Below are 57671 nucleotides of genomic sequence, written 5' to 3' on the forward strand. Positions count from 1 at the left end.
TGGGGTTTTGAAGTTTAAACCTGGCTGATTTTGGACAATGTTGAGAACAGAAAACAGAAGATACGCGCTGCTATACCAGTTCGTTTTGCACCAGGTATTCGGCAATCTGAACGGCGTTGGTGGCGGCGCCCTTACGCAGGTTGTCGGCCACGATCCACATATTCAAGGTTCTCTCCTGGGTTTCGTCTCTCCTGATTCTGCCTACCAGCACTTCGTCTTTGCCGTGGGCATCTTTGGGCATGGGGTACTGCAGGTTGGCCACATCATCTACTACCACCACGCCTGGGGTTTCCTGCAGAAGACGGTACACGTCCTCCAGGGTGAAATCCTTCTCAAACTCTACGTTCACAGACTCAGAGTGACCGCCTACCACGGGAATGCGCACGGTGGTAGCGGTTACCTTGATAGAGTCATCGCCCATGATTTTCTTGGTCTCATTGACCATCTTCATTTCTTCTTTGGTGTAGCCGTTGGCCTCAAAGACGTCAATGTGCGGGATCACGTTCAGGTCAATCTGGTAGGCATAGGCTTTCTCGCCCTCTTTGCCGGCGCGCTCATTCATGAGCTGGTCCACGGCCTTTTTGCCCGTACCCGTTACAGACTGATAGGTGCTCACCACTATGCGCTTGATCTTGAGCGCCTGGTGCAGCAGGTTCAGGGCCACCACCATCTGTATGGTGGAGCAGTTGGGGTTGGCGATGATCTTGTCTTCCTTGGTCAGCTCTTTGGCGTTGATCTCCGGAACCACCAGCTTCTTGGTAGGGTCCATGCGCCAGGCAGAGGAATTGTCCACCACGGTGGTGCCGGCCTCGGCAAACTTAGGGGCCATCTCCTTGCTCACGCTTCCGCCAGCCGAGAAAATGGCAATCTGGGGCTTCTGGGCAATGGCGTCTGCCATGCTCACCACCGTGTATTCCTTGCCTTTAAAGCTCATCTTCTGGCCCACTGACTTCTCAGAGGCCACTAACAACAACTCGTCTACCGGGAAGTTACGCTCCGCCAGTACTTTCAGCATTTCGCCACCCACTAACCCGGTGGCGCCTACTACAGCTACTTTCATGTAAGGGTGTATCTAGATAATTAACAGTTCTATTGAGGTAAACAGGCGGTTGCTGCCAATGCTTGCCAATCTCTGTTTTGGCGCTATTTTCTGAAAATCAGGCCAAAAACGCGGGAGCCGCCTCCGCAAAGGAAACCAACTTTTTACAATAATTAAAGTAGATCTAGGAGATGAGGTCACTCTTTCTCATAATTCTTATAGGAATAGCAGGAATTTGTCAACTGCGGGCGCAGGTGCAGGAGTCTTTCTCTGACGGGGACTTCACCCAAAACCCTGCCTGGGTGGGGGATATCCCCCTTTTTCAGGTGAACGCGGCGCGGCAGCTCCAGAGCAAAGGTCCGGCCGTGACGGGCACCACTTTGCAGTTGGCCACGGCTAATCAACTGGCGGTGGGCGTGCAGTGGGAATATTACGTGCAGCTGGCACTGGCCACTTCCTCTGGAAACTACGCTGAAGTGCACCTGACAGCTGACGGCCCCGAGCTGAAAGGAAGCGTGCGTGGCTATTTTGTGCGCATGGGCGGCACAGAAGATGAGGTGAGCCTGTTTCGCAAAGACGGCAGCACCGTCACCAAAATCATAAATGGCCCTGACAAAACTATTGCCGCCTCAGACAACAGATTCTGGGTGCGGGTCACCAGAACCGCTACCCATGAATGGAGGCTGGAGCTGGATGTAACCGGTACCCGGCAAAACTATGTTCTGCAGGGCACGGTGCAGGATAGCAGGTATACCACTTCGGCGTACGCCGGAGTGGTGTTCAGGTACTCACAGGCCAACGCGCAGAAGTTCTTTTTTGATGATTTCATGGTGAGAGACGTTGCGGCCCCCTCTTTCATCTCAGTGGTGCCAGAAGGCAGCCAGGCGCTGCTGCTTACGTTTTCTGAGCCGCTCAGGGAGTCTGAGGCCAGAAATCTGGCCAACTACCGGTTGAACGGTAACCGAACGCCAGCTGCGGTTGTGTGGCAGCAGGCAACGCCGCAGCACGTGCGGTTGCGCTTTGATGAAGAGTTTGCAACAGGGAACAACGTGCTGGAGGTGCTGCGGGCGGTAGATACTGAAGGGAATATTGCCCAAAATCTTACCGGTTCTTTTGCGTTTGCCCCGCCCGCCGCCAAAGGCGATGTGGTCATTACAGAGATCTACGCCGATATAAATCCCTTACAGGATTTGCCTGCTGCCGAGTTCATTGAGATTTACAACCGCAGCAACAAGACCTTTAACCTGCAGGGGTGGAAATACTCAGATGCCACGGCCAACGCCGGCACGTTTCCGGCCTATCTGCTGAAACCGGAAACCTATATAATAATATGTGCTGCAGCTGACACTTCCCTGTACAAACCCTTCGGTTCGGTGGTGGGGTTGAACATATTTCCATCGCTCAATGACAGCGGTGATGATGTGGAGTTGTTTGATGCCGCCGGGCAGTTAATTGATCTGGTGCGCTACACCTCCTCCTGGTACCGGGAGGCGGCTAAGCGGGAGGGCGGCTGGTCTTTGGAACTGATGCAGGTGAACAGCCTCTGCACTGGTGCCTCCCAATGGAAAGCCTCTGAGAACCCGCGGGGCGGCACACCGGGGCAGCCTAACTCCCTCCGGCAGACAGATGCCGCCGCGCCCGTGTTACTGCAGGCCTTCGCCACCGGGCCTGAAAAGATTTGGTTGCAGTTTGATGAGCCGTTAGACAGCCTGGATGCGGCAGAGGTGAGCAAATATGCCGTCTCGCCGGGGGGTGCGGTAAGCAGGGTTCAGGTAACAGGGGCTTCTCTCTCTGAGGTTGAGCTAACCCTGGCCACCCCTTTGCAGCCCGGCAGCAGATATGTGGTGACGGTGCAGGGCCTGCGGGACTGTGCTGGGAACCGGGCAGTTGCCGGGCAGCAAAGGGTGGTGGTCTTGCCGGCGTCAGCGCAGGCAGGTGATGTGGTAGTGAATGAGATCCTGTTTAACCCCAGAACGGGTGGCGTTGATTTTGTGGAGCTGGTAAACAGAAGCGGCAAGGTGGTAAGCCTGCAGAACTGGCGGCTGGCCAACAGGGAGGCTGGGGGTGTGGCAAATGAGCGGGTGATCACGGCCCAGCCGCTGTTGCTGGAGCCGGGGCAGTACCTGGTGCTGACTTCTTCGCCCGAAGTCCTGCTGCGGGAATACCCGGCCGGGAACGCAGAGAGGTTCTGGGGAATGGGATCGCTCCCGTCTTATCCAGATGCCGCCGGTACGGTGGTGCTCCTGTTGCCAGACAGAGCCGTGGCAGATGAGGTGGGCTACCAAAGTTCCCAGCACTTCAGGCTGATCAGTGATGCCGAAGGGGTTTCGTTGGAGCGTATCTCGGTCACCGGCCCCTCGGTTGCGGCAAATTTCCATTCGGCGGCCACGCCAGTAGGCGCCACTCCCGGTTATGAGAACTCGCAAGCCCAACGTGTTGCCGCTACGGGCAAGTTGACCCTTACCCCCAAGACGTTCACCCCAGACGGTGACGGGCAGGATGATGCCCTTCTGCTGCAGTTTAACCTTCCGCAGCCCGGTTTTGCCGCTACCGTTACCATTTTTGATGCCCACGGCAGGCTGGTGCGGAAACTGGCGGGCAATACTTTGCTGGGCGCAGAAACGCTGCTGCAGTGGGACGGCCTCACTGACACCGGGGGCAAAGCTGCTGTTGGGTACTATGTGGTGCTGGTGGAGCTGTTCAACCTGCAGGGAGGCAGGGAGGTGCTGAAAGAAACCGCCGTGGTGGGTGGCCGTTTTTGACCTGTTTTCAGAAAAACAGGCCAAAAACAGAAAGCTGCGCTTGGGGCTGTTTGAAATCACCTTTCCTTTTCAGAATCTTTGTGGCCTAACCGCCCGCTCTGGGTTAATATTTGCGCCGTGGAGATTGTGTACCTGTGCCTGTTTGCCTTCTTGGCAGGTTTGATTGATTCTGTTGTAGGTGGGGGAGGCCTCATTCAACTGCCCGCCCTTTTTGTGTTTCTGCCCCACGTGCCTATTCCCACGGTCTTTGGTACCGGTAAGCTTTCCAGCATAGCCGGCACTACCGTTTCTATGTGGCGGTACGCGCGCAACGTGGAGATTAACTGGCGCGCCCTGCTGCCGGCCGCGGTAACCGCCTTTGTCTTCTCCTTTCTGGGGGCCCGCGCCCTCAGCCACTTTGACGCCGACCTGCTGCGGCCCCTGATTCTGGTTCTTCTGATCTCGGTGGCTGTTTACACCTTTTTTCGGAAAGACTTCGGGGCGATTCACTCCCCCAAGCTCCCGCCCGGCAAGGAGCTGTGGTACGGGGTGGCAGTAGGGCTGGTGATTGGGTTCTATGACGGTTTCTTTGGCCCCGGTACCGGTAGTTTTCTCATGTTCATTTTTGTAGGCGTTTTCGGGTTTAACTTTCTGGCGGCTTCGGCCTCTGCCAAAGTGGTGAATGTGGCCACCAATCTTTCGGCGTTGCTCTATTTTGGGTACAAAGGGTACATCCTGTACCATATTGGAATTCCCATGGCCGTGAGCAGTGTCTTGGGCTCCATGGTGGGGACCCGTATTGCGTTGGCGAAAGGCTCTGGGTTTGTGAGAAAGCTGTTTCTGGTGGTGGTGGCGGCCATTATTCTCAAGTTTGCCTATGATACGTTTTCATAATGCGCTGTTTTAGGCCTGTTTTTGGGAAAACAGGCCTAAAACAGCTACTCAATTGTGAGTATTCTTTTGCCGCCTGTTTGAAAGTTTCTGATTTATACAGAAGTTAGCATGTTGAGAAATTTAATTAAGACAGACAACAAAAAATCAGAATGAGAAAATCTCTACTTAAAAAAGTGTTATGGGCTCTACCCGTGGTGGGGCTTTTTCTAGCCTTGCCCTCTGCGCAGGCGCAGGATGAGGTGGGTGATTTTATCAGGGCTAACCAGAGCGATGCCAACAAGTTAATCAAAGCCTATGCAGATCCTGTGGGGAAGGCTTTGGGCCACAGCCTGAACGGAGGCTGGTTCAACTCAGGCAAAGCCATGGGGTTGGGCCGCTTTGACATCCGTATTTTTGGTACGGCCACCTTTGCCCCAGATGAAGCCAAGACCTTTGACCTGGCTACCCTTGGTCTGAGTGACCAGGTAGTGGTTTCTGGTAAGTCCACTACTGCGCCCACGTTCTTCGGGCGTGATGAAGACGGCCCTGAATTGACCATTTATGCCAAGACAAGAACACCTGCCGGGGTAGAAATAAAACAGGAGGTTGCCAGTTTCAACTCGCCTCCGGGTTCTGGGATAGATATATTGCCTTTCCCTATTGCGCAGCTAAGCGTAGGCCTTATCAAAGACACAGAGATTGCCGTCCGCTTTGTGCCGAATACCAAATTTGATGATTTTGAGGCCGGCCTCTGGGGGGTGGGTTTGAAGCACGGCATCAAACAGTGGATTCCGGTACTAAGCAAAGTGCCTGGTTTTGACATAACGGTGTTTGGCGGCTATACCAATCTTAAAAGTGCCTACCGCGGCATAGAGGTAACCCCTGAGGCTGCTGACAACCCTTCTGCTGCGCAGAGCGCCCCGGGCTACTATGATGGCCAGGGCATTGAACTGACCACTAAAGCCTGGACAGCCAGTCTGGTTGCCTCCAAAACATTAAGTGTGATCACCGGCTATGCCGGGATGAAGTATAGCAACGTGCAGACTGATTTGACAGCGGTGGGAAGGTATCCGGTTCCTTCTATCAGGTCTACGCCTCCTTACCAAAGGTACGTAGAAGATATCACTGAGCCCATTGATGTTTCCATGAAAGACAGTCAGTTTGGGCTGAATGCTGGCCTGCGTTTGAAACTGGCGTTCTTTTCAATCTACGGAGAGTACACTTTTGCAAAATACTCTACCGCTATGGCTGGGATAGGCTTCGGCTGGAATTAAAAAGTTAGGTTCCCAAACAGAAGAGCCCCCTGCTTTACATAAGCAGGGGGCTCTTCCTGTTTGGGAGTGGAGATATTTGGTGATTGTGTAAGTATAGAGTTGCTGTCTTGTGAATAGTGTAAAGTTATTTAATTATTGTTGTCATATTTTAAATATAAGCTAAACAAACTTTATTAAAAATAATAATAAGTCATAGAAGCGGGATGAAGGGTTACGTAGTCGGCTGAATAAAGTTGCTTGTTCTGTGAAAAATTAAATGTTAAGACTTTGTTAATATTGAGCCGGTGCTTATATTTGGTTATTAACAATAATTATCTACAAACAAACCTTAAAACCAAATGAAGAAAGCTTTACTATTCAGCTTCGTGTTTGTGTTAGCGCTTGTGGGGCAGGCGTGGGCGCAGAACCGAACTGTAACAGGACGAGTGACTGACGCGCAATCAGGAGAGGGAATGCCTGGTGTGACAGTTCAACTCAAAGGTACCAGTACCGCATCTCCAACAGATGTGAATGGTAGCTACTCTATCAACGTGCCATCTGCGGGTGGAACCCTGGTGTTCTCCTTTATAGGGTATACCAATCAAGAAGTGGCAGTTGGTTCTCAGTCAACTGTGAATGTGCGCCTGGCGGCAGATAACCGCCAAATCTCAGAGATTGTTGTAACCGGTTATGGTGTGCAGGAAAAGCGGGAAGTGGCTGGTTCAATTGCGCAAGTATCAGGTGCTTCTTTTGAAAATCAACCAATAGCTTCGCTTGACAAAGCCCTTCAAGGAAGAGCTGCCGGGGTGGTGGTTCAATCAGCCAACGGTTTGCCAGGGGGAGCTATTAATGTGCAGATTCGTGGAGTTGGATCTATCAACGCTAGTACTACTCCGCTTTATATTGTTGACGGTGTGCAGCTGAACGTGTCAGATCGTGCCTCATTTACCCAGTCAAATCCATTGGCTTCAATCAATACCAATGATATAGAGTCTATTGAAGTAATTAAAGATGCAGCAACGGCTGCTGTTTATGGTTCTCAGGCGGCTAATGGAGTTGTTATAATTACTACTAAGAGAGGTAAGGCTGGTAGGACTAAATTTACAGCAAATGTTTATGGAGGTGTGTCAGAGCCTCTTAAATACTTTGATGTGCTAAATACACAGCAACTTTATACCCAGAAAATAGAAGCTTATTCTAACTACGGATATAGCTTAGCAAATGCTAGAATTTTGGCTCGTAGAGATTTTGGGCTTGCGGACGCCGCCCCAGATACAGAAATTTCTGCTCTACCTACCTATGATTGGCAGCGTGAGGTTTTTCGTACTGGAAAAGTAAGGAATTATGAACTTTCAGCCAGTGGAGGGAATGAGAAAACCCTATTCTATATCTCTGGTGGTTATAATAAGCAGGAAGCGATAGCTACTAAAGCTGATTTTGAAAGGGCTACGTTACGAATGAATGTTAACCATAATGCTACGGATAAACTTTCTTTTGAGACAAACCTGAATCTGAGTACCATTTTACAAAATGCTCCTTTTACTGTTTCAGGAACATCTATTGGGGGAGGGCCTTTCGCTGCAAGCTTGATATTGCCATCTAACCCATTCAGAAAAGAAGATGGAACTTATTATGGTTTACCAGGTACAACACCTTCCTTTAGAGGTGTTTTAAATCAAAATGTTTTGGCTGTGAATGAGTTTAATGAGGCTACTCAGAGAACTAATGCGGTGATAGGTACGTTTGCTTTTGCATATAAAATTCTACCATCATTAAACTTCCGTTCTTCTTACAGCTTAGATTACAACTTGACACAAGGTTTCTCTTACCGTGACCCAAGAACTCAAGATGGCTTTGCTAGAAGAGGTTTAGCACAACAACAGTCTGATTGGAATACCAATTTTCAAACCGTGCAGTTATTGACGTATGGTGCCCGCTTTGCAGAAGTACATAAAGTAGATGCCCAATTGGGTTTTGAATACAGAAGTGACCAAAATGAAGGTTTCTCTGCCTCAGCAGATAACTTTCCTTCCTTTGAATTTCAAAACATCAACTCAGCAGCGAACCCGGTAAGTACAGGTGGTTTCCAAACGGGTTATAAGCGTACCGCTGTGTTTGGAACCTTAGGATACGTATTTAATGGCAAATATTCTGTTAAAGGTACCTTGCGGTATGACGGTTCTTCTAGATTTGGTGCTAACAACAGATTTGGTCTATTCCCGGGTATTGCAGCAGCATGGAATATTTCTGAGGAAAGCTTTATGGAATCCTTTGACTGGGTTAATAACTTAAAGCTAAGAGCAAGCTGGGGAAGGAATGGGCGTGATGGTATAGGTAACTTTGATGCCCGGTATTTGTATAGCGGCGCGGGTGTATATGGCGGTGCATCTGGTATAGGGCCAAGTGGCTTACCTAATCCAGATTTGAAATGGGAAGTGCGGGAAATGATTGATTTAGGTATAGATTTTGCTTTCTTGTCAAATAGGGTTTCCGGTACAATTGGTGGGTTCTTTGAAACCAATGACGATCTGTTATTCTCTCAACCACTGCCTACTACCTCTGGTTACTCATCAGTTAGAGTCAATGTTGGGGCATTGGAGCAAAGGGGGCTTGAGTTTGAATTGAATACAGTAAATCTAGATCTAAATGGTTTCCAGTGGAAAACCAATTTTAACTATACTTTTATTCACAATGAAGTAACTAAATTGTATGGTGGACAGCAAGTGCTGCCTTCTGACCCTTCTTTGCGTGTAGGTGAGGACATTGGTACCATCTGGTCTTATTCATATGCGGGTGTTAATCCAGCTACTGGCCGCCCAATGTGGCATGATGCAAATGGTAATATAACGTATCAACCAGCAGCTTCTACTGACAGAAGAATTATTGGTAGCACGCGCCCTAAACATACGGGTGGTTTGACAAATACAGTTTCCTACAAAGGATTTGACTTGGATTTCTTGTTCCAGTATCAGTATGGAAGAAGACAATCTGATGGGCAGGTGAACTTTTTGTTGGAGAATGGTACTAGAAACCTGAACGCTTTCACTGACATCTTCAATAGAAGATGGACAACACCTGGGCAAATTACAGATGTTCCAAGACCGTACTACACAGGTGCTGAAGATCAGGGGTCTAATCACATATTAGGTTCTACCAGAACATTCCGTAAGACAGATTACATCAGATTGAAAACAGTCCAGTTTGGGTATAATTTCACAGAAGGGCTGTTGTCTAAGGTACACTTAAAGTCTGGACGCGTGTATGTGCAAGGCACCAACTTGTTCACGTATGATGATCATTTGGGGTATGACCCTGAATATTTCGGTGAAGCAACTGGTATAGTTCCTCAGTCTAAAAATGTAACAGTGGGCTTGCAAATAGGCTTTTAATTATTATTAAAATGAAGAACAGATTTTTATATAAATTAGGAGTGATAGCACTTGCGTCAAGTATGTCATTCTCTTTTGTTTCCTGTGAAGATCTAATTGATCAGGATCCCGCTCAGTCCATAGATGCCGAAGGTGCCTTGACTGCCTCTAAAGATAATCTTAAAGCAGCGATTGTGGGGATTTACTCTCCGCTTAAGTCCACCACAAACTATGGTAATAGACTAATTACTCTGCCTGAAGCACTTTCAGATAATGGGAGAGCTACAAACCACTCAGGGCGTTTGGTGACTGAGGCTAGAAATGCAAGAGGTTCACATTTTACGCATTACGCCAATAGCTATAGTGCAATAAATAGGGCTAATCTGGTTCTAGAAGCAATCCCAAACATGGCTGACCCAACTGTTACTGAGGCTGAGAAAACAGCCTGGACTGGGGAGGTGAAATTTTTAAGGGCGTTGTATTATTTTGATCTAGTGCGCGCATATGCATATATTCCTGGTGCTATAGTTGAGGCTAAAAACAGAGGAGGGGTTCCTATCATAACAACGGCAATAAGAACTGCCGAAGGGGGGATCGCTTATAAGCCAACAAGAGCGTCAATAGATCAGGTTTATGATCTAATTTATGCTGATCTAACTGATGCAGTTGATAAACTAGGGAGCCTAGGTGCAACTAGTCGTCCTAATGTTGCCTCAAAACAAGCAGCGCAAGCACTATTCTCAAGGGTAGCACTTTACAGAAAAGACTGGAATAAAGTCATTGATATGTCTAGTGCAGTTATCACAGCAAGAGGAGGGACTTTATTAAATACAAGTAACTACCTAAATGGCTGGTCTACTGCAGTAAATCCAGAATCCTTATTTGAAGTAGAATTCAGGAATACTAATGAGAATATAGGTGTAAATGAATCCCTTCAAGCAACATTTACAACTATGACAATAAGAGGTACAAGGGTGTCAGCAGTAGGGTTTGGTGATCTGGTGCCAACTGATCCATTGTTAGCAGCACTAGGGGTAACCCCTGTGAGAAATGCAGCAGGTACAATCACTGGAGCTACCTATTCAAGCGACATTCGTGGCCGCCTTTTTGAAGCAGGAGGAACCGGTAGATCTACTGTGAATATTGAAACAACTAAGTTCATTGGTAAAAATGGAACTGTTAATTTGGATAACGTGCCAGTTTTAAGGATTGCAGAAATGTACCTGAATAGGGCAGAGGCTTATGCTGAGCTCAATAATAATAGCTTGGCGCTTCAAGATGTTAACACATTAAGAGTAAGTAGGGGCTTGCCTGCAATTGATATTGCTGTTGTCACTGGACAAGACATCAAAAATGAAATTATGCTACAGCGAAGAATTGAGTTCGCTTTTGAAGGTCACCGGTTCTTTGATCTTAAGAGAAAAGGGCTCAATATTGTAAAACCAGCCCAACCAGGTGTGCCTACTATTTTGTTTGAAGATGATGTGATTTTGCCAGCGATTCCAATATCTGAGACAGATGGCAATCCTGACTTTAAGCAGAACTTTGGTTATTAAAAACTTGACATTTAAGAGAATGAATAAATTAAATTTTCTTTTAGTTGCCATTGTGGCGTTATTCTCATTTTCATGCATTGAAAATGATGAGATAATATATGAAAAGAGTGTGGTAGAATTTGATGCGGCTACCTGGAATGCTAAATCAGTAGTTGATGGTGTCGCAAAGAATTATACGTTATTAACCAGGAGGCCTAATTATGGTCAATTAGTTTCTACTTCAAATCCTGCTATAACCAGAGCGTCAGGAACTATTACTTTGAGGGTTAATTTAGTTGGGCCTCACCGACCTGAACAGACAGAGGTTGCTTACAAAATAGTTGCTGAGGAGACTACTGCGGTTGCGGGTACTCATTATAGCCCTCTTGCGGGAAAAGTAACTATACCGGCAAATTCAAGTTTTGGTGAAGTTTCTATTCCAATTCTAAATCCCGGTGTTTCTTCTACTACAGCTGTAAGATTAGTCTTAGAGTTAGTAGGGAATGAAAACCTGCCAGCTAATGAAAATTATAAGCGTATAGGGATTTCTATTAATCAGCAGTAGTAATAAATTTTAAGCATAAAAAAAGGCTCTGAATATTCTCAGAGCCTTTTTTTTGTTAATAAGCATTCTTGACTATTGATTATATAATAAAATGCTGATTTTGAATCAGATAGCTTGTGAATTTGTTGTTGAAGGAAGTCGCAAAGGAATATTTATCTGTAAGCAGAAGAGAATACTTCTTCTACCTCAGTACTTTGGGGCAGCAGGTGTGTGTGGTTTGTTTAATTGACACATGATTTTCCGCAGAAGAGGTAGCAATGATGTAACATGTCTCTAGCCCGATAGTTAAGAAAAGTTATATATCACCTTATCTAACTATCTGGACTGAGGGAAAAGGCATTATGCCATTTATGTTGTGCTAAGCAGGGCGCAACTTCCTCTTTCCGGCCTGTTTTAGCCAAAATAGAGCAAAAACAGGAGTGGCCGCTTTTCAGTACCTTGCTGCCATGAAACCCAAAGCCATTTTCAACTGGAGCGGCGGCAAAGATTCTGCCTTGGCGCTTCACCGCGTGCAGCAACAAGACCAGTACCAACTGTGCGGCCTGTTGACGACGATGAGCCAGGCGCACCAGCGGGTCACCATGCACGGTGTGCGTCAGGAGCTCATGCAGGCGCAGGTCAGAGCGGTGGGGCTGCCCTGGAGGCCGATTTACCTGCCAGAGAACAACAGCATGCCCGTGTACAACCAGCAGATGCAGCAGGAGTGGCAGCAATTGAAAGGAGAGGGTATCACGCACGCCGTATTTGGAGATATTTATCTGGAGGACCTGCGGCAGTACCGCGAAGAGCAGTTGCAGGCGGTAGGAGTGACGGCGTTGTTTCCGCTGTGGCAGGAAAAGCCTGAGAGTATTCTGGAGGAGTTCTGGCGGGCGGGGTTCAAAGCCAAGGTAGTATGTGTGAACGCGAAGCTCCTGGACGCCTCTTTTGCGGGTCGGGAACTGGATGAACGGTTAGTGAAAGACCTTCCGGCGGGTGTAGATCCCTGCGGGGAAAACGGCGAATTCCATTCGTTTGTCTATGACGGGCCTAACTTCCGGCACCCGGTGCCAGTGCAGGTGGGGGAGGTGGTATTCAAAAGCTACGCCCCTGTTTCTAACCAAGATGATTGTTTTGTTTCGGTGCCGCCGCCCTCCTATGATACCGGTTTCTGGTTCTGTGATTTGCAAAGGAGGTAAGAGCCGGCATTGTGAAACAGAAAGCGGTTTTTTGTGGCTGTAAAGCCATGCCAGGCCCGTATGGCACCCCTGAAAGGGTAAAGATTCTCAGACTAATAGAGTTGAGTCAACTTGCAAAAGTGGATCTGAAGCTGCTGTCTGAGGTTTCTGGTGCACAACCAAGGCGTACCCCGTAGGCAACGCGGGCGGGTGCAGGGGCCATGGTGCCCCGCCTGTTTTTCTGTTTTTGGCCTGTTTTTCTGAAAACAGGCCAAAAATGCGTAGCTTTCTCTGCTAATTGGAGAGTCTATGCTGTATTTCCTGCTCAGGGTATTGTTAACGGCTGCGTCGCGCATCTATTTCAGGCGTATTGCCGTGCAGAATAAACAGTTGCTGCCAGGCAAAGGACCGGTGATTGTGGTGTCAAACCACCCCAACACATTCATGGACCCGGTAATCACCGCCAGCCTCATGAAGCAGAACATCTACTTTCTGGCTAAGAGCAGTTTCTTTAAACCCGGCTGGCAAGCCTGGCTGTTCCACCGGCTGTTCATGATCCCGGTGTACCGCCGGGAAGACGTGGGGGGCAATGTGAAAGCCCAGAATGACGCCACTTTTGCCAAGTGCTATGAGTTCCTGAGCGGCGGCGGAACCTTAATGGTTTTCCCGGAGGGCAACAGCTTTATGCAGCGCCGCCTGCGGCCCATTAAAACCGGTACTGCCCGCATTGGGCTGGGGGCCGAAGCCCAGCATGGCTTTAACCTGGGGGTGCGCATTGTGCCGGTGGGCATTAACTATGAAGAAGGTTCGCGGTTCAGGAGCGAGGTATTTGTGAAAGTAGGGGAGCCCATTGTTCTAAAAAGCTTTCAGGAAGCCTATGAGCAAGACGCCTTCAAAGCCGCCCAAACCCTCACTGACCTGCTTAAGGAGCGCATGGAGGAACTGGTGATCCATACTGAGACCGATGAGGAAGATGCCCTGGCTGCCCAGGTGGAGGCCGTGTACCAGAAGACACTGGTAGATGAGCTGGATCTGGCGCCCACAGAGCCGGAGGAGAAATTTCTGGTGACCAAAGGCATTGTGCAGAGCATTCAATACTTTGAGGCGCGACAGCCCGAGCGGGTGCACCAGCTGCGTACCGAACTGAACGATTACCTGCAGCACCTCAAAAGTATTGGGCTGCAGCCCGAAGCTTTGAAAGCGACCCCCAAAACCAGCCGGGTGGCATGGGGAACCGTGCAAACGCTGGTGTACCTGGTGCTGGGTTTGCCGGTTTACCTGTTTGGGCTGGTGCACAACTACCTGCCGTATATTCTGCCAGCCAAAATTGCACGTGCGCTCACCAAAGATATTGAGTTTCACGCGCCCATGATGATGAGCATTGGCATATTCACCTTTCCGCTGTTCTACGCCTTGGTAGGGTGGGGAGGGCACCACTGGTGGGGGCTCTCTGGCTGGGAGCTGGTAGCGTATCTGGTGGCGCTTCCCCTGACCGGCTTTTTTGTGCTGCACTACTGGCACCGTATTCAAGTGGCACGCAGGCATTGGATTTTTTTTACATTGTTCTATAAACGCTCTGTTGTTTTGCAGCACTTGCTAGCCCAAAGACAGAAGCTCATGGCAGATCTGGAAGGCGCGCGGGGGGAGTTTATGGCCTCTTTTTCTGAAAATAGCCCCAAAATAGGGCCCGTGTAAATCAGCTACGCTACTGTTGCCGGAGAAAGAAAAAAATAGTTAAATTGAACATTTCCGGAAAGGTAGCTGTTGGCGAGAAAAGAAGGGCATTTTACGAGGTTGCTTTTCTATAGGTTTCAAAGAATTTAACTTTTTTTTCTGATGCGCCAGCTTTCCAACTTCCTCCTCCTGTTCGTATCCCTCGCCTTTGCCTCGTGCCAAAGCACAGATGATCCATTAAATGAAGCGCTGAACTCGCCGCTGCCCGCCTCTGCCAAATTTCTGGCACTTGGTGACTCTTATACCAAAGCCGAAGGAATAACTCCTAATGGGCGCTGGACCACGCAACTCTCCCAACTCCTGAGCCAGGAAAACATTGAGGTGGGCGAACCCCTGGTGATTGCCGAATCTGGATGGACTACCGCTGATTTGTTAAAGCGGCTACGGTCAGTGAGCATCCCTAATGACTACGGCATGGTGACGCTTCAGATTGGGGTGAACAACCAGTTTCAGGGCCGCAGTTTAGATGAGTTCAAGAATGAATTCAAGACTCTGTTGTCTATTAGCACCACCCTGGCGCAGAAGAACCCTAAAAATGTGCTGGTGCTGACCATTCCAGATTGGGGGGCCACCCCGTTTGCCGCTGGCCGTAACCGTGCCCAAATCACTGCGCAGGTCAAAGCGTTCAATGACGTGATCAAGGCCGAAGCTGCCGCCAAGGGGGTGGCCGTGGCAGATGTGAATGACCTGTCGCTGCTGGTGCTTCAGTCTCCAGACATGCTGGCCCCAGACCAGCTGCACTACAGCAGTAAAATGTATCTCCAGTGGGCGCAGCGGGCACTGCCTTCGGCCAAAGCCATAGTAAACGAATAACTTCTTCTCCGCTTCTTCATTTTTGGAACGGAATATGTATAGGTGCTTTTGCCACCGTGGCAGACATGTTATACCCATACCGTTAGTACTATGAAGTTGAGAAAAAACTACGCAAGCGTTGTGTTGATGGCCGGATTTGCTGTACTAGCTTTTGTTCCCGCCCAGGCCCAAACCAAACAAGTTGCCGCCCCGCTCCAGGGTAGGATGGTGGCCATGGCCGCCCCCGGCAAAGAGACGCCGGTCATGCGGCGGGAGACCCTCTCTGGGCTGGATCTATACCCGGTTCAAAAGAACGATGACGCGTTCATGCTTTCGTTTCAGCAGGAAATGAAGGAAGCCGGCACCCTTTATTTTACCAACGCCTCTGGCAAAGTGCTGTTTACCAAACCCATTGCAGCCGGTGACCATACCCTGGCAGAGCCCATGAGCATTGGCAAACTTAGGGCCGGTATTTACCTGGTAGAAGTGAAAACCCCTACCACCGTGTATTGGAAGAAGGTACGGGTGAAGTTGAGATAGAAGGGAAGAAAGCATGAGCATGGGGCTGTGGCGGATATTTCGGCACAGACCCATGCTTTTTTGCAGGTGATAGGAGCTCACGAACAGAAACAGGCCTGTTTTTTTTACTTTCAACCGGTGGGGGAGGCAGCCTGTCTGCTGGGCGCTTCCGGTTCACACGTCAGCTCCTATCCAGTTGATGATGCAGAGCATGTGCTTGAATTTTGTAAAGTGGTTGGTTTACCAGTTGAATTCCAGCTCAATCAAATCAGAGAGGCCGTCATCACTGTCTGCCACCGCCACCGCCGTCAAACTTCTGTCTGAGGTGTTCTTCAGGACACTGATTGATTCAATTTTACCTTTGTAGGAAGTACCGTTCGCCTCAGTGATGGGGCTCACCAGGCTGGGCCTGGAGGGCTGTGAGGCAGAGGTATGGTACACGTTGAGCCAGCCTACCATGCTGCCGTACACTTCCCCGTCCAGCACGGCGTTGGGGGTTTCTTCGGCAGAGGCCGTGAACAGCAGTTTGCCGCCAAGGGCAGAGGCTACCCCAGAGAAGCCGGTTTTGATATTTTCCAGATCAGGCAGCGCCCACGTCTGCACCTTGTACGGTTTGGGGGCCGCGGCTCTGCCTTGCAGGAACGGGGAGACAGAGGCCATGATGTAAATGAGCACCGCGTTGTGCCCCTGGGGCGAAAACCGGTGCAGCAGGTACAGGTATTCCTCATCGGCGGCCACGCCTTCAATGTTCAGGGAGGCCCCTCCTACCACCGCGGTGTCAGTGCTCAGGCTTTTGTAAAGGCTAGCGAGCGAAATAGCCTGGGGCGCGCCTGCCCCCTGGCTGGAAATAGGCACCAGATAGGCGTGGTTGCGCTTGTCAGTGGAGCCGGAGCCAAGCACCAGCAGGTACGGCTGGCCTTCCAGGGTAAGGGAGGTAATTGCCTCCAGGTCAGGCTTGACCGGCTTGGGGATACGGCCGTTCTGCAGGGCGCTAGACGCGAGTAACGCCGTTTTCTGTATAATTTCATACTGCGCGTTCAGGCAGAAAAGGTACGGCGAGTCGTCGCCAATCACGTAGAACCGGTTGCCTACCCGCTCAATGCCAGACGCTGACGGTATGCCCTTGAGCTCCATCTTTCTGGTGATCACCGCAGACGGGGCAGGGGCAGATGACTCTGAGGGGGATTGGCAGGCGGTGATGGCAGTCATAGACAGGGACAGGGCTGAAAAGAGTACGTTAAGCTTCTTCATCTCTAGTGTTACGCAGCCGCCGGAAAGACAGCGGTAGTTAAAAGTTTGTGAATGGCCGAACAAGGCTACTGTTTATCTTACGTGCCGTCCGAAAAAACTGCGTAGCTGTTGCGGAGATTTCTTGCCATGCAACTGCTATGACGGTAGCAAAAAACACCTCTGGCAACAAAAAACACCTCTGGCAACCCTGTCCTGGCCCTGGGGCTTAGAAGCGATCCCACAAATGCCTTGGCTTTGCTTTACGAGTTCCGCTTCCCGGTCAATGTCTTCTGTTTTAGGTCTGTTTTCTGAAAAACGGCCCTAAAACAGAAAAGCAAGTTGGCCTCACTCCCTTTAGGCAGTTTACAGTTTGCTTTTGCAGGCGAAAACCGGGGGCAAAGGATTCTTCGGTTGCGTTTTTAGAGCGGCATACCAGCGCCATGGGGCGAGGCAACCGCGAGATCAGGTACTTTTGTTACCTGTTTGCAGCGCGAAAGACAAATGTAAACAAGCTCTTAAAAGACAGTTTCTATATGAAAAGACACCAACTATGCCCTTAAATGAGTTTCTCAGTGGCGGCGGAGAAAGTTTCTGTTTTGGGTCTGTTTTCTGAAAAACAGCCCGGAAACAGGATTATACCAGTGCCAGTTCTTCCAGCACCTGCCGCGCCCTGAGGCAGCTGGCTTCCTTGTCTTTAATTTCCAGCATAATGTCCACGTCCAGACCCTTGAGGTGGGTGAGAAACTCCCGGAACAAATCTGTATCTAGGCTGGTGGTGTGCTTGCCCTTGCGCTCACCCATAGATTGGGAACTGTAGTCCATCATGAGTACACCGTCTGTCTCAAGGTGCCAGGTGCCGGCGGCCAGTTGCAGGGCATCGGCCATGGGTTCGCCTTGGTTCAGGCACTCATGGTGAAAATTGTCAAACAGAATGGGGATACCGGTTTCGCCGTGCAGTTCCAGGCAATCACGCAGGCTGTAGAGGCGGTCATCGTTTTCCACCACCAGGCGGGCTTTCACTTCTTCGGGCAATAGGTTTTGGTAGGTGTGAATAAAGCGTTTTAGGGCCGCGGGTTTGTCGCCGTACACGCCACCGGCGTGAATCTGCAGCTTGGCCGTGGCGTCCAGCCCCATCAGATCCATGACGCTGCCCTGGTAGACCAGTTCGGCTATACTGCTGCGCACAATGCGCTCGTCTGGCGAGTTGAGCACCACAAACTGGTCTGGGTGCATAGAGATGCGCATGCCGTGCTTCTTTATGAAATCGCCCAGCCGCCTGAAGGTTAGCTTGAAATGTTCCTGCCAGTTGTAGGTGTTCACGGCATGGCTGGCAAACGGCACCAGCCCAGAGCTCATCCGGAAGAACAGGAACCCGTGCTCCAGGTTGTACTCCAGAATACGGCGCAGGCAGGCCAGGTTCTTCTCTACCGTTTCTACCAGCCGTTCTTCAGAATACGAGGCCAGCCGGAACGTGCCAGACGAGCTGCAGTCCAATGACTCATTCACGCAAGGGTATCCAATCTTCATGTTCCAGAGGTTTACGTACAGGTAACCATTGCCCACGGGCAGATGTTTCTGGTTAGTAAACGGCGGGGGAGAAGATGGGTTCTGCGCCGGGGGAATGGTGTTTTTGCTGTTTTTCTAAAAACAGGCCAAAAACAGAAATGGGTGAACCCGGGCTATATCTCAAATTCTCCGTTTGCAAGCGCGGCAAAAAAGCCTATTTTTGCGTACAGTTTAACAGAGAGCGTACATCTTTCACATAATCCACTACACATGAGTGTTTTAGTAAATAAAGATTCCAAAGTGATTGTGCAGGGCTTTACCGGCTCAGAGGGTTCTTTCCACGCACAGCAGATGATTGAGTATGGCACCAACGTGGTAGGTGGCGTAACCCCGGGCAAAGGGGGCTCTACCCACTTAGACCGTCCGGTATTCAACACCGTGGCCGAGGCCGTACAGAAAGCAGGCGCCAACGTGTCCATCATTTTCGTGCCACCCGCATTTGCCGCTGATGCCATCATGGAAGCCGCCGATGCCGGGATTGAAGTGATTGTGGCCATCACCGAGGGAATTCCGGTGAAAGACATGGTAGCCGCTAAGAACTACATCAAAAACAAGCCGGTGACCTTGATTGGCCCCAACTGCCCAGGTGTGATCACGCCAGGCGAAGCCAAAGTAGGCATTATGCCCGGTTTCGTGTTCAAGCCCGGTAGAATCGGGATTGTGTCTAAATCCGGTACGTTGACCTATGAGGCCGCCGACCAGATTGTGAAAGCCGGTTTGGGTATTTCTACCGCTATTGGGATTGGGGGTGACCCCATCATTGGCACGCCTACCAAAAATGCGGTGGAGCTGTTAATGGAAGACCCAGAGACCGATGCCATTGTGATGATTGGTGAGATTGGCGGGAACTATGAGGCCGTTGCCGCGGAGTACATCAGGTCAACCGGTAACAAAAAACCAGTGGTTGGTTTCATTGCGGGCCAGACTGCTCCGGCCGGACGCAGAATGGGCCACGCCGGTGCCATCATTGGCGGTGCCGATGACACTGCCGCCGCTAAAATGCGCATCATGCGCGAGAACGGCATTCACGTAGTGGATTCTCCCGCTGAAATTGGCGAGACCATGGTACGTGTGCTGAAAGGCGAAGCTGCCAACGCATAAGCACAATATCAATCAGATATAAAAAAAGGCTGTCCTGCAAAGGACAGCCTTTTCTGTTTTGGGGCTGTTTTTGAGAAAACAGCCCCAAAACAGAACCTAGACGTGACGGTATGCCAAACGTGTTGCTTTGGCCATTGGCACTTTACTTAGAATTGGCCTGGCTCACTGAGGCAGCGGCTGGTTGGTTTTGGTGATAGGTGGAGTAGTTGACCTGCAGAGCGTCTAGGTGCTTCAGGTTCTGCCCCAGCCTCTGGGTGAAGTCAGCGTAATCTTTGGCTGCTACCGGTGTCCAGGCTACCTCGGCCAGGGCGCAGGCGCGCGGGAACGCCATGTGCTCCACGTGCTCCTTGGTGGGGATGTATTCGGTCCAGAGGTTGGCTTGTACGCCCAGCACATGCTTGGCCTCGTCTGGGGTGAGCACCGCCGGCACCGGATTGTACGAGTACACTTTCTCCAGCGAAGAGAAGCCGCCAATGGCCAGCGGTTCGGCCTTGCGGCCTTCTTTGGTCTGGTAGTGGTCAAAGTACAGGTGCGAGTTGGGGGTCATAATCACATCATGGCGTTCTTTGGCCGCGGCAATGCCGCCTTTCTCACCGCGCCAGCTCATAACGGTGGCGTTGGGAGCCAGACCACCCTCCAGAATTTCGTCCCAACCAATAATGGCGCGGCCTTTGGAGTTCAGGAATTTCTCCATGCGCCTGATAAAGTAACTCTGCAGCCCGTGCTCGTCTTTGAGCCCGTGGTAGGAGATAAGCCCTTGCGCATACGCTGACTTTTTCCAGGCGTCTTTGGGCGCCTCATCGCCGCCAATGTGAATGTACTTGCTGGGGAAAATAGCCATCACCTCGGTCAGGACGTCTTCCAGGAACGTGAAGGTGTTCTCATTGGGGCAGTAAATGTCTTTGAAAACGCCCCACGTGGTGGCTACGGTGTAGGTGCTGTCTTTGCAGCCCAGCTCCGGGTAAGCGGCCAGCGCGGCGCGGGAGTGGCCGGGCATTTCAATCTCAGGAATGACGGTAATGAATCGGTCCTGGGCGTATTTTACCAGGTCTTTGAGTTCTTCCTGGGTGTAGTAGCCGCCGTGGCGCTTGCCGTCATATTTCTTCTCTTTGTCGCGGGAGTGGCCCACCAGGGTCTCGTTCCGCCAGGCGGCAATCTCCTGCAGTTTAGGGTATTTCTTGATTTCAATGCGCCAGCCCTGGTCTTCAGTAAGGTGGAAATGGAAGGTGTTGATTTTGTAAAAGGCCAGCAAGTCTATGTAGCGTTTCACGAAGTCAATGGGCTGGAAATGGCGGGCCACGTCCAGCATCATGCCCCGGTAGGCAAAGCGCGGCGCGTCTTCAATAGAAACAGCGGGCACCTCTATTTTCTTCAGACCAGCGTTCTTTTGCTCAATGGCGGCAGGCATGAGCTGGCGCAGCGTCTGGATGGCCAGAAAAGCGCCTTTGGCTGTCTTAGACGTCACCTTGATTTCTTTCTTGGTCACCTCCAGTTTGTAGCCTTCGTCATTGGTAATGCTATTGTCCAGGGCAAAGGTGATGGTGTTTTTCTTCGCGCCAGCGCTGTAGTTTAGCTTGTAACCGGCTGAATTTTCTACCAGGTTCACCAGAAAATCTGTGGCGGTTTTCAGGTCTGGCGCAGAAGAACCTAGTACAATCTGAGTCTTGGCATTCAGTTTAAAGTGGCCTTTGGCGGGGGTGAGTTTCACCGGCTTGGGAATGATGGCGTACCGGCTGGCGTCCTGGGCGTACGCGGCCCCGGCCAGCACCAAGCAAGCCGTGAGCAGGAGGAAAAATTTAGACAAGGTTTGTTGCATAGTTTGGTAGTTCTTTTTCAATATTCAATTTAAGTAACTGGCGGTGAAAGCACTGTGCCTAATTTACCAAATAATTGATGAGTTGGGCAAAAAGAGAAACAAGTGAACAGCGGAAGCTCCAGGGAAAAACAAATTTCTGTTTTCGGGCTGTTTTGAGAAAAACACCGAAAACAGAAAAACTTCTCATTGGAATTGCGAAATCCAAGTTGCGGTTTTCACCTCTCAAAAGTGAAACCCACCCCTGCCTCTCCCAGGAGGGGAATTGGCTGCTTGAGTAGAAAAAGCGAAGGCTCAATGTTCTCCATCTCTCCTAAAACGCTCTTCCGGATTTCTAATCCGGAAGCAGGTACTTCGGGGATTTGCAATCCCCGTGCCTGCGCTTTTGAACAGCACGCACCGCGGATTGCAAATCCGCAGGATACCAGATTCGGGATTGCAAATCCCGAATAGCAGAACGGAGCTAATGGAATGATAGCACACCATTCTGCCTTGGTACGACAGGAAAAGTGTCCACGGCTTCTCTAAAGCACAACGAGGGTGACGTTTCTACTTAAGGTAATTACCTTTTTTCAACACGTCGGCCCACTTCTGGTAGCCGGCCACGGTCAGGTGCAGGCCGTCATGGGTGTATTCTTTGACCAGACGCTTGTCACTGTCCAGGAAGTGCGGGTGTAAGTCAATCACCTCAATCTTCTCTTTCTTGGCCAGGTCTTTAATGCCTTGGTTCACGGCGGCAATATGCTCGTCTTTGTTGTAGTGGTTCTTGAACTTGTCAAAGGTATTGTTCACCGGCATGAGCGTCTGGAAGTAAATCCTGGTCTTGGGTGAACCGGCTTTGATGCGCGCCACCATTTTGCGGTGGTTGGCGGTAATTACGTGGTCCGGAATGTTGCGCGAGATGTCATTGATGCCAATCAGGATGAACACTTTGGCGGGTTTGCCTTCAATGACTTCGTCCAGGCGCTCCAGCACGCCAAACGTGATGTCCCCCGAGATGCCGCGGTTTTTCACGTTAGACATACCCAGCAGCTCAGCCCAGTCAGTGTTGGCGGTAATGCTGTTGCCCAAAAACACAATGTCATTGGCCGCGTTTGGGTATGACTTGAATTGGGCCACCTTCAGCTCATAGGCCGCTGGGCGGTAGGTGCTGTCCCACTTGGCAGCAGTGGTTTGGGCCTGGGCCTGAAAACCCAGCAAGAGCGCGCACAGCGCGGAAAGGAAAGTGCGTTTCAGTTTCATATATTTTGTTTGCGTGAGAGAAATGAATATGAATTTCTGTTTTCGGGCTGTTTTCAGAAAAACAGCCCGAAAACAGAAAACTTTGCTACTACTGGAAAAACAGGTTAGGGTAATCAGAAATGATGCCATCAACGCCCAACGCTTTCATGCGGGCAATGTCTTCCGGCGTATTCGCCGTCCAGGGAATCACTTTCATGCCCAGGGCATGGCATTGCTTCACCAGCTCGGCGGTTACCAGCTTGCGGTGCGGACTGTACACCACCGGCGTGAAGCCCAGGTCTTTGATGTTCTCTTCTACAGACTTTTGGTTATCAATGAGCAAAGACGTGCGCACCTGCGGGTGTTTCTGGTGCAGCACCTGCAACGTGCGTGGGTCAAATGACTGAATGATCACGTACGGGGTAATTTTCTTGTCTTCAATCACTTGCATGAGCGCCTTCACAAAGGCCTCTGGGGCCGGGTGTAGTTTGTTGTCTCCCGTGGCTTTTGATTTGGTCTCAATGTTGTAAAACACCTGCGGTTTACCCGTGGCTTTCAGGTAATTCTGTACTGAGTCAATCAGCTCCGCTAACCGCGGAATATAGGTTTTCACCAGCTGTTGCTCCGGAAAAAGGGAGTACGCTTTAGTCCCCAGTTCGAACGCCCGCACCTGGTCATAATTCATCTGGTAGACCACGTACTTTTTGGCGTCTTCCTTGGGTATGTCTTCGCCTTTAGGCGTGCGGGCATACGCCGGATTGATGTGCGGGTCATGCGTTACCACCACCTGGCCGTCTTTGGTGATGTGGCAGTCCATCTCCAGGGTGGTCACGCCCAAGTCAAGGGCTTTGCGCATGGCCGGGATAGAGTTCTCCGGGAATAAGCCGCGGGCGCCGCGGTGGCCTTCGGTGCCGAAAGTCGGCAACGGCGGTAAGTTCTGGGTCACAGATTGAGAGCTTTTGCAACCGGCCAACAAGGTGGCACTGAGTAAGAGGGCAGAAAATGTTTTGTTCATGGTGTGCTCAAGATAGCAGGTAAGAATTCTGTTCTAAAGGTTAATCTGGAGATATATAAACTAAGGTTTTTCAGTGATTTCAAACACGGCGCTGGTAATGGCGGTGTTGGGCGACACGGCAATACCCACTTTCATGAGATAATCACCGGAGTAGGCTTTGCCATTGGCCGAAAACGTGGATTTGGTGTCTGGCATGAGGTTGATTTCCTGCACCTGGTACTTCTTCTGCGGGTCCAGCCCTTGCAAACGTACCGGCGTGAAGCGGTCACGGTTACGGGTTTGCAGGTTGTAGGCGAACAGCACTGATTTGCTTTTTGCTTCGTTCACGTACATGAGCACCGCGCGCTTCTCTTCATACGGAGACACCAGCCGGTACTGGTCGCCAAACCAAATCACGTCACTCAGTCGCTTATAGTTAGCCACGGCTTGCTTGCAGTACTGCAGTTCCTTCTCATTGAACTCACTCACCTGAATGTCAAAGCCCAGCTTGCCCATCATGGCCACATCTGTGCGGTATTTCACCGGTTGCTTGCCCCAGCTGGTCACGTGCGCCGACATGGCCACCGCCGGGAAAAAGTTAGAGTAGCTCCATTGAATAAGCACGCGCTCCAGCCCGTCTGTATTGTCGCTGGGCCAGAACTCGGTGAAGTACGGCAGCGCGCCGTAGTCTACCCTGCCGCCGCCACCGGAGCAGAGCATGATGGGCAGGTGCGGGTATTTCTTGCGTATTCTGGCCAGCGTTTTGTACAAGCTATTCACGTAGTCAATAGGCAAATGCGACTGCACCTTAAGGTTGGGTGAAAACGCGTTGGTGAACGTGCGGTTGCAGTCCCACTTAATGTAAGCGAGGCGCGGGTTCTTGGTGAGCAAATCATCTACCAGGTTAAACACGAAGTCCTGCACCTTGGGATTGGTAAGGTCCAGCACCAGTTGGTTGCGTTGGTAATGCTCGTCGCGGTTGGGCAGTTTCAAGACCCAGTCCGGGTGCTTTTCATAGAGTTCGCTTTTGGGGTTCACCATTTCGGGCTCCAGCCAGATGCCAAACTTCACGCCTTTCTGTTCGGCCTGTTCTACTAAGTAGCCAATGCCGCTGGGCAGCTTAGTTTTGTTTTCCTGCCAGTCGCCCAGCCCGGCGTTGGCCGCGTTGCGCGGATATTTGTTCCCGAACCAGCCATCGTCCAGCAAAAATAAATCCACGCCCAATTTGGCGGCGCCGTCAAACAGTTCTACCAGCTTCTTCTCATCAAAGTCAAAGTAGGTGGCTTCCCAGTTGTTGAGCAGCGTGAGGCGCGGTTTGTTGCCGTCCAGAATACCGTAGTTGCGGGCCCAACGGTGGAAACTGCGGCTGGCCTCGCCTTTGCCTTGCTGGCTGTAGGTGAAGATAAACGCCGGGGTCACAAACGGTTGGTTAGGTGCCAAATGGTATTCAGACGCGTGCGGATTCATGCCCGCGATCACGCGTAACGAGTTCTTCTCGTCCAGCTCAAACGCGAACTGGAAATTACCAGACCATGCCAACGTACCCGCAATGACTTCGCCGTGGTTTTCGCCGGAAGGCTTGTCCAGGGAAAGCAAGAACGTGGGGCTCTGAAATTTGTGCGCGCGGGTGCCCAGTTTGCTGTCAATGACCTTGATGCCGCTGGTAAGCTGGTGCTCCTGCAACTGCATCTCGCCCGCCCAGTCGCCGTGGAACTGCGAGAGCCAGTAATTGGGTGCGTCAAAGTGCAGCATCGCCGAGGCGAAGTTGCCCAGCACCACCGGCTTCTTCTCCTTGTGTTTGATTTCGGTCCAGGCCTTGATGATGTTTTCTTTCTGGAACGTATGGAAATGCAGAATCACCTCAACCGGGTACTTAGGGTCTTTCAGGTGAATGGCTGTTGCCGTCACGTTGGCCTCGGGTTGCTGCGTGGTGTGCCGGTCATACTTCAACTCCAAAGATGGGTTGCCGTCATTGTGCAACACCCTGATAGCCGGTTCAAACAGGTTGTCGGTGCCCGAAGGAATGTACGCCTCATGCGCCGTGGAACTCAGCTGACCGTTGTCTTGCGCATTGGTGAGTTTGGGGCCCAGGTAACTTTGGTACAGCTTCTGGTTCTTGCCCACAGTAAACGCCAGCGTGACTTTATCAGTCTGTACCAGGATTTGTTTGGTGGTTGGCTGCGCCTGCGCAAGTAGTCCAGAAGGCAACAGAAGCAGCAACGACCACAGGAGTAGTTTGTAGTTCATGTTTGGGTGAGACATTGAAAAATTCCGCCCGCGGGCGATGCATTATCAGGTAAAAGAGGCACGCTTTGCGGTGCATCAATTAGATAGGCAGATTTGCCCGCACTTCCTGTTTTCGGGCTGTTTTCTGAAAAACAGGCCAGAAACAGGAACTAAGCACAAAGACAGATCCAACCATAAGTATTTTATTGTCCTCCTGAAAGGATCTTGTGGGCGAACTAGAAAGGCATTTGTGAACTGCATTTACCGTTCGCTACCAAGATCCATTTCAGGAGGACAAAAGGGAAAGTTATGGCGAAGCGCCGCTTGTGCCTACGGATGCTGATTCATGATGCGTGCAGTCACAAGCGGACGCTTGCGCCATGTAATGCCAGCAGCAACGTGAAAAGTAATTACGCCGTAGCGGCCGTGGCCTCGTACTGGTTCCCGAAGCGGTCAGTGGCCACCACCCGCACTTGTTTCACCTCTGGCCCCACGTGGCTCATGAAGAGGTGCTCGGTTCTGGCGGGCTCAGCGAAGGCGCGGCGGGCGGGGAGTTTGTCCCCTTTCATGGTGCGCACGGCCTCGGGGTCATAGCCTTTGGTGTTTTGCAGCGCGCCCATGGGTTTGCTGTCTGCGTACCACTCCACTTTCCAGGCGGGGTCCCAGTTCCAGACGTTGGCAATAAAGCGGTTCTGGCCGGTGAGTTTCTCCATGTCCAGGCTGATCTGGTGCGATTTGTCTTTGCCAGTTGACTTATAGAACCACTGCAGCTGGTTGCCGTTCACCTCATACACGCCGTAGCCGTTGGGCGTACCGTCTGTGCAGATAGCCCCTGACCACCAGGCGCCGCACACCGTGCCGTGCACGTGCTCATGCACGCCTTCGCGCAGCATGTGGTAGTTGGTGTGCGTGTGGCCGGTCATGATGTGCACCTGATAGCCCTGCAGCAGCGCAAACAGCTCTTCGCGGTTTTTCACGGCGTTAGAAATGGGAATGTGCGCGTTGATGATCACCAGATGGTCTTTGGGCACATGGCTCAAATCCTGCTTGATCCAGGCCAGTTGCTGTTCATTGAGGTGGCCGTCATACTCGCGCTCCTTGCCCAGGTACCGCACGTCATCCAGCACAATGTAATGCGCCTTGCCGCGGTTGAACGAGTAATACGTAGGGCCAAAGATTTTCTGGAACGTTACGTCAGAGGTCTCGTCGCCGCCCTGGCGGTAGTCCATGTCATGGTTGCCCAGCGCCTGGAAAAACGGAATGCCAATGGCCCCCACGGCTTTGCTGTAATCCGGGAAAAGTTTGTGGTTGTCCCAGACCAGATCGCCCACGCCAATGCCGTGCACCAGCGCGTCTTTGCCCAGGCTCTGTACCAGTTTCTGGGCATCGGGCACCGAGTCCTGCATCATGAGTTTCACGTCTGTGGCGTCTTTCACCTGCGGGTCTGCCCAGATAATGAACGAGTGTTTGCTGTCATCCCGGCCCAACGGCTGCAGCTCAAAATCATACTTTTTGCCTTTGCCGCCAGAAATGGGCAGGTAATGCCGGGCCAGGCCTTTCTCCTGCGGGAACTCGTACCCCGCCGGAATGGAGACAAACACAAAGCGGGCCTGCGGGTTGGCCGGCAGCTCAAACTGCCCGCGTCTGTCGGTCTTTGCCACGGTAAAACCGTCTGATACCACTACATCGGCCAATTTCTTGCCGCGGGTTTTCACTGTGCCGGTAAGGGTTTGCTTTGCTTTTCTGGTTCTGGCAAAGACATCTGGGCCAGCCAACACCAGGCCTCCGGAGAACAGGGCGAGGGTCTGGAGAAAGGTTCTTCTTTTCATGGGGTTGCGGAAGGTACTCTTTGTTAATGATTGATTGTCTTGTTTCTGTTTCTGGCCTGTTTTTCAAAAAACAGGCCAGAAACAGAATATAATTTTATCTCCGCCCAAAGGCGGAAGTGTTTCTTTATGCCATCTGTTTCTTTTAAGTAAATCGCTGTTTTTACTTATAAACCTAGGTTTGTGGCTTGTGCAAACTATTTGAGATTTGCAGGCAACCTACCCCTACCCCTTTGAGGAGGGGAATTTCAGATAAAGTAAACTCTGCCCTCTTCAGCTATTCTCCCGCTGTTCTTCCGCTTTTCTCCTGCTATTCGGGATTTGCAATCCCGAATTTTCCTACCTGCGGATTTGCAATCCGCGGCGCGTGCTGATGAAACGTGCAGAGACGGGGATTGCAAATCCCCGAGGTAGGTGCTTCCGGATTACAAATCCGGAAGAGCGCTTTGAGCCTTAGCCTGCGCCGTTTAAGTAGCACCTAACAGCTTGCTGTCCCAAAGAACCTTGCCGCCCCAAATAGAAATTCCCTTTAGCCAATTTGTTGCAGATACTCCCCTCCTGGAAGAAGTTGGAGTGGCTTCACGCATAGCTTCCTCATTTTCTGTTTTTGGCCTTTTTTGGCGAAAACAGGCCGAAAACAGAAAGTTACACGCTCATGTTGATGTCCATGATTTTGCCTTTTTTGCGGCTCTCCTCGGCCATGAAGCCCATGAGGTGCGCCTCAATAGACTCGTCAATAGTAGAGGTGAGCAGCTTGGGGTTCTGCTGGCCCACCGCCTGCACAAAGTCGCGCACCAGGAGCCAGTCGCCGCCGCCGTGGCCGCTGTTCTTGTAGCCTTCCACGTCTTCGGCCTTGGGCACCAGCTTCAATTCCTTACGGGTGCGGAAGTCAGTCACCACCAGCTCGGTCATGTCGCCTACCATGTCGCCCATGGTCCCCATGATGCGGGTGCGGCGGCCGTGGTACGAGGTAAAGGCCTCCATGGAGAAGCTGGCCGTCACGCTGTCTGCAAACTGGATGCTGGCCACGTAATGGTCGGGCTGGTCGTTCTCCATGCGGTACACGCAACGGCCGTAGTTTGTGGTTTTGAGTTTTTCCATGATCACCTCGGGGTGCTTGGTTTTGTCAGCGGGAAGATCCAGCACGGCCAGGCGGCGGCGGTCTTCATAGTAATGCTTGATGGCCGAGTATGGGCACTCACGCTCCACTTTGCAGCCGTCTGTGCAGCGGGCGGTGCTGCCGGCGGGGGCATTTTCCTTCCGGAACCATTTCAAATCGCCCATGGCGGCTACCTTTAGGCTGGGTTTGCCCACTACCCACCGCATGATGTCCAGGTCATGGCAGGACTTGGCCAGAATGATTGGGGTGGTCTCTTTGGAGTTGTGCCAGTTGCCGCGCACGTAGCTGTGGGCCATGTGCAGGTGCTCAATGGGCTCAAAATGCTGTACACTCACAATGTCGCCAATGGCGCCCTGCTGAATGAGTTCGCGCATCTTCACGAAGTACGGGGCGTAGCGCAGCACGTGGCATACGGCCACAATGCGGTTGTTTTTCTTGGCCAGTTTTAAGATATCACGGCATTCCTTCTCAGTAGGCGCAATGGGTTTTTCCAGCAGAATGTCATAGCCCATGGCCAGCGCTTTCATGCACGGCGCATAATGCAGATTGTCTGGCGTAGAGATGATGACCGCATCTGCAAACTTGGGACGCTTGAAGACGTCTTCCCAGGTATTGAAGCGGTTCTCGTCTTTGATGTTGTGCTGCTTGGCGTATTTGTCGTTCCGGAACTGGTTGGGTTCGGCTACGCCGATGATGTCTAATTGCTCCGGGAATTTGGCGGCGTAGTTGCCGTATACCGTTCCCCGGCTGCCTGCGCCAATGGTGATGGCGGTGACGGCTTTGTTGAGCGGCTTGTGCTCCGGGTTGGGCGGAATGGAATAGGAGTATTTGTTTTCTCCCAGTTTGGCCAGCGCCTCTGTGCTGATGACGGCGGCACCAATGCTCAGGCCCAGTGATTTGAGAAGTCTGCGGCGGTTCATGCGGTTTGTTTGTTAAGGGGGTGAGAAAGATAAGGTAAGGTTAGTCTGTGTCTGCGTCTTGCCCCGGGCTGTTGGTTTTCTTGTTTCCGGGAACGGTAGTCAGTTTGAATTCTGTCTGCAGCGGCTCCTCTGGGGCTACCAGAATGTTGTCAACGGTGCATTTTACCAGCAGGGGGGCGGGGTATTCCCAGACCGCACCCAGTGTCACTTTGGTCACGGCTTCTGGTTTCAAGGTGACCGCGCCCAGCGGGTGTTTCTCCAGGTTGTAGTCTGACTTGAGTTTCACCTGGAACGGGATAGTAGAATTGTTCTTGATGTTCAGGACAATGATGGGTTCGCCTTTGCGGTTTTCCTGCACGGCCGTAATGGTGACGGCTGCTTTGAAAAACGGCTCCATCTCAGATGCACGGCCAATCACGTAGTCATCAAAATAGACGGCGGTGCGGCGGGCGTTCATGGCTTCTTTCAGGGCCGCCGGGGTTTTGCTCTGGGCAAACACCAGCGTGACCGGCCGGTGGGTCTCTTTGGTAGAGGCTGGCAGCCCGCGGTGCTCATCTGAGTTGGCGAACATGGCCAGGTTGTATTTAGCGGCTAGTTTGTGGGCTATCACGTTGTAGCCGCCGCGGTTGGCCACCTCAACGCCTTTGAGAATGCCTTTGTCCAGCAGTTCCTGGTGGAAGTCTGTGAACAGCTCTTTACTTTTTTTGTCCCACCAGGAGTAGTTGGGGTGGTTGTAGAACACAAAGGCGTCTTGCTTTTTGGCTTCCAGGAACGGGGCCATGAGTTCTGCCCGGGTGGGGTTGTCCTTCATCTTGAACGACTCTGTGGTTTGCTTCATGTATTTCACCGGCACCTTGTTGCCGTCTTGCATAAAGATGGCATTACAGTGGTACGGCGGTACGCGCGGCGAAATCTCCAGCCCGTTGATCACCAACAGCCCTGAAGTACCGGCAGCTTTCCTGGCGATTTCATAAGACCGGTTCATGTCTCGCTTAATGTCGTTGGGGTACCGTTCAAAGTCTACATGCTCGGTTACTGAGATCACGTCTAACCCGTCACGTATGGCTTCCTGCGCCCGCAACGCCGGCCACACGTACCCGTCAGAAAGGACAGTGTGCATGTGAAAATCGCCTTTGAGTGTGAGGTAGCCGGGAAGGTTGGGCAGCTTGAAAAAAGAGTTGTTGGTGCTGTCTTTCTGGGCAAGGGTAGAAAGACTGTTTAAGAGTAGAAAGCAAGCCCATAAGAAGAGAGTGAACCATTGCCTGTAAAGGGAAATGATGTTGCCAATTAAATTCACTGCTTGATATTTGCTCCCATTCATGGGCTTTGGTTGAAAGAATGACAAAATTTTTAGTGATTTCATTGCCGTTTTGGTCTTGTTTTTTGGAAATTAGACTAAAAACGTCAGAAACAAAACTAGAGAAGCTTAAACCCTTTATGAACTGGGGATCTTCTTCATGTCACTATAGTAGTTGAGATAGGTATTGAAGAGCGTGGGGTGGTTCTTGAGCAGAATCATGGCTTCATTGTTGTTCCGGAGGGCATTGACTGTGAAATTATGCGAGCCGGTGACCAGCAGGTTTACTTGCGCCCCTTTCCATTGACCGGTTATGAGCATGAACTTGGAGTGGTTGTTGGTTTGCGCCATGCTGTAGATTTTCACTAGCGCCCCTTTGCTCTTTAACCGCTGCAGTCCCGTTAGAATCTCTGGGTCTACCTTGTCTTTGGCAATAACCTCAATGGTGGCCCCTTGCTCCCTTAGCTGGATAAGTTTATCTACCACATTCAGGCGGGTGGCGGTCCAATCAGACATGGAGACACGCACAGTGGCGGTGGCGGGTTCAGTTAAGCCTTCCAGAATCTCAATGGCAGTATCAGCCCCATAGGAAGTACCATTGCGGCGTTTTGGAAAAAAGAGTGCTGAAATACCAGCGGCTTCATCATGGTACTCGCGGTAAAAGAAGTTTTTCATGCCGCTGCCCGCTTTCTCTTTCATGTCAGTCCAGTACGAGAGATAGGCACCGTATAACCCGGCATTGGGGAAAATGAGGGCATCTTGAATTTTTTTAGAGTCACTTAAAGTAAAATTATGCGACGTCTGGAATACTACATTTTGCTGTTTGCCAGTAGCAGTAGTAATTTCTGAAAACAGCACAAATTTGTTATGGTTGATAGAAGATCCACTGGCATCACTGGTGATAAGAACCAATTCAGACGTTGGCTTTAAAAAGCCCCTGAGCTGTGAGATTGTGGCTGGGTTGTCTGCGAGAGACTCATCCCGGCTAAAGTCCAGCATGAGGTGCAGTTTTACTCCGCGGTCACTGGCTCTTTTGAGCGCGTCTGTGAGCGCCTGGTAATTAAATATAAATATGCTGAGGTGAATGTTAGCGTTTGCCGGGGCGGCGTCAACCAGGGCTATGAGCTGGTTCATGATATCTGGCGAGGCAAGTCCGCTCCCCACTTTAGACAAGTTGGTGAAAGCGGCGGCAGGTAACTCAATGGTGAAGGGTTTGCCCGCCCCGGGGTCAACGGGCTCTGGGGAGGCATCTTCGCTGCTACTGCAGCCAGTGCATAACAAAAAGATAATGTATAGAAGCGTTATTCTTTTCATGGGGAACAGGTAAATATTCTAACGATCTGTTTGCATTCTGCGCTTCTGGGTATACTGGGTTTAACAGACGGCAGCGTGTGGAATTTTAATTTGAAAGCTAGTCCTATAGTTTGATGATTTTATTTCTTGGAGGTGAGGTTTGCTACAGGTACACCGGTGTGCGAAGCTCTTGGGGTTAATGTTAGGTTAGAGAAGAACAGTTTAATGACAAAAATTAGTCATTTTTCCACGAGTGAAAGTAGTATTAAAGAAAATGGACATTCTTTAAATACTACCATTCCTGTTTTAGGGCTGTTTTGAGAAAAACAGCCCTAAAACAGGAATGGTAGTATTGGTTAAAGCTAGAGGGGCAAGGGATTAGTAGCTTTTGTAAACAGCGAAATCATCCATTCCCAAACGGCCATTGAAAACATTGGGCGGGCTACTTGCTCCCAAGCCAAGCTTCTTAATCCTGAAACGTACCGGACCTTTGATGTCCATCAGGAAAACTGCTTGTTTGGCCTGAAGGCTTTGGTTAGTTGGGTGGGCATCTGATCTTCGGCCAATCTCGGTCCAGGTGGCGCCTTGGTCAGTTGAGTACTCCAGGGCGAAGGTAGAGGAAACGTCTGTGTAATAGGAGCCATACCAAAGGGTTACCTTACTGGCGCCGTCTAGCAAGTCATAGTTCATTTGTAAATAAGCAGGGGTGGTAAGCCCCTGTTGGAAGCGAACTGCTTGTGCTCCTGAAACAATTCTATCTCTATTAGCGGTGTTGCCTAAGATAGCTTGGTTAAAGGTCCAGTTGCCAGTACGCAAGTCAATGGCCTTTGTAGCATACGTGTTCTTTACAGATTGATCAGGGTAGTCAAAATTTTCAGGGTAACCAGGGTAAAGTGGGCCGCTTGGATCAATGATATCTGATTCAAATCTAAGACGCAACTGCTTTTCATTTTGCACCAGCATTGGGATGCCAATATAGGTAGCATTTGGGGCAATACGGAAAGAGGCAAACGAAGCCTGTGGGTCAGTGAAGAGGGTGAAGCTATTACCAGCGCCGTCATCTAGCGTCTTGGCACCCGCCATGGTCTCGCCACTTACAGGGTAGGGTTTAGCATCAGCGGTAAGGCTCACCAGTGTGCTTTCATACTCCTGGAATTTTGAATTCAGTTGAGTGATTGAGACTGGTCTTGCGATCACAGGCCGCCCTGAGGCGACTTTATTTATCTTGTCTGCGGTTAAACCGGTAATCTGTAAAGGACCGGTATTCCTGGTTAACGTGGCTCCTGAAAGGTCTATTACCAAAGAGTCTCCCGGTATATAGGTTGCGGCAGTAGCGGCGTCTAATGCCAAGACAACGCCCCGCATTAGCCCACGCCAACTACCCTGTATGACTACGTAACCGGCTGGCAAATTGCCTCCAGACGGGTTGGAAATCACGGTCCCAGCAGTTTTAAAGGCTCCTGTTAGCACCTCTGGCCCCAATTTCACATCAGTATCTCTGTAGACTTCCCGTACCACATGTAATGAGGCCATTGAGTTAGGTCTTCCTATTGATGGGTTCCCATCATCTTCCAGGCAAGACGTGAATGCCAGGGCAGCCAATGCAACTGCCACTGAACCCATTAGTTTTTTCATTCTGAAGTTTTTCATGACAGTTTAATTATTGGTCCCACCAAACTTTGGTATTGATATCATCTGGACCACCCATGGCGGCCACGGCGGCTTGGTAATTAGCTGCGTTTAACGCTTGTACATTAATAGGGTAGCGCAGACGTGAAGGCATTTGGCCATTATTCATCAAACCAGACCCAGTTGGTAGTATTGGGTGGCCTGTACGGCGATACTCATACCATTGCTGGAAATCTGTAAAGAAGAGCGTGTAATATTTTTGTAGATGAATAGCTTCCAGCTTTTGCTCAAACGTTTCATTCTCATTCCATTTAACATCTTCTTTCTCTAAGTGACCTGCTGGCAGAGCTAATCCCCAGAAAGTAATTGCATTTTCTACCCCTTTATCATAGTAGGTTTTTGCTGGAGTAGTAACGTAGCCCCGCAATGCTGCCTCAGCTAATATAAACTGCACCTCAGCATAATTTAAGATATTACCCAAAAGAGGCTCGTTCTTCAACTCAATTTTAGGATAGGATTGCCTTTCTGGTGTTTGCCCTATCGGGTAACCACTCTGGATACCCATGTATGTACCTCCCGCCAAGGTGGCCCATTTCTCTCTACGTGGGTCAGTCCATGCATTAAGGTTGTTAATGAAGAAATCTGTATAGCCTTTGTCTCCATTGAAATCAAGATCACGGTAGTTGAAGAATTCTGAGGTCAAGGGCGGTGTGGTGGTAAACCGTAAGACAGCAGATTCAGCGTTGCTCTCCATGATTGGGTATTTCGCCTTGCTGGTTTCTACTATGTCTTTAATCTTATCTCCCACATTCATTTCTGGTCTGCCAGACACCCTCATGAGGAGACGCAGATACATTGAATTTCCAAATTTCCGCCAGGCCAGCATTGACCCGTTATATAATGGATCTAGAGGTTTGACCTCATCTGGTAAATCAGTGGTTTCAGAAAGTAGCTTGTTTGCTTCTTCCAGTTTCCGGAAAAGGTCTGTGTAGATAGCCTGCTGTTTATCAAACTTAGGGGTAAGGATGCCCTCTTTGCCTTTGTTCGCTTCAAAGTAGGGAACATCACCGTACATATCTGTGATAAGTGAGGTTACCCAGGCGTCTAAGATGAGAGACATACCCATGTAAGTTTTATAGGCTGGCTGTTGGGTAAAGGCTGCACTCTCATACATATCCCTAAAGTTGGTGAGTTGCAGGTACCAGTTACGCCACATAAAATCTGACTCACTGGGTCTGATGTTGTACCGGTGAAACTCTCTGGAGTTATTGGTGGTTACATGCACCTGCATGAGCTCATTGCCTATCCTGAGCGCCCGGTCTAAGTTGTTAACCACCACATTGTGCAGGGCAGGAGCCAACAGTGATTCTGGAGTGGCTGCCCTTGATGTATTGGGGTTAACGTTCATTTCATCAAAGTCCTGGTTACAGGACGGGGTGCCAGCTGCTACCGCTAGAAAGGTAGCAAAGGCTAAAATCTTTATCTTGTTCATAAGAATCTGCTAATTAAAAACTTACATTTAAGCTTACACCCATGGTTCTGGTAGAAGGGAATTGGGCAATCTCAGAACCAGAAGAGATATCCCCATCACCTAACGTACCAAACTCAGGGTCAAATGCTGGCCAGTTGGAAAATACCAAAAGGTCACGGCCATAGATGCCTATGCTGGCATTCTGCATCTTGAGTTTCTTAGTAAGAGAAGAAGGTAAATTGTAATCTAATCTTAATTCTCTCAGTTTAATAAAGTCTGTGCTGAAGGTGTTGGCTTCTAAGTTATCTCGGTTAAAGTGTGCATAGTAGTAGTCTCTGATAACAGTGGCTACCACATCATTGGGTCTGTAGGTACCATCGCTATTGGCAATGACTCCATCACCAATTATACCGTTGTAGCGGCCAGGCAAAGTTTTTTTCAGCTTACCCTCCTCCATCAACACGGCGTGTGTCAAAGAATACCCAACCCCGCCGAACTGGGCATCAAACAAGATGTTTAATTTAAAGCGCTTGTATCTGAATTCGTTTCCTAAACTGGCTCGCCATTTTGGAGCATAGTTTCCTAAATATATAAGGGAGTCTCCTAATACTGGATACCCATTTTCGTAGATAATCTGCCCGTCTGGAGAGCGTTCATATCCGAAGCCGTACATGTCTCCCAGGCGTCCGCCTACGCGAGCTTCTACAGTTCCTCTGCTGCCGTACACAGTGGTGAGCACTTGAGCGTTGGTAGAGTCAGATAAGCTGACTACAGTGTTTCTGTTGGCTGCATAGGTGCCAAAGACATTCCAGGTAAAGCCTTTCAAGTTTTTGATAGGGGTTCCATTTACCTGAATCTCAATTCCTTTGTTTTCTACCTCGCCAGAGTTGGTGACAATGGATGAGTAACCCGAGGCTGGGTCAATTGGTCGGTTGAAGATCTGGTCAAAGGTGTTGTTTTTGTAAACGGCTACATCTAGGTTAAGGCGGCTCTTAAATAGTCTTAGATCTAGTCCGAACTCAAGGCTTTGTGTGCGCAGTGGCCGTAAGTCTGGATTGGGAAGTGTAGTGGGGTTGCCTAAACCTGAGGCGAAATTAACTTTTGGATTGTACGTGTAGCTGGTTAGGTAAGGCTCAACTCCTCCGCTTCCAACTTCAGCCCAGGAACCTCTCAGTTTTAGTAAGGAAATTTGACTTGGCAATACAAATGCTTCTGATAAAACGGCACTTAAGTTAAATGATGGGTAGAAAAAAGATGGAACAGAGCGTTTCTCTTCTGTAACTGAAGTTGGAGTCACAGGGGTAACTAACGTGCTGGTCCAGTCATTTCTACCAGTAATATCTAAAAACAAGAAGTCTTTGTAGCCCACGGTAAACAATCCATATAAGCTGTTCACTCCAAACTCCTCTCTTCTTTTAATGGGTATCAAATTTACTTTACTGTTTGCGAGTGTATAAATACCGGGATAGAGTAATTTCTCTGCTCTGTATTCATTCATGCTATACTTGTTGTTCATGGTGCTACCCCCAAACGAAACCGTGAATTCAAAGTCACTCAACTTGTTATTCTCATAACGTAACAGGAAGTCGCTATTCTGCTCATGCGTATTGATTTCCTGTTCCCGGTACATGCCATCAATGTACTTATTGGTGTTCTTTGGTCTTTGCTGAGACCTTGCTTCAGACATAAAGTCTATAGAAGATCTTACCATAAGGCTTAGTTCTTTTGTGAAGCTGTACGTAGCAGATACATTGCCTACAAAGTTGTGACGGTTAGATTTGTTAAGCATCTCATAAGCCTGTAGATAAGGATTGTCCAGAAGGTTGCTAAAGGGTTTCCATTGCTCAATTTGCTCTTTGCCTGGTACCCAATAGTTTTTGAACCAGTTGATATCCATGTTAGGGGTAAGCCCCCTAATAAAATACATAATGGTTTGGTTGTTATATCCAGTGGTAGGCAAGTTGTCACTCCAGCGGTTGGTGTAGTTGATTTTGCTGTCTAGCTTCAGCTTGTCATTAACTTTATGGCTAACTTGAAGTGCAACGGTGTTGCGGTCATACCCGGTATTGGGCACAATCCAACTGTTCTGTGAGTTTGTGAAAGAGAGACGGGCAGAGGTATTGGTTGTTCCCCCTGATACACTTACACTATTGGTGAAAGTCTTGGCCGTCTCAAAGAAGTCTTTGCGATTATCTGGATAAGCTCGCCATAATGTCCTTCCTGTTGGTATTTGTCTATAGGTGGCGGGATCATACTGGTAGTACATTTGCCCATTGAACTTTGGCCCCCAGGCCGAACTAGTGCTAAATGTGCTAGGGCCGTCTTCTGTGGCCCCATACGAGTAGTGCAGGTCTTGCGCGGTGGCTCCTTGCCCGTACTCGTTCTGATAATCTGGCCAGCGGTTAATGGTTGCGAAGGTAGTATTGGAGCTAAAGGTGATGCCCATTCCTTTTTGAATGGAAGAGCCTTTCTTGGTGGTGATGATGATAGCACCGTTTGCTCCCCGGGCACCGTAGAGTGCAGAGGCCCCTGGGCCTTTTAGTACAGACACGCTTTCAATGTCTTCCGGATTTATATCTGCTAAACTGCTTCCAAAATCTACTGGAGAGTCATCTGATAAGTAGGCTGAACTACCGTTTCCCGTTCTTCTACCACCACTGGAACTTGTTACAACCCCATCTACAACTATCAAAGCTTCATTATTGCCATCCAGTGAGGTTTCGCCGCGCAGAATAATTTTATTAGAGCCGGCTGGGCCACCATTAGATTTAACAAGATTTACACCCGCAACCTTGCCAGACAATGCGTCTGTCCAGTTATTAGGCATGGTTTCAGCAATTTCGTTTCCTTGCACTGTAGTCACTGAGTAGCCTAGTGCTTTCTCCTCCCGTTCAATCCCTAGGGCAGTGACTACTACTTCATTCAGTTGTTTTGCATCTGTAGCCAACTTAATGATGAGGTTGTCTTCTGGCTTGGTGATGACTAGTTTCTGCTGCTGATACCCTATAAATGTAAAAGAAATGGTGGCACCTCTTGCTACACTCATTTGAAAGGTACCGTCTGCATTAGACATACCAATGGCTTGGTCATTCACAAAAATGGTAACACCTGGCATAGCGGAGCCATCCAGAGGGTCAACAATTTTTCCCTTTACGGGTACTTTGTCAGTTTGGGGGGACTGTTGAAAATAACCAGCCGCCGCGGCTGGAGTTGGCAACAAGTTGGTACCCATCATGAGAAGGCAGGTGCCCAATAGAATTCCCTTGCCCAGGCTTTTTCTGGAAAAAGGTGGTGGCTGTAAAAATGTTGTCATATAAGTAGTTTGTTGCTGTTGAAGATTTGTACTCTATTGAAGATTAAGGTGAAGCTTTTCTCTTTTCCAGGTGAAGGCGGTGAATAGGATGGAAAGCACGCAGGCAGCTACCAGCATGGTAAACCCTCCATCCCAGCCCCAGTGGTCAACAATGAAGCCCATGGCAATATTGGCGAACAGCGCACCTCCCAGGTAGCCGAATAAACCCGTGAGACCGGCTGCAGTGCCGGCTGCTTTTTTGGGTACCAGGTCCAGGGCCTGAACCCCTATCAGCATCACGGGGCCGTAGATCAGGAAACCAATGGAGATCAAGGCCACATTGTCTATCCAGAGATTGCCTGCCGGGTTCTTCCAATACACCAGTACTGCAATTAAAACCAGAACCATGTAGATGATGGTGGCAGGGGCCCGGCGGCCTTTGAAAACTTTGTCACTGATCCAGCCGCAAAGCAGGGTGCCGGGAATTCCTGCGTATTCATAGGCGAAGTAGGCCCAGCCGGTCTCTTTTACTGAGAACCCTTTGGCTTCTTCCAGATATGTGGGAGCCCAGTCCAGAATGCCGTAGCGCACTAAATACACAAACGCATTCGCGAAGGCGATGTACCAAAGCACCCGGTTGTTGAAAACATACTCAAAGAAGATCTGCCTGGCCGTTAGTTCCTGCTCTTGGGCAGCAGAGTAATTGGCAGGATAATCGTTCTTATAAGCTTCAATGGTGGGCAAGCCACAAGACTGGGGCGTGTCCCGCACCAGCATATAAGCAATGGCGGCAAATACCAGGGCTACCAAACCAGGGAAATAGAACTTGCTTTCCCAGGTGCCAAAGATGGCAACTGCCGCAATAGCAATAGGGCCTACCAAACCGCCGCCTACGTTGTGGGCCACGTTCCAGATAGACATTTTGGTGCCACGTTCCTTCGTGGAAAACCAATGGACCATGACCCGGCCGCACGGAGGCCAGCCCATGCCCTGGAACCAGCCGTTCAGGAACAGTAGAATGAACATGATGGTGATGGAACTGGTGGCGATAGGCGCTACCCCCATGAAGACCATGGTCAGCGCCGAAAGCAGAAGACCCACGCTCAGGAAGGTGCGGGCATTGCTTCGGTCAGAGACATTTCCCATCAGAAACTTACTCAGGCCGTAGGCAATAGACACGCCTGACAGGGCAAAGCCTAAGTCAGATTTGGAATACCCCTGTTCAATCAGGTCTGGCATAACCAGTGAAAAATTCTTGCGCACTAAATAATAGCCCGCATAGCCTAGAAAGATACCCAGGAAGACCTGAAGCCGCAATTGCTTGTAAACGGGGTCAATGCGTTGCAGGGGTAACGGTTCTGCATGCGGAGCAGGGGCAAATAGTCCCTTTCGGGGTGGAGTGGCGGTTGCCTCAGAATGGTATTTGTCCAACGTTTTAATTTGTTAATTTCTTTTAAGTGAAGCTTCAGGAAATCGGCTATGGAAGAGCGGTAGAAATCAATTTAGCTTCAAAATTACACTGGTTTTCCTTCATGAAAGCACAAAGGGTATAACTTAACAAAAGGTTAACATGGCAGCCAGATTTATTCCCAATCATAGCTACTGTAACAACAGGTACAACAGGGCAGCTGCCGTTGCTCCTGCTATTGGGCCAAGAATTGGAACCCAGGCATAGCGCCAGTCACTGTGGCATTTGTTCTTGATAGGCAGAAGCGCATGCACAATGCGGGGGCCTAAATCACGTGCCGGATTAATAGCATAGCCAGTAGTCCCACCTAGTGAAAGTCCAATTGCCCAGACCAGAAAGGTGACAGGCAGTGCCCCCAGAGAGCCCATGCCAATAGGTGTTTTCTGATCACCCATCTCAGGGGTGGTGATGTACAGGATCACGTAAATCAAAACAAAGGTGCCTACTGCCTCGCTGAACAGGTTAGAAACCGGATGCCTGATGGCCGGACCAGTACTGAATACCGCTAACTGAGCCAATGGGTCTTCAGTGGAGTCAAAATGGGGTTTGTATAAGAGCCACACCAGAAAAGCACCCAGAATAGCCCCTAGCATCTGAGCGGCAATGTATGGCGCCACCAGACTCCATGAAAATTTACCAACTATGGCCAGGCCAATACTAACCGCCGGATTCAGGTGCGCGCCGCTGTAGGGACCCGCTATGACCACCCCGGCAAACACAGAAAGCGCCCAGCCGGTGGTAATGACCATCCAGCCGCTGTTATTGCCTTTGGTGCCTTTCAGGACCACATTGGCTACAACGCCCCCTCCCAGGAGTATCAGGAACATAGTGCCAATCACTTCTGCCGTGAATGCTGACATGGTTTTTAGGTTAAGGGGGAAACTGTTTCTACCGGAGTATCCTGCGCCCAGGCCTTGGCTGCCCGTACTGCCCGGTGCCAACCCTGTATCAAGTGCTTTGTTTCTGTGCCGGGATTGGCGTCAAAGCTATCTTTCACCTGCCACTGCTCCTGAATATCTTCCAGGCTGTCCCAGAAACCAACCGCCAGCCCTGCCAGGTAGGCGGCGCCAATTGCGGTTACCTCGGTGATGGCTGGCTTAACCACCCGGGCATTCAGAATATCTGCCTGTAATTGCATGAGCAGGCTGTTTTCCGTTGCCCCGCCGTCTACCCGTAATTCTTTGATGGCGATCTCGGCATCAGCCTCCATCGCTTTTAAGACTTCCATGGTCTGGTAGCAGATGCTCTCCAGGGCGGCATGTGCAATGTGCGCGGAGGTGGTGCCTCTGGTCATACCCACAATGGTACCTCTGGCGTGTTGGTCCCAATGCGGGGCACCCAGACCCGCAAAGGCAGGTACCAGGTAGACACCGTCGCTGCCAGAGACTTTTTTGGCAAGTTCTTCCACTTCAGCAGAGCTGGAGATGACGCCTAGCCCATCACGTAGCCACTGGACCACTGCACCGGCAATAAAAATGCTGCCCTCCAGGGCGTAGTGCACCTGGTCCTTGATTTTCCAGGCTACGGTAGTGACCAGCTTGTGCTTTGACAGAATGGGTTTCTCGCCAATGTTCATCAACATAAAGCAGCCGGTGCCATAGGTGTTTTTCACCATGCCGGGTTTGGTACACATCTGGCCAAAAAGGGCGGCCTGCTGGTCGCCGGCTATACCCGCTATGGGAATGCGGGTGGCGAACAGGGAAGAGGAGGTTTCCCCCACCACTTCACTAGATGATGCCACCGTAGGCAGCATACTGGCCGGGATGTCAAAGAGGGCGAGTAAATCCTGGTCCCAGGTGAGGGTGTGTATATTAAAGAGAAGCGTGCGGGATGCGTTGGTCACGTCTGTGACGTGTACCTTGCCGCCCGTCAGGTTCCAGATAAGCCAGGAGTCTACCGTCCCGAAGGCCAGGTGACCGGCTTCGGCGTCTTCTCTGGCGTTGGGCACCGTTTCCAGGATCCACTTTACTTTGGTGGCTGAAAAATAGGCATCAATCACCAGGCCGGTTTTTTCCCGGATCATCTCCTCCAGGCCCTGCTCGTTCAGGCTGTCACAGTAAGCCGCGGTGCGCCTGTCTTGCCACACAATGGCGTTGCAGACGGCTGCCCCGGTTCTGCGGTCCCAGACCACGGTGGTTTCCCGCTGGTTAGTGATACCAATGGCTGCTATGTCTTCCGCCTTCAGCCCCGCTTTAGAGATAGCTTCTGCGGCCACCCCCAGCTGGGTTGACCAAATCTCATTGGCATCATGCTCCACCCACCCCGGGTTGGGGTAGATCTGGGTGAATTCTTTCTGAGCCAAAGAGACAATACTTCCCTGCTGGTTAAAGACAATGGCGCGGGAGCTGGTAGTGCCTTGGTCAAAAGAGAGTATATAGTTTGCCATAGTAGTTAGTTGGTTTTATAGCTCATAGCCGGGGCGGTCATTGCCTCAGCCGGGGTATAAGGCTCCAGTAGATAGTTAGACGCCAGGGAGGTGAAATCTTGTACCTGTTGCCGTTCCCATGCCGCATCCTGGCCAAGCTCCTCCGCCATGAGGCGGGCGGTTTTGGGTGCCATGTCTATGGCGGCGCGGGCGTCCAGAAACAGGATGCGCATTCTGCGGGCCAGTACATCTTCAATGGTTCTGGCCATTTCATTCTTGGTTGCCCATACCACCTCTGCGGCCGTGTTGGGGAACCGCTCGTGCAAAGGGGCCGCCAGTTCAGGGCGTTCTGCCATCATGTCCTGAATCAGGCTCTTATCTGATCCATAGATAGAGAGGTGACCTGAGGCGGCCTTACCTGTGGCATGGCCATGTATTTTCAAGGAAGAAGTCACGCATGCCTTTTGCGGGAGGGTGCCTACTTCCATGGCTTTGTCTACAGTGTCCTGGGCCATTCTGCGGTAGGTAGTCCATTTCCCGCCGGTAATGGTAATCAGGCCAGAAGGGGCAACCAGTAGTTTGTGGCTTCTGGAGATCTCTTTGGTGCTGTTGGTGTTCTTGGTAGGCGCCGCCAAAGGCCTGAGGCCGGCAAAGACACTCAGTACATCTGCTCTGGTAGGCTTGCGCACCAGGTACTTTCCGGCGGTTTCCAGAATAAAGTCTATTTCCTGGTCAAGGGCCTGGGGCTCCAGGCTGTTTTTGTCTAAGGGCGTATCTGTTGTGCCCACCAGCAGGTGATTGTGCCACGGAACCGCGAACAGTACCCGCCCGTCTGGGGTTTTGGGGATCATCAGGGCGTTTTCCCCTGGCAGGAATGTACTGTTAAGCACCACGTGCACACCTTGGCTGGGTCTTACCAGGGGCTGTTGGGTGGGGGCGTTCATCTGCAATACTTCGTTCACAAATACACCCGTGGCGTTTACCACCGTTTTTGCTTTCAGCAGGTATTCCTGGCCAGACTCCAGGTCTTTTGCTTTTACCCCTGCCACTTTGCCGGAGCTGTCTTTGAGGAGCTGTACCACCTGCACGTAATTTAGCAAAACCCCGCCTTGCTCGGCGCAGGTTTGGGCAAGGTTGAGGGCGAGGCGGGCGTCATCAAACTGACCGTCAAAATACTGCACACCGCCTTTCAGGCCGTTGGGCTGAATGTTGGAGAGCAGGTTGGTTACTTTTTTGCCCGAGAGGAGCCGGGTCTTGTTGAACCGGTAGCGGCCGGCCATGAGGTCATACACGGTTAGGCCCACGCCATATAGCATCTCATTCCACCAGCTGTAGTTGGGGATGACAAACGACTGAATGTTGACCAGGTGCGGGGCGTTCTGCAGGAGCAGGCCGCGCTCATACAGCGCCTCGTACACCAGCTTCACGTCACCCTGTGCCAGATACCGCACCCCGCCGTGTACCAGTTTGGTGCTTCTGCTGGAAGTTCCTTTTGCAAAGTCAGATTGCTCTAACAGTAAGGTTTTGAAACCACGCGAGGCCGCGTCTAAGGCTACTCCCAAACCAGTGGCTCCCCCTCCAATAACAATCATATCCCACTCTGTAGCCGTATTTTGCGCTTTTTTTAAAAACTGTTCTCGCTTGAAAAACTGGCCAGCTGATTCTTTCTCTTTCACGTGGGTTGTAATTAGTAAGTTAAGGTTGCTTTTACTTTCGTTTTAAAATTATGTCACTCAAATAACAAAAGCAAATGAAATGAATTAAAATATTTAACTGAAGCGATGTAGTTTTTGTAAAAATGCCAATAGCACCTTGTGAGGGAAAGGAAAACTGTAAGAATACAGGAGGGGGCCAGGGGGAAAGATAGGTTTAGTTTACCTCAGGAGAAGCCGGGCTTGTAGGGTGGAACAAGGCAGTGGTAGAGTAAAAGTGAATGAAAAGCTAGCAATAGTTAGCTTTCTAACTGCGTGTATTTTATCTTGAGGTGAAGCTTTTAAAGGTAGAGAGAAGGGAGGCCTTCTAAGATGAGGGAGCTTCCAGGCATGCAGCTGGCGCTGCTGCTGTTGGTTCAGATGGTGAATTCCTCTACATTTGTTAAGGGCAATGCCAGGGGTAGATACTTTCGTTTTATTTTGTTAGCGCTACTATGATTAGTATAACTGAAAGACATCAACATATAATTAATAAACTACAGCAGGAGGGGCAGGTGAATGTATTAGACCTTTGTGACCAGCTGAGCGTCTCATCTGTCACCATTAGAAAAGACCTCAAGCTGCTGGAAGACAAAGGGCTGCTGTTCAGGACCCACGGGGGAGCCACCCAGAACAACCCCTATACCATTGACAGGCCGGTAAATGAAAAGGAGCATCTGCAGATCAGTGAAAAGACCCGGATAGGCATTGCCGCGGCCAAACTGATTGAACCCAATGACTCCATCCTGATTGCCTCTGGCACCACGGTCATGGCGCTGGCCAAAAGCATTCAGCCGCATGCCCTGAAAAACCTGACTGTTATCACCTCAGCCCTGAACGTGGCGCTGGAACTGCTGCGGCACCCCGAGGTGGAGGTGATGCAGCTGGGCGGGCTGTTAAGGCGCAGCTCCTCTTCTGTCACCGGGCCCTACTCAGAGAGCATTCTGGCAGATTTCTCCTGCAGCAAGCTGTTTCTGGGGGTAGACGGGATTGACCTGGAGTTTGGCCTGACCACCACCAATGTCATGGAGGCGCACCTGAACCGGCAGATGATCAACATTTCCCAGAAGGCCATTGTGCTGGCAGACTCCTCTAAATTTGGGAAGCGCGGTTTTGGGCGCATCTGCGGCTTTGAAGACATTGACCAGATCATTACAGACAAAGGCATTTCTGAGCACACCCTCAACTCCCTGCAGGGAATGGGGGTGAAGGTGACAATCGTATAGCTGTTTCAGATTCCTGTTTTTGGGCTGTTTTCTGAAAAACAGCCCGAAAACAGCCCTATTTAATTTTGACTACCCGCACCGGGTGCCGCTCCAGAAGGTCTTTGGGAACGTGGGCCACTATTTCGTCCCGCAGAGACTCAATCATCTTCTTCTTCAGGAAACTGCGGTGCACCACCAGGCTCACCTCGCGCAGCGGCTGCGGCTCAGCAAACGGCCGCACCATGGCTTTGCGGTCTTGCGGGAGTTCCTGCACAGACAGCTCGGGCAGCAGGGTCATGCCGCTCTGGGTCTCCACAATGCGCTTGAGGGTTTCCAGGGAGCCGCTCTCATAGTCCAGGTGTACGTTGCGGGTGTTTTTGGCGCGGTTGCAGAGCTGCAGCACCTGGCTCCTGAAGCAGTGGCCGTCATTGAGCAGCCACAGGTCACTGGGGTCAATTGACTCTGAGGTGATCTTCTCCTGCCTGGACAGCGGGTGGTCTGGGTGCAGGTACCCCACAAACGCCTCATAGAACAGCGGAATCTCCAGAATGGTCTTGTCATGCAGCGGCGTCACCAGCAGCCCCACGTCCAGCAGCTCCAGCTTGAGTTTCTCCACAATGCTGGTGGTCACCATCTCCTGGATAGACACGTGCACCTTGGGGTATTTCTGAATGAAGTCAGTGATGAAGAGCGGCACCAGGTACGGCGCCAGTGTAGGGATCACCCCCAGGCGCAGCTCCCCGGCAATGCCGTCGCGCTGCACCTGCACCAGCTCCTCAATCTTCTTAAACTCGGCCACGGCTATGCGCGCCTGCGCAATCACATCTTTGCCCAGCTCAGTGGGGCGCACCGGCACACGGCTGCGGTCAAAGACCTGCACGCCCAGTTCGTCTTCCAGCTTCTGCAGCTGCATGCTCAGGGTGGGCTGGGTGACAAAACATTTCTCAGCCGCGGTGGCGAAGTGGCGGTACGTGTCAACGGCCAGCAGATATTCCAGTTGGGTCAGGGTCATAGGTTCAATGAGTGAAGGGGTAAGTGGTGTTTTCTGTTTTGGCCTGTTTTCCCAAAAACAGGCCCAAAACAGAAAACACCTGATAGGCGGTGTGGGAAATGAGGGGGAAAGTGTGGCCATTATACTGAACGTGGTCAATGTTTTCGTTTATCGCTCCGGCGCAGGCGTCTGCTGGTGCCTTTGGGTTTGGTGGGCTCCTGTTGAAAGCTGTTTCCCAAAAAGGAGCCCTAAAACGCCGCCCCTGGCCCGCACTTCATGCAAAGGGAAACTGAAAGTTATTAGCAGCCTCCATTCTTGTTCGGCTTTGCCGAAAGGGAAATGTAGCGATTTTACCATCTGTTTTGACGGGCTAACTGGTTAAGGGGCAAGAAACTGAACAAAGGTAATAGTTTATGTTGATAAGGTGATAGCTATTATCAATTTGAACAATAAAATCACTTCGTGCACCTTTGTCGTATGGTAAGGCAGAGAAACTTGTAAGACCTAACCAAACACAAGACTATGGAATCACAAAACGAATTAGGATTGGAACGCAAAGACACCAAAGAACTGGCCGTAAAGCTAAACGAACTGCTGGCCAATTACCACGTGTACTACCAGAATTTGCGCGCTTTCCACTGGAACATCAAGGGGGGGAACTTCTTCGCGCTGCACGCCAAGTTTGAGGAGCTTTACACCGCCGCCTTTGAAACCATTGACGAGATAGCCGAGCGCATCCTTACCCTTCGGCACACGCCGCTGCACAGCTTCTCAGACTTTCTGGCCACCTCTACGGTGCAGGAGCGCAAGAACCTGTCAACCGACGTAGACACCGTGGCCGCCACCGTGGAGAACATTGGCCAGATTATACAACTGGAGCGCCAGGTGCTGGCCCTGGCCGCCGAGCATGACGACGAGGGTACCCAGGGGCTCATCTCAGATGACCTCAACACCCTGGAGAAAACCCTCTGGATGCTCAACGCCTTCCAGGCCTCCTAAGGCCGCGCCACTAAACCCTTTATTTTCTTTTAACTTCCTATAACCATGTACCAAAACCGAGTTTTATCTGTTGGGGCGGAGTTCCCTGCGTTTTCTAAAAAAGCTGTTGTCTCTTTAGAGAAAGACCAGGAGTTCAGAACCATCACTGAGCAGGAGCACCGCGCCAATGACCAGTGGCTGGTGATGTTCTGGTGGCCCAAAGACTTCACGTTTGTGTGCCCGACAGAAATTGCCGAATTCAACAAAAACTATGACGAGTTCCGGGACCGCGACTGCCAACTGATTGGTGCCTCCACTGACTCTGAGTTTGTGCACGCCGCCTGGCGCCGCGACCACGACGACCTGCGCGGCCTGCGTTTCCCCATGCTGGCAGACACCTCCAAATCCCTGGCCGAAGAACTGGGCATCTTAGATGCCGAGGAAAAAGTAGCCTACCGCGTAACCTACATTGTAGACCCCCAGGGTATTATTCAGTGGGTGAGCGTGAACGGCCTGAGCGTGGGCCGCAACGTGGCCGAGGTGCTGCGCGTGCTGGACGCCCTGCAAACCGATGAACTTTGCCCCTGTAACTGGAAAAAAGGCGAAGCCACCCTTACCGTTTAATTGTTTTAAAGGGGAAGTCTGCGGGAAAGCCGGAAGTTAATGTCTGTCGCTTACCGGCCCCGCAGACAAATTAGAAGTTCGTTCTCAGTGTAGTTATTGGTTCTTAGTTTTTAGTTAGTAGGGGATAGCTTTTTCACGCAAACGGCAGATACAATGTGGGTAAAAAGCAGGTTTTCAGCGCGGTGAATTCTGCAAAGTATTTTTGCCGGTAACGCAGGAAAACGCTATTCCCGTTTCTGGCCTGTTTTCCGGAAAGTAGGCCAGAAACAGAAAAGAGCAACTAACTGAAGCAGTTTCTGAACGTTTCCAACTCCTAATTCCCCATTTAAAGTTCCTAATTCTTTGGGCGTGCCCCTGCGGGCCGGGCTATGCGCTGCAAGCCCTTGGGCGTCGTGCCTTGCCCTGCGGGCTTTCCGCTGCTATCCCTCACGCGGGGGTATTGCCTGAAGAAAGGGAGAGGTCAGAGAAGGCAGGTAAGCAAGATTTGTTTAAATACTCTTTAGCAGAGTTCCCTTTTTCAACAGCCTGCCATCTTCCTCTCTGTCATCCTGAAAGGAACTTGTGGGTGAACTAGAAAAGTAGTGATGTGCAGGTATTGCCGTTCGCTACCAGGGTTCTTTCAGAATGACAAAAGAGCGTCTATGTCTAAAGCAATCAACACGTCCTACAAGTTAAACAGCAACAAAACAATCAGCACACCACTTCCCTGTCAGAATTATTCAACCATCATCCATTAACCATCAGCAATTAAAATGCTTTCCGTCATACAAGAAACCCAACAAGATTTCCTGAAAGACCTGGGCCTGTCTGGCCAGGAATTTGCCCGCCTGGACCAACTGGTGCAAGGTGATTCCAAGTACCTCAAAGACCTGCGCATCAACCTGAAAACCGCGCTGCAGTCTGAGAACGTGACCAGCAAAGAAGCCTATCTCATTGCCCTGTCGGCGGCGGTGAATGAAGAAAACAACACCTTGTCTGAGGCGTTCAAGGCGTTGGCGGCTTCTCACGGCGCTACTGACGCTGAACTGGCTGAGGCCGTGGCCGTGACCTCGTTGCTGAGCACCAACAACATTCTCTACCGCTTCAAGCACTTCATGCACACAGACTTCTATGAGTCTGCGCCGGCTAAGGTGAAAATGAACATCATGATGAACCCGGTGGGCGGCAAAGAGTTCTTTGAGCTGGTGAGTCTGGCAATCTCGGCCATTAACGGCTGTGAGCGCTGCGTGACCTCGCATGAGGAAAGCGTACGCAAATTGGGCGCCTCTGAGCAGCGCATTTTTGATGCCGTGCGCATTGCCGCCGTGGTGGTGGGCGTGAGTAAGGTGATTAAGTAGTACTTCCACTCTTATATAATATACCCCATTCGCCGCAAGGCAATGGGCCAGGAGAACCGCGGTGACAGAAGTCATTTGCGGTTCTCTTTTTATGTAAATACCAAAGCTGGTTTAGGGTTCTGCTGTTCCTGTGGGGGTGTCTGGTCACGCGCCTGCTTGTCTGACCGTTTTGGGGCTACTTTTCTAAAAACAGGCCAGAAACAGAAAACTCAGCGGCGCAGGCAGACCCTTGCGCCAGAATTCAGGAACATTCAAAACAGCTTTATCTCTTTTAAAGACGCAAACAAACTTTAAGTTCATCTTTAAGAGCATGTGTACAGTTTGGTTTTTGCAGGTGAAAACGGGGAGCGAAAGGTTCTTCTATTCCGTTGTTTGAGCAGCGTAGCAGGGCTTTGGTGCGAGGTAACCGCCAGGTCAGTTTCTTTTGATGCCCGTTAGCAGCGCAAAAGGCAAATGTAAACAGGTTCTAAATTGGATTATATGAATTGATATGTTGATTCTAATTAGGATATAATTGTGAACCAGATCCCTTTTAGTTAATTTGTTCTGCTATTCCCCCTGTGAAGATAAAGTTTGGAAGAAGACAGAATGCAGGAAAATATATTTTTCTCCCTGGTGGTGGCTACGGTGGGGAGAACAAAGGAACTACAACAGTTTCTCTTGTCTGTGGCAGAATTGCCCTCTAAGAATTTTGAGGTAATTCTGGTAGACCAAAACAGTGATGACAGAGTAGCTGACCTTGTGCCGCTATTCACAGATAAGCTCCACCTGGTGCACTGCAAAATTGAGCAGAAGAATGCCAGCAAGGCCAGAAATGCGGGCGCTGCCCTGGCCACCGGAAGCTGGATTGGTTTTCCAGACGATGACTGTGAGTATACCCCTGATACCATGCAGAAAGTACAGGGGGTGATCACTGAACATGCCCCTGACGTTGTGACCGGAACCGTGCTTGATTTTGATGGCAGGCCCCTGAACCGGTTTCTGTTGAACCGCTGTAAGGTAAGTCTCCTGAATTTTATTGGTAAAGTGTCTGAACCGGCCTTATTTATCAGGAAAGAGATTTTTGAGCAGTTGGGTGGGTTTAATGAAGATTTTGGACCCGGTGGCAAATATTTTTCCTCTGAGTCTTATGAACTGGCGGTAAGGGCCCTCACCCAAAAAATAGACATACAGTTTGATGCCGGTATCCATATTCTCCATCCGCGGGTAATGCCACCGTTTCCAGATTCTTACCTGAAACGGGAATACGGCTATTCCTACGGATTTGGGATGGTTCTCAGAAAGCATTTTGGCTGGTGGGCCGCAGTCTATCTGTCAAAGTATGCGCTTGCCTTCACTACAAAGCTATTCAGGTTCACGGGTACCAGGAGAGCGCATGCGTATGTGACGGCCTCTGGCCTTTGGGACGGTCTTTGGCACCGGAAACCCAAGACGGCTGGCTGTGCCAGTTTGACACCTCCGGTTTTGGCGCCGTTGGCCCCGGCGTTTAACCTGCCAAAGCCTGCGGCAGATGCTATCCCTCAAACGCAGGAGGCGGGAAGATGAGCAATATGGTTTCAGACGAAAGCCCGGAGGGGACTTGTCTCCATTATGTTGGGTTTGGCGAAACAACCGGATATGGGGTGGCGGCAAAGACCTTGGTGCAGGCGTTGAGAAAAACCGGGACAACCGTCTTTTTTACACAAGTACAAGCTGGCCCCCCTGAAGATGGTGGGGTGGTACTAACCTCAGATTTGCCCCCCGCTGCCCGTTGCCGGTATACAATTGTGCATACGGTTCCTGAATATTATCCTTATTGGGTCCGCAAAGAAAAAGAAGCTACCCCTCCTCAATCGGTGTGGGGATATACCACCTGGGAGACAGACCGGTTGCCGTCACATTGGCCAGCGCTGTTAAACCAGATGGACGGCATTATGGTCACCAGCCACTGGAACCGGCAAGTCTTTGCCCAATGCGGGGTCACAGTGCCTATTCTGGTGCTGCCCCATGTGTCTGAGTTTGAGGGTAAGGCGGGCAGTGACTCAGAACCTTCCCAGACCCTGCACAGTCTCTTCAGAGCTGCCAAAGGGCATTTCCTGTTCTACAGCATAGGCGTCTGGAATGAGCGGAAGGCCCCCTGGGTATTAATCAAAGCGTTTCAGGAAGAATTTAAACCTGATGAGAAGGTGGCGCTGCTCCTGAAGACCGGAGTAGAAGACTGGACCAGCCCCTGCAAAAGAAGGTGGGATAGGCTGTTCAGGAAAAGATTTGGGAGGGCAGCGGTGGCCTTGAGAAAGTGTAGTGAGAAAGGTGGGGCTAAGGTGTTCCATCTGGATCAGGAACTCTCTAACCAAGCCATGGCGCGGCTGCACACCAGAGGTGATTGCTTTGTGTCACTTACCCGGGGGGAAGGGTGGGGAATGGGAGCCTATGAAGCTGCCTGGTTTGGCAAGCCAGTGATCATGACCGCATACGGTGGGGCTTTAGATTATCTGCCGGAAGAACATGCGTATCTAGTACCTTATGAGTTAGTAGCGGTAAAGACCTCATTTGGGCAGGAATCTTACAGCTCTAATCAACGGTGGGCTGAGGTGGAGGTGCAAAAGGCCAGAGAGGTTCTGCGTGATATCTTCGAGAACCGGCAGAAAGCTTCTGAAAAGGGGGCCAAGCTACAAAGGCATCTGCAGGAGAATTTCAGTGCAACGGCCATTGCCCATAGATGCCTTCAGATTCTGAGTGGGGCAGAGCAACACGCGGTTGGGTACGCAGAGGGAGAAAAGTCTAATAACAGCAGAGAGTAGAGAAGAAACCGCCATGAGTAGAGTGCCTAAAATATACCACTTCGTGTTCGGTCTAAGACCGCAGACAGAACCTTTTCATCTTTTGTACTATCTGTGCCTGGCTTCCTGTCTGGAGGTCAACAAGCCAGATGCTATTTACTTTCACTATAAAAACCTGCCGTACGGGCCTTGGTGGGACCTTATAAAGCCCTTCCTGACGCTGCATCAGGTAGAAGAGAATGATTTTATACGGTCGTTCCAGTATGAAGACAAACAGATAGAAACGTTTAGGTATGCCCATCTGGCTGATATAGTAAGGCTGGAGGTGCTCCTGAAACACGGGGGGGTATATGCTGACATGGATACTCTCTTTGTCCATGAGCTTCCCGCAGAATTTTATGAGAAGCCCTGTGTAATGGGCCGGGAAAAGGTGAACTGGCAGGAACCGGCAGCCGCCAAGGCCGGAGGGTCTCTGTGCAATGCCTGGATACTGGCAGAAAAAGACTCTTCCTTTATCAAACTATGGCTGGAAAGAACCTACCAGGAATTTGATGGCAGCTGGAGCGCACATTCTACTTTCTTGCCTTATAGGTTAAGCCAGGAGAATCCTGCGTTGATTCATGTGGAACCTGAGCGGTCGTTCTTCTTCTTTGACTGGAGCAAGAAAGGAATCAGAGATTTGTTTGAGCGCAAGGAGACAAAGCTGGAAGGGATTTACAGCATGCATCTCTGGAACCACCTCTGGTGGAGCCCCTCCAGAACAGATTTTACCTATTTCAACCATCTGCGGCTTACGCCTAATTACGTAGCGTTTGCCCCCACCACCTTTGCCTCTATTGCAAAACGGTTTTTACCCAGGCAAGTGCCTGTCTCTGTTTCTGAATATAGAAAAGAAGAACTGCGGGGCAGATTAAGAAACATAAGGCAGTACTTACAGAATAAATTTTAACCTGCGCTACATGGCTATTGCAGTTTCATCTTTACTGGGACTTAAGGAGAAGGTAGCACTGGTATTAAACGCGGCACCAAAGGTGCTCAAACCTAAATTTTACCTTTCTACCCTGTACGTTATCCTTATCCCGCTGCTTGATCTGGCAGTGGCTTTCTGGATGTACGCGTTACTCATGGTCCTGCAGGGGGAGGCGGTGCATGTGCTGGGCACCACGCTTAGGGCCGGTGAAATCAGCTGGGTGATTGGGGCCTTTGTAATGATCACGGTGGTGCGGCAGGGGGTGGAGTATCTGTCCATCAGAGTGTCCAGAACACTTTCGCAGGAGATTTTCCAGTCTTTTTCAATCAGGTTGCTGGAGAAGTACCTGTCACTGCCCTGGCTCCAGTACACCCAGGAAAACAAAGCGGTAAGGGTGAAGCATTGTACGGTGACCGCGTTAGACGGTGCCTATTCTTTTCAGGTGGTGCTCAACTTGATAGGGGCCGCCATTTCCCTTCTGGTGCTAGGGATTGCTGCTTTGGTGAAAATGCCGGTGGTGGCCTTGTCAGGAGCTGGTCTTCTGGCGTTGTTTTCAGTTATCTCTAAAAAGCTGATCAAGTCTAAATTGCAGGAGGCCGTGACAGACCATGATACGTATCAGCGCAGATTCTACCAGCGAATGCACGAGAGCCTCAGCCTGCCCAGGGAAATCAATGTGTTCGGGGTCAAAGATTATTTTCAGGGGGCGGTCTTTTCAGAGCTAAAAAGGCTTAACCATGCCAAAATAGATATGTCTGTATTGCCGCATATCCCCAGAATTGTGCTGGAGGCAATCCTTACCCTGGTATTGGCCGCCACTCTCTTGATTGTGACCTGGGTGGAGACGTACAGTTCTGGTGAACTCATTGCCAACCTGGCTACCATTGTAGTGTTGGCCCGGCGCATCATTCCCGCTATGGCGGCTTTCCTGTCTGCCTTCTCTGAATTAGATGGGAGTGTCTTCAATATAGAGGTGATAGAAAAAGAGCTGGCCCAAAAAGGCCGGCCGGAGACTTATTTGCAAAGGAGCAATTCTTTGAATGCAGAAGAGCTGTTGCAACTCCGGCAGATCTCATTCCAATATACTGCCGGTCAACCCGTTCTGAAGGATGTTTCGCTCTCTATCTGCCAGGGAGATAGAATTGCCCTGCTGGGGGAAACCGGGCGGGGCAAGAGTACCCTGCTCATGATTTCAGCGGGGTTGATAGAGCCCACTGCTGGGGAGGTGATCATTAGCAGTACTGGGGGGCATACTCCTAAAAGAGCCTACGTGCCGCAGGAAGTGGTTCTGCTGAGCGGCAGTGTACTGGAGAACATCTCGTTTGGCGAAGCAGCGATTGATGAGGCCTGGGCGTGGCAGGTACTGGAGGCCGTGATGTTGAAAGAGTTGGTGTCACAGCTCCCGCAGGGTATTCTTTCGCCCATTGGAGACAACGGGGTCATGTTCTCAGGGGGGCAGCGCCAGCGGCTGGGAATTGCCCGTGCCCTGTACAAACGCCCAGACCTGCTGTTCTTAGATGAAGCAACCTCTGCCTTAGATGAGGAAACCGAGCAGGTAGTGATGGCCAACATAAACGCATGCCTTCAAAAAGGCGCGGTGCTGTTCATTACCCACCGCAAGTCTACCGCTGAACTGTTTGCCACCTATACCGTGCATTTAACTTAGCAGAAGCGGTATGGCAAAGGATTCACTTCTCTTTCTTAGCCCTGTTCTCCCCAATGCCAACGGCAGCGGGCGGGAAAAGAGAGCCCACCAGTGGCTGATGCTGCTGTCACAGAAATATACGGTGCAGTGGCTGGTCATTACCTATAGCCAGGAGTTGGCAGACGCGGCGCAACTACTACCCCACACCCAGGCTGTGCTGCTGCAATACCCCAGATGGAAACGGTGGGCGCAACTGCTGCAAACAGTGTTATCTTTTCTAGTGGGGCCGGTGAAGGGGGCCTTTCTGCTGGAATGGATGCCCCTGCGGCAGCCACAGAAAGATGCGCTGCGCCCAATCTATCAGGATCAGGATTTTGCCAAAATACTGGCATTCAGGCTATACACCAGTGAGTATGCCTTCTTTCTGCAACAGCTGACCAATACCCCTTTAGTAGAGCTGGATTTAGATGACATTGAGTCTTCTACCTTTTTGAAAACCAGCCGGATCTTGTTAAAGGGGAAATTATACAAGAAGGCTTTTCTGAAATTTGTGGCGTCTCACCAGTTTCGCCTGTTTGAAAACCAATACCTGAAGAAATTTGACAAAGTGTACCTCTGCTCCCGGGAGGACCGGAAACTGCTGGAGCAACGGCTGCCAGCGGCGACGGGTGCAGTTTTCCCCAACCGGATGTATGGGAAGACCAATAGTTTTGGGAAACCTGATCAGGTGCAGCGGCTGCTCTTTGTAGGAAGCCTGGACCACTATCCTAATGAGGAGGCCGTCAGGTGGTTTATTGAACAGGTATTGATTCCGCTACGGGAGCAGGACAGAAAGTGGGAGTTGCAGGTAGTGGGCTATGGTGTTTCAGAAAAATTGGAAGAACATTTAGTAAACCAGCCAGGCGTGCTGTTTTCAGGGCCTGTTCCAGATCTGGGGCCTGTGTATGCGCAGGCAGGTATTGTGGTTGCTCCCTTGCACGCCGGTGGCGGTACTAAGCTAAAGGTTCTGGAGGCTATGTGGCACGGCCGTCCGGTGGTAGCAACGCAGGAAGCTGCCTATGGCCTGGGAATTGCAACCGGCACGCATTATCTATTGGCAGAGACTCCGGCAGAGTATATTCAACAATGTGTCAAACTGGCGACAGATTCAGTCGTTTACAGCCAGATAATAGCGGCCGCGGCACAAGTGGCCAAAGAAAAATTCAGTTATCACGCTGAACATCTCCCGGAAATCTGGGAATAGTGTAGGTTAAATCTTTACGTAATGAGAATTCTGGTAGACCCTGAAATATTCTTCTTTGGTCGTTGCGGCATGGTGCGGTACTACAGCCGTCTTTGTGAGGAATTAGAGAAAAAAGGCCATCAAGTAATTGTACCTTTGGTGCGGTCTAACAGTGATTTCATAAGCGGCAAATGGCAGAAAACCAGTGTTCTGGGAGCCTTGCCTTTTGGCCGTAAATTCCTTAACAAGGTAGATGTCCTTTCTAAGAAGTGGTATTATAGGGCCATAAAGGCCCTGGAGTATGACCTAATCCTGCTTACCTCCCCCGTGTTTGAAGACGGGTTTCTGCAACACCTGCCTCCGGGGAAGCCTTTTGTGATGGTAGTGCATGACACCATGCGCTGCGTTCTGGGTCCAGACGGGTTGTTTGATCCCGCCGGCAGCAATGCTGATAGATTATCTTACCTCATCAGGAGGGCTGCTAAGGTCATCTGTATCTCTGAGACTACCCGGCAGGATACCCTGCGCCTTTCATTGGTAAACAGTACTAGCTTATGCACCATCTATACAGGAAACCTGTTGCAAGCGGGGCCTGAAGAAGCCCCGGCGGTGCCGTTGCCTGCTAAATTTCTCTTGTTTGTGGGAGACCGGACCGGGCGTAAAAATTTCAGGTTTTTCATTATGTCAGTGGCTCCGTACCTGAAGGGCCAACCAGACCTTTACCTGGTGTGCACAGGCAATGTCACTGTGTGGGAGGAAGACCTGCTGGTAAGCCTTGGCCTGAAGGGGCAGGTTCTCTTTGTAGATGCCCCTGATTCAGTGTTGCGGCAACTTTACCAGCGGGCGCTCTCCCTTGTCTATCCTTCTTTGTATGAAGGATTCGGGCTACCTGTTTTAGAGGCTATGGCACTGGGATGCCCGGTGGTGACCTCTACCTGCGGGGCGTTGGTAGAAGTTGCAGGAGAGGCAGCGCTTTACGTTGACCCAGCCTCCAGTGATTCTATCTTGCAGGCCGTGCGGCAAGTGGTAGAGCAAGCAGAAGTACGTGCCCAGTTGCGCCAAAAAGGGCTCCGGCAAGCTGAAATTTTCACGGTAGAAAAAATGGTCTCGGGTTTTGAGGCTGTTTTTCAGAAAATAAGCCAAAACTAACCTGCTTCCACTTTGCAATTGTTTCACCTTATGAAATGTCTGCCAAAGAAAGTCTCCTGTTTTTGGCCTGTTTTTCAGAAAGTAGCCCGAAAACAGGACGCTTTCTTTATTGCACGTTTTATAGACTCCTCACCTTAAAAGATCCATACCCTGCCATCCTTATAACCGCATGCTCAAAAGACCTCGCAGCGTCTTTCAGACCTGCGAGTGTCTGTGCCGATAGCCTTTGCTTTATAAATCATTTACAGTTAAGGTAAACAGTAAGCAGTAACTTATTAACCCACCGCAACCCCTCCCTGGAGGGGCTGGTTCTATATGTCTGCTCCCTCCGCAGTTCGGGATATACAATCCCGAATTGAAGTATCCCTCGGATTTGCCATCCGCGCTACAGGAACCAAGAGAGAAGGGGATTGGGGATTTCAAATCCCCTCAGTATCTGCTTCCGAATTGCAAATCCGGAAGAGCGGCCTCTTTTCTAGTAGAACTTAACGGCCCTGCCTCCCAGGAGGGGAGGAACAGTTAAGCGCAGGGGGCATACGCGATACGCCCGCACCAGCAATGCGTTTTCTCCTGTGTCAACATCCCCTTCGCCCCTTTCAAAGGGGAGTATCTTGAATGCGTGCGGACACAAGCGGACGCTTGCGCCCGGAGAAGTAGATGTGCTGCAATTACTCTTTATGGAAGGCTAATAATTT

Annotated in this window: 40 protein-coding genes; 21 read left to right on the forward strand and 19 right to left on the reverse strand. The window is 50.6% G+C overall.

Annotated elements, in window-relative coordinates; translation table 11 throughout:
- Positions 1-70: 70 nt before the first annotated feature.
- Entirely contained in the window at positions 71-1060 is a 990-nt protein-coding gene (locus tag A8O25_RS05270; RefSeq protein WP_066831819.1) for an aspartate-semialdehyde dehydrogenase, read from the reverse strand.
- A 170-nt stretch (positions 1061-1230) separates the two neighbouring features.
- On the opposite strand from A8O25_RS05270, the gene A8O25_RS05275 reads away from it, so the two are divergent.
- From A8O25_RS05275 to A8O25_RS05320, 10 genes are all read left to right on the forward strand, one after another.
- A complete protein-coding gene (locus A8O25_RS05275; RefSeq protein WP_082893465.1) occupies positions 1231-3801 on the forward strand; it encodes a lamin tail domain-containing protein in 2571 nt (856 codons plus the stop codon).
- A 117-nt stretch (positions 3802-3918) separates the two neighbouring features.
- Entirely contained in the window at positions 3919-4674 is a 756-nt protein-coding gene (locus A8O25_RS05280) for a sulfite exporter TauE/SafE family protein (RefSeq protein WP_066831998.1), read from the forward strand.
- Between the two features lie 149 nt (positions 4675-4823).
- The gene (locus A8O25_RS05285) at positions 4824-5927 is read left to right on the forward strand and encodes a DUF6588 family protein (protein ID WP_153042601.1); all 1104 of its coding nucleotides are present in this window, start codon (positions 4824-4826) and stop codon (positions 5925-5927) included.
- 338 nt (positions 5928-6265) lie between these two features.
- Positions 6266-9295, forward strand: a complete 3030-nt coding sequence (locus A8O25_RS05290; RefSeq protein ID WP_066831823.1) for a SusC/RagA family TonB-linked outer membrane protein — start codon at positions 6266-6268, stop codon at positions 9293-9295.
- 11 nt (positions 9296-9306) lie between these two features.
- Positions 9307-10830 (forward strand): RagB/SusD family nutrient uptake outer membrane protein, encoded by a 1524-nt coding sequence (locus A8O25_RS05295; RefSeq protein WP_066831825.1) that lies wholly within the window; start codon positions 9307-9309, stop codon positions 10828-10830.
- 4 nt (positions 10831-10834) lie between these two features.
- Positions 10835-11374, forward strand: a complete 540-nt coding sequence (locus tag A8O25_RS05300; protein ID WP_161947700.1) for a DUF4843 domain-containing protein — start codon at positions 10835-10837, stop codon at positions 11372-11374.
- A gap of 446 nt (positions 11375-11820) precedes the next feature.
- Positions 11821-12549: a Dph6-related ATP pyrophosphatase gene (locus tag A8O25_RS05305; protein ID WP_066832000.1), complete on the forward strand. Its 729-nt coding sequence runs from the start codon at positions 11821-11823 to the stop codon at positions 12547-12549.
- 288 nt (positions 12550-12837) lie between these two features.
- On the forward strand, positions 12838-14223 hold the full coding sequence (locus tag A8O25_RS05310) for a lysophospholipid acyltransferase family protein (RefSeq protein ID WP_066831829.1): 1386 nt from the start codon (positions 12838-12840) through the stop codon (positions 14221-14223).
- A gap of 141 nt (positions 14224-14364) precedes the next feature.
- On the forward strand, positions 14365-15075 hold the full coding sequence (locus A8O25_RS05315) for an SGNH/GDSL hydrolase family protein (RefSeq protein ID WP_082893467.1): 711 nt from the start codon (positions 14365-14367) through the stop codon (positions 15073-15075).
- 90 nt (positions 15076-15165) lie between these two features.
- Positions 15166-15594 carry a T9SS type A sorting domain-containing protein gene (locus A8O25_RS05320; protein ID WP_066831831.1) on the forward strand — a complete coding sequence of 143 codons (429 nt, stop codon included), beginning with the start codon at positions 15166-15168 and terminating at the stop codon, positions 15592-15594.
- A gap of 219 nt (positions 15595-15813) precedes the next feature.
- On the opposite strand, the gene A8O25_RS05325 is transcribed toward A8O25_RS05320, so the two are convergent.
- Together A8O25_RS05325 and uvsE are read right to left on the reverse strand one after the other, a co-directional pair.
- Positions 15814-16824: a DUF6929 family protein gene (locus A8O25_RS05325; protein WP_082893468.1), complete on the reverse strand. Its 1011-nt coding sequence runs from the start codon at positions 16822-16824 to the stop codon at positions 15814-15816.
- Positions 16825-17436: 612 nt separating this feature from the next.
- Positions 17437-18330, reverse strand: coding sequence for a UV DNA damage repair endonuclease UvsE (gene uvsE / locus A8O25_RS05330; RefSeq protein WP_066832009.1), 894 nt, complete (start codon positions 18328-18330; stop codon positions 17437-17439).
- Positions 18331-18579: 249 nt separating this feature from the next.
- Between uvsE and sucD the strand changes: the two genes are divergently transcribed.
- Positions 18580-19470 (forward strand): succinate--CoA ligase subunit alpha, encoded by an 891-nt coding sequence (gene sucD, locus A8O25_RS05335; RefSeq protein ID WP_066831833.1) that lies wholly within the window; start codon positions 18580-18582, stop codon positions 19468-19470.
- A gap of 142 nt (positions 19471-19612) precedes the next feature.
- On the opposite strand, the gene A8O25_RS05340 is transcribed toward sucD, so the two are convergent.
- From A8O25_RS05340 to A8O25_RS05410, 15 genes are all read right to left on the reverse strand, one after another.
- Complete coding sequence (locus tag A8O25_RS05340) at positions 19613-21274, reverse strand: beta-N-acetylhexosaminidase (protein ID WP_206598654.1); 1662 nt, start codon at positions 21272-21274, stop codon at positions 19613-19615.
- Between the two features lie 558 nt (positions 21275-21832).
- Positions 21833-22525, reverse strand: coding sequence for a GDSL-type esterase/lipase family protein (locus A8O25_RS05345; RefSeq protein ID WP_066831837.1), 693 nt, complete (start codon positions 22523-22525; stop codon positions 21833-21835).
- A gap of 88 nt (positions 22526-22613) precedes the next feature.
- Positions 22614-23519 carry a glycerophosphodiester phosphodiesterase gene (locus tag A8O25_RS05350; protein WP_066831838.1) on the reverse strand — a complete coding sequence of 302 codons (906 nt, stop codon included), beginning with the start codon at positions 23517-23519 and terminating at the stop codon, positions 22614-22616.
- 60 nt (positions 23520-23579) lie between these two features.
- Positions 23580-25745, reverse strand: a complete 2166-nt coding sequence (locus tag A8O25_RS05355) for an alpha-galactosidase (RefSeq protein WP_066831841.1) — start codon at positions 25743-25745, stop codon at positions 23580-23582.
- Between the two features lie 389 nt (positions 25746-26134).
- The gene (locus A8O25_RS05360) at positions 26135-27553 is read right to left on the reverse strand and encodes a calcineurin-like phosphoesterase C-terminal domain-containing protein (protein ID WP_066831843.1); all 1419 of its coding nucleotides are present in this window, start codon (positions 27551-27553) and stop codon (positions 26135-26137) included.
- A 642-nt stretch (positions 27554-28195) separates the two neighbouring features.
- Positions 28196-29590, reverse strand: coding sequence for a Gfo/Idh/MocA family protein (locus A8O25_RS05365; RefSeq protein ID WP_082893469.1), 1395 nt, complete (start codon positions 29588-29590; stop codon positions 28196-28198).
- 40 nt (positions 29591-29630) lie between these two features.
- A complete protein-coding gene (locus A8O25_RS05370) occupies positions 29631-30911 on the reverse strand; it encodes an Sb-PDE family phosphodiesterase (RefSeq protein ID WP_066831845.1) in 1281 nt (426 codons plus the stop codon).
- A gap of 114 nt (positions 30912-31025) precedes the next feature.
- Positions 31026-32201, reverse strand: a complete 1176-nt coding sequence (locus tag A8O25_RS05375) for a phospholipase D-like domain-containing protein (RefSeq protein WP_066831847.1) — start codon at positions 32199-32201, stop codon at positions 31026-31028.
- Positions 32202-32558: 357 nt separating this feature from the next.
- Positions 32559-33815 (reverse strand): DUF5689 domain-containing protein, encoded by a 1257-nt coding sequence (locus tag A8O25_RS05380; protein ID WP_066831849.1) that lies wholly within the window; start codon positions 33813-33815, stop codon positions 32559-32561.
- Positions 33816-33840: 25 nt separating this feature from the next.
- A complete protein-coding gene (locus A8O25_RS05385; protein WP_066831851.1) occupies positions 33841-35301 on the reverse strand; it encodes a SusD/RagB family nutrient-binding outer membrane lipoprotein in 1461 nt (486 codons plus the stop codon).
- Positions 35302-35314: 13 nt separating this feature from the next.
- Positions 35315-38515, reverse strand: coding sequence for a SusC/RagA family TonB-linked outer membrane protein (locus A8O25_RS05390; protein WP_161947701.1), 3201 nt, complete (start codon positions 38513-38515; stop codon positions 35315-35317).
- A 111-nt stretch (positions 38516-38626) separates the two neighbouring features.
- Positions 38627-40003: a glycerol-3-phosphate transporter gene (gene glpT / locus A8O25_RS05395; RefSeq protein WP_066831855.1), complete on the reverse strand. Its 1377-nt coding sequence runs from the start codon at positions 40001-40003 to the stop codon at positions 38627-38629.
- Positions 40004-40171: 168 nt separating this feature from the next.
- The gene (locus tag A8O25_RS05400; protein WP_066831858.1) at positions 40172-40900 is read right to left on the reverse strand and encodes an MIP/aquaporin family protein; all 729 of its coding nucleotides are present in this window, start codon (positions 40898-40900) and stop codon (positions 40172-40174) included.
- Between the two features lie 5 nt (positions 40901-40905).
- Positions 40906-42426: a glycerol kinase GlpK gene (glpK, locus tag A8O25_RS05405; RefSeq protein WP_066831861.1), complete on the reverse strand. Its 1521-nt coding sequence runs from the start codon at positions 42424-42426 to the stop codon at positions 40906-40908.
- A 5-nt stretch (positions 42427-42431) separates the two neighbouring features.
- Complete coding sequence (locus A8O25_RS05410) at positions 42432-43997, reverse strand: glycerol-3-phosphate dehydrogenase/oxidase (protein WP_066832013.1); 1566 nt, start codon at positions 43995-43997, stop codon at positions 42432-42434.
- Positions 43998-44551: 554 nt separating this feature from the next.
- Between A8O25_RS05410 and agaR the strand changes: the two genes are divergently transcribed.
- A complete protein-coding gene (agaR, locus tag A8O25_RS05415; RefSeq protein ID WP_066831863.1) occupies positions 44552-45322 on the forward strand; it encodes a transcriptional repressor AgaR in 771 nt (256 codons plus the stop codon).
- A gap of 55 nt (positions 45323-45377) precedes the next feature.
- Here agaR and A8O25_RS05420 read toward each other — a convergent pair whose 3' ends face one another.
- Positions 45378-46313 (reverse strand): hydrogen peroxide-inducible genes activator, encoded by a 936-nt coding sequence (locus tag A8O25_RS05420; RefSeq protein WP_066831865.1) that lies wholly within the window; start codon positions 46311-46313, stop codon positions 45378-45380.
- Positions 46314-46814: 501 nt separating this feature from the next.
- Here A8O25_RS05420 and A8O25_RS05430 point away from each other — a divergent pair.
- From A8O25_RS05430 to A8O25_RS05475, 9 genes are all read left to right on the forward strand, one after another.
- Complete coding sequence (locus tag A8O25_RS05430) at positions 46815-47291, forward strand: Dps family protein (RefSeq protein ID WP_066831869.1); 477 nt, start codon at positions 46815-46817, stop codon at positions 47289-47291.
- A gap of 45 nt (positions 47292-47336) precedes the next feature.
- Positions 47337-47894, forward strand: coding sequence for a peroxiredoxin (locus A8O25_RS05435; protein WP_066831871.1), 558 nt, complete (start codon positions 47337-47339; stop codon positions 47892-47894).
- A 752-nt stretch (positions 47895-48646) separates the two neighbouring features.
- Positions 48647-49231 carry a carboxymuconolactone decarboxylase family protein gene (locus A8O25_RS05440; RefSeq protein WP_066831873.1) on the forward strand — a complete coding sequence of 195 codons (585 nt, stop codon included), beginning with the start codon at positions 48647-48649 and terminating at the stop codon, positions 49229-49231.
- Between the two features lie 588 nt (positions 49232-49819).
- Positions 49820-50776: a glycosyltransferase family 2 protein gene (locus A8O25_RS05450; RefSeq protein ID WP_153042602.1), complete on the forward strand. Its 957-nt coding sequence runs from the start codon at positions 49820-49822 to the stop codon at positions 50774-50776.
- Entirely contained in the window at positions 50773-52011 is a 1239-nt protein-coding gene (locus A8O25_RS05455) for a glycosyltransferase family 4 protein (RefSeq protein WP_066831879.1), read from the forward strand. Before A8O25_RS05450 ends, A8O25_RS05455 begins: the two co-directional genes overlap by 4 nt.
- Positions 52012-52093: 82 nt before the next feature.
- Positions 52094-52939, forward strand: a complete 846-nt coding sequence (locus tag A8O25_RS05460) for a glycosyltransferase (protein WP_206598656.1) — start codon at positions 52094-52096, stop codon at positions 52937-52939.
- 10 nt (positions 52940-52949) lie between these two features.
- Positions 52950-54626: an ATP-binding cassette domain-containing protein gene (locus A8O25_RS05465; RefSeq protein WP_066831881.1), complete on the forward strand. Its 1677-nt coding sequence runs from the start codon at positions 52950-52952 to the stop codon at positions 54624-54626.
- 10 nt (positions 54627-54636) lie between these two features.
- Positions 54637-55848 (forward strand): glycosyltransferase, encoded by a 1212-nt coding sequence (locus A8O25_RS05470; protein ID WP_066831882.1) that lies wholly within the window; start codon positions 54637-54639, stop codon positions 55846-55848.
- Positions 55849-55869: 21 nt separating this feature from the next.
- Positions 55870-56976, forward strand: coding sequence for a glycosyltransferase family 4 protein (locus A8O25_RS05475; RefSeq protein ID WP_066831884.1), 1107 nt, complete (start codon positions 55870-55872; stop codon positions 56974-56976).
- Positions 56977-57671: the final 695 nt, after the last annotated feature.

This window comes from Rufibacter ruber, from assembly GCF_001647275.1.
Lineage (GTDB): Bacteria > Bacteroidota > Bacteroidia > Cytophagales > Hymenobacteraceae > Nibribacter > Nibribacter ruber_C.

Bases quoted from the DNA above. Each gene is read 5' to 3' on its own strand.
- A8O25_RS05375 (WP_066831847.1), bottom strand. From the start codon at position 32,201: ATGAAAAGAATAACGCTTCTATACATTATCTTTTTGTTATGCACTGGC.
- A8O25_RS05305 (WP_066832000.1), top strand. From the start codon at position 11,821: ATGAAACCCAAAGCCATTTTCAACTGGAGCGGCGGCAAAGATTCTGCC.
- A8O25_RS05345 (WP_066831837.1), bottom strand. From the start codon at position 22,525: ATGAAACTGAAACGCACTTTCCTTTCCGCGCTGTGCGCGCTCTTGCTG.
- A8O25_RS05430 (WP_066831869.1), top strand. From the start codon at position 46,815: ATGGAATCACAAAACGAATTAGGATTGGAACGCAAAGACACCAAAGAA.
- A8O25_RS05370 (WP_066831845.1), bottom strand. From the start codon at position 30,911: ATGAATGGGAGCAAATATCAAGCAGTGAATTTAATTGGCAACATCATT.
- A8O25_RS05310 (WP_066831829.1), top strand. From the start codon at position 12,838: ATGCTGTATTTCCTGCTCAGGGTATTGTTAACGGCTGCGTCGCGCATC.
- A8O25_RS05440 (WP_066831873.1), top strand. From the start codon at position 48,647: ATGCTTTCCGTCATACAAGAAACCCAACAAGATTTCCTGAAAGACCTG.
- A8O25_RS05390 (WP_161947701.1), bottom strand. From the start codon at position 38,515: ATGATGGGTACCAACTTGTTGCCAACTCCAGCCGCGGCGGCTGGTTAT.
- A8O25_RS05435 (WP_066831871.1), top strand. From the start codon at position 47,337: ATGTACCAAAACCGAGTTTTATCTGTTGGGGCGGAGTTCCCTGCGTTT.
- uvsE (WP_066832009.1), bottom strand. From the start codon at position 18,330: ATGAAGATTGGATACCCTTGCGTGAATGAGTCATTGGACTGCAGCTCG.
- A8O25_RS05365 (WP_082893469.1), bottom strand. From the start codon at position 29,590: ATGAACCGCCGCAGACTTCTCAAATCACTGGGCCTGAGCATTGGTGCC.
- A8O25_RS05455 (WP_066831879.1), top strand. From the start codon at position 50,773: ATGAGCAATATGGTTTCAGACGAAAGCCCGGAGGGGACTTGTCTCCAT.
- A8O25_RS05380 (WP_066831849.1), bottom strand. From the start codon at position 33,815: ATGAAAAAACTAATGGGTTCAGTGGCAGTTGCATTGGCTGCCCTGGCA.
- A8O25_RS05290 (WP_066831823.1), top strand. From the start codon at position 6,266: ATGAAGAAAGCTTTACTATTCAGCTTCGTGTTTGTGTTAGCGCTTGTG.
- A8O25_RS05420 (WP_066831865.1), bottom strand. From the start codon at position 46,313: ATGACCCTGACCCAACTGGAATATCTGCTGGCCGTTGACACGTACCGC.
- A8O25_RS05450 (WP_153042602.1), top strand. From the start codon at position 49,820: ATGCAGGAAAATATATTTTTCTCCCTGGTGGTGGCTACGGTGGGGAGA.
- agaR (WP_066831863.1), top strand. From the start codon at position 44,552: ATGATTAGTATAACTGAAAGACATCAACATATAATTAATAAACTACAG.
- A8O25_RS05315 (WP_082893467.1), top strand. From the start codon at position 14,365: ATGCGCCAGCTTTCCAACTTCCTCCTCCTGTTCGTATCCCTCGCCTTT.
- glpK (WP_066831861.1), bottom strand. From the start codon at position 42,426: ATGGCAAACTATATACTCTCTTTTGACCAAGGCACTACCAGCTCCCGC.
- A8O25_RS05295 (WP_066831825.1), top strand. From the start codon at position 9,307: ATGAAGAACAGATTTTTATATAAATTAGGAGTGATAGCACTTGCGTCA.
- A8O25_RS05410 (WP_066832013.1), bottom strand. From the start codon at position 43,997: ATGATTGTTATTGGAGGGGGAGCCACTGGTTTGGGAGTAGCCTTAGAC.
- A8O25_RS05270 (WP_066831819.1), bottom strand. From the start codon at position 1,060: ATGAAAGTAGCTGTAGTAGGCGCCACCGGGTTAGTGGGTGGCGAAATG.
- A8O25_RS05275 (WP_082893465.1), top strand. From the start codon at position 1,231: ATGAGGTCACTCTTTCTCATAATTCTTATAGGAATAGCAGGAATTTGT.
- A8O25_RS05400 (WP_066831858.1), bottom strand. From the start codon at position 40,900: ATGTCAGCATTCACGGCAGAAGTGATTGGCACTATGTTCCTGATACTC.
- A8O25_RS05285 (WP_153042601.1), top strand. From the start codon at position 4,824: ATGAGAAAATCTCTACTTAAAAAAGTGTTATGGGCTCTACCCGTGGTG.
- A8O25_RS05350 (WP_066831838.1), bottom strand. From the start codon at position 23,519: ATGAACAAAACATTTTCTGCCCTCTTACTCAGTGCCACCTTGTTGGCC.
- A8O25_RS05385 (WP_066831851.1), bottom strand. From the start codon at position 35,301: ATGAACAAGATAAAGATTTTAGCCTTTGCTACCTTTCTAGCGGTAGCA.
- A8O25_RS05355 (WP_066831841.1), bottom strand. From the start codon at position 25,745: ATGAACTACAAACTACTCCTGTGGTCGTTGCTGCTTCTGTTGCCTTCT.
- sucD (WP_066831833.1), top strand. From the start codon at position 18,580: ATGAGTGTTTTAGTAAATAAAGATTCCAAAGTGATTGTGCAGGGCTTT.
- A8O25_RS05470 (WP_066831882.1), top strand. From the start codon at position 54,637: ATGGCAAAGGATTCACTTCTCTTTCTTAGCCCTGTTCTCCCCAATGCC.
- A8O25_RS05475 (WP_066831884.1), top strand. From the start codon at position 55,870: ATGAGAATTCTGGTAGACCCTGAAATATTCTTCTTTGGTCGTTGCGGC.
- A8O25_RS05360 (WP_066831843.1), bottom strand. From the start codon at position 27,553: ATGAAAAGAAGAACCTTTCTCCAGACCCTCGCCCTGTTCTCCGGAGGC.
- A8O25_RS05325 (WP_082893468.1), bottom strand. From the start codon at position 16,824: ATGAAGAAGCTTAACGTACTCTTTTCAGCCCTGTCCCTGTCTATGACT.
- A8O25_RS05320 (WP_066831831.1), top strand. From the start codon at position 15,166: ATGAAGTTGAGAAAAAACTACGCAAGCGTTGTGTTGATGGCCGGATTT.
- A8O25_RS05465 (WP_066831881.1), top strand. From the start codon at position 52,950: ATGGCTATTGCAGTTTCATCTTTACTGGGACTTAAGGAGAAGGTAGCA.